Here is a 57671-nt window from a genome sequence, read left to right as displayed (position 1 = left end):
AAAACTTAATATTAAGGTTATTATAAAACGACGTATTAGTTTTAGTATGCTTTTCATATCATTTTCCCTCCACAATTAGTTTATAACCCAAACCTTTCATTGTTATTAATGACACAGGATGGGAAGGGTTAATCTCAATTTTTTCTCTAATGCGTCTTATATGTGTCATCAGTGAATTTGTATAAACATAGGCATTTTCGCCCCATACAGCTTCACACAATGTATCAATGGTTACGATACGTCCTGCGTTTCGATAAAGAGTCTGTAATAATTCATATTCCTTTGCAGTTAACGGTATATTTTTATTATCTTTTATAATTTCTCCACGTGAAAAATCAATTTGACAGCCATTTAAATTTACAATTGGACTTTCTTTTTTGTAAGTTCGCCGCAAAATTGCTGTAATTCTAAACAAAAGTTCTTTTGGCAAAAAAGGCTTTACAATATAATCATCCGCCCCCAATCCAAAGCCCTTGAATTTATCCTCATCTTCTCCACGTGCTGTAAGAAATAATATTGGATAATTATTGGTTTTTCTCAACTTTTCCAGTAATTCAAAACCATTCCCATCTGGAAGCATAACATCCAGTATCGCTAAATCAGGCTGTTTTTCTTCAACGCATTTCATAGTTTCTTTCACGCTTTTTGCAGTCTGTATATTTTTATACCCGTAATCAGCTAAAATTGATGTAGTCATATCTAAAATTTCCTGCTCATCATCAACAATTAAAATACATTTATTTGTCAAATATTTTTCAATCATTTCAACTCTCCTTCCGTTGATGCTTAAAATTATATAATTTATTATACCATATAAATTAATTTTAATTTTTTATTTTTCAAAAAAGTAAGGTAAATGTAAAGTAAGGAGAATGTTGTTGTAAGGTTGATGTGGTAATATATGAGTGTAGGAAAGGAAGGGAATATAAAATAAATATAAAAAATTTAATAGATGAGAGGAAGATTATTATGAAAATGGAACTAATAAAAAAATTAAGCGATGATGTTTTTGCAGATAAAAAACAACATTTAATGGCTAGCAGAATAGCATTAATTATGAGCGCAGTACCTATTTTAAGTCAAATTATGTCAATATTTAAGGTAAATTATGTAATAGCACATATGTTTGGTGCAGTAAATGCCTTGTGTATTCTATGTTCTTTCGTGTTATCTGTTTTATGCATAAAAAATCAAAAAAATCGTAATTTTATGAATGTTTGTTCAATAATAATAAGTGGATTTTTTATGCTTGTTGCTGCAGTGTTGATGGTTATAGGTTTAATTTATACTATTGCTTATGTGGTAAAACATTAAAAGAACTGTTATAAAAAAGAAAGATTATAAAAATAGCTCTGTTTTTCAGGGCTGTTTTTTGTTTGTTAATTTTTTCGTTAAAAGTTTTATTTTAATATATTTTATAAGTTATCATACTAAACCCTTTTTGAAAATAGGAATAAATTTTTATAATAGAGTTGTTTGATAATTAATTCATAATCATTCAACTAAATTATTTTTTATTATTTTTTGGACATTTTATTAATAAATATTTTTTCATATTACTATATTTTTTCTTTTTTATTTTCGTAGGATTGCTCATTGCCGCAAATCCTACAACCTATGGCTAGTCTACGACATTTTTCTGCACTGACAAAAAACTCGCTATGCTCAAACAGTTTTGCCAGCACAGAAAAATGCTCCGACGGATTAATTTATACTAGAATCTGTTTAAAAAGTAAAAATTATGTTTTAATCATTTGAAAATATTAAATAAGCAAAATTTCGTTAAAGGAAAAATAACTAAATACGAATGTATTTCTTTCGCCATAATTTTTATAAAACTAAAACTTATTTATGTAAAAATAACTTTTATTTGTGAAAAAGGGCATGGCGTTTGATGCCCTTACGTTACAAAAAAATTGAATAAAAAAGAAAAAACTATTATTAGTCATAATATTTATAAATAAAATTATAAAAATCTTTAAGATGGATACTTAATGATTAAATTTAATTAAAGGATATTTTAATAGTTACATAGGTCATATATAGCATAATCATGTAAAAAAATGACTTTAATTTCATGAATTTTTGATTTCTGCTCTTTAAATGGGGAATAGTATGAATTGATAAAATTGAATAATTTTGTACATATTTATAACTTTTAAGTTCGAGTTTAATTTTACTGAAATTAACAAATTCAAGTTATATAAAAAATATGAAAAAACTTTAGAATTATAGTGAAATAAAATTGATTTTAGTGTATAATATAGGAAAATATTTTTAAAAAATAAGGGAGCTTGATATTGAATGTAGTTAATTTATATAAAATCCTATTTAAAATGGAACAAAAAATACACGACTTATATAATTAATTCTAGTATAATTTTAAAAGTATACTTAAATTTTTTAATTCAAACAAAAAAATAAATAAATAAAATTACAGAAAGAGGTGTAGAAATTATGTGGTTTACAAAATCACAAAATGATGTTTTAAAGGAGCTGAATGTAGATCCCAAAGTTGGATTGACAACTGATGAGGTAAATAATAGGCTTGAAAAATATGGACAGAACAAATTGAAGGGGAAGGCTAAGAAAACGTTACTGCAATTATTCATTGCGCAGCTTCAGGATATGCTGATTTATGTGTTAATTGTGGCGGCTGTGATAAATCTTATTGTGGATATTCATCACGGATGGACAGATGCTCTGATTATAATGGCCGTGGTACTTATAAATGCGGTAGTTGGCGTAGTTCAGGAATCTAAAGCTGAAAAAGCGCTTGAGGCATTGCAGCAGATGACGACTCCTAAAAGTCTAGTTCGTAGAAATGGGGAAGTTATAGAGGTTAATTCGGAAGATCTGGTTCCAGGAGATATTTTAGTAATTGATGCAGGGAGATTTATTCCAGCGGACGTCAGACTCATAGAAACTGCAAATTTACAAATTGAAGAGTCGGCGCTTACAGGAGAGTCGGTGCCAAGCGAGAAAAATGCTGATTTTATTACAAGTGATGAAAAAATTCCCGTTGGAGATAAGGAGAATATGGCATTTATGTCAACTATGGCGACTTATGGACGTGGAGAAGGCGTTGTAGTTGCAACGGGAATGGAAACTGAAATTGGTAAAATTGCGAAAATACTCGATGAAGATGAGAATACATTGACTCCGCTTCAAATAAAGCTGGATGAGCTTGGAAAAACGCTTGGATATATTGCAATGGGAATATGCGCTTTAATATTTGTTGTTGGAATTATTCAGAAACGTCCAGTTCTTGAGATGTTCATGACTTCCATAAGTCTGGCTGTTGCTGCGATTCCTGAAGGGCTTGTGGCAATTGTTGCGATTGTGCTTGCAATGGGTGTCAATAAGATGTCAAAGAAAAATGCGATTGTAAGAAAACTGCCTGCGGTAGAAACATTGGGGGCAGTAAATATAATTTGTTCAGACAAGACGGGAACATTGACGCAAAATAAAATGACAGTTGTAAAAACTTATACGCTTAATAATTTACGTGAAGTGCCGTCAAAAGGCAGAGATTTTGTAGCGAATAGGGATGAAGCTGAATTAATCCGTTCATTCGTACTTTGCTCGGATGCATCTATTGACAGCGGGCAGGATATTGGAGATCCGACAGAAGTTGCGTTGGTTGTATTAGGAGATAGATTTAATCTTGAAAAAAATACTTTGAATGCGAAGTACAAAAGAGTTGGTGAAAATCCATTTGATTCAGACAGAAAATTGATGTCAACCTTGAATGAAGAAGGAGATGGCAAGTATAGAGTCCATACAAAAGGTGCTATTGACAATATTCTGGTAAGAGCGGACAAAATTTTGTTAGATGGAAAAATCGTCGTATTGACAGAAGAAATGAAGGAAAAAATATTAAAAGCTGCGACAGAAATGTCAGATGATGCCCTTCGTGTGCTTGGAGTGGCATTTAAAGATGTAGATACTGTGATTGATCCTGAAGAGATGGAAAAAGAGCTGATTGTAGTGGGAATTGTCGGGATGATTGATCCGCCAAGAACGGAAGTTAAAGATTCGATAACGGAGGCGAAAAATGCTGGAATTACTCCGATTATGATTACAGGGGATCATAAAAATACAGCAGTTGCCATTGCAAAAGAACTGGGAATTGCAGAAAATATAAGCCAAAGCTTGACTGGTGCTGAAATTGACGAGCTTTCAGACAAGGAATTTTCCGAAAATATTGGTAAATATAAAGTTTTTGCAAGAGTTTCGCCTGAGCATAAAGTAAAAATTGTAAGAGCGTTTAAACAAAAAGGCAACATTGTTTCAATGACAGGGGATGGGGTAAATGACGCACCATCGCTTAAATTTGCTGATATTGGTGTCGCTATGGGAATTACAGGAACTGATGTTTCCAAAGGTGCTAGTGACATGATTTTGACTGATGACAACTTTACTACGATTGTCCATGCTATTGAAGAAGGAAGAAATATTTACAACAACATCAAAAAAACAATAATTTTCTTACTTTCGTGCAACTTGGGAGAAATAATCTGTATTTTCTTGTCAACACTGTTAAACTGGGACTTGCCGCTAGTTGCAACACAACTGTTATGGGTAAATCTGGTTACTGATACTTTACCAGCGCTAGCGCTTGGAATCGATCCGGGAGATAAGGATGTAATGAAACGTTTGCCAAGAAACCCTAAAGAAAGTTTCTTTTCTGAAAGTGCGGGAATACGGGCAGTGATAGGAGGAACATTAATCGGGTTGCTGACGCTGATGGCATTTTATATCGGGATTAGTGAAGCTGGAATGATTGGAAATTTAGGACAACTGGAAGCAATGGCAAAAGCTGGGAATGAAGCTGCAGGACATGCCTTGACACAAGGCAGAACAATGGCATTTATAGTGCTTACAGTATCACAGTTATTCTATTCGTTAACAATGAGAAATAGCCAGAAAACAATATTTGAAATTGGAATTTTCAAAAATAGATATTTGATTTATTCGATTGTAATTGGAATTGTATTGCAGATAGGGTTAACTTCATTTGCGCCAATTGCTCAAATATTTAAAGTAACAAGCATTTCATTTGGAAATTGGGATGTAGTATTGATATTTGCATTAATACCGTTTGCTGTAAATGAGGTTATAAAATTGGTTTCAAGAAGAAAATAAAAATTCAGTTTAATTTTCAAGAAGTCTTGACAAATGCTGAAAATGTGGTAACATATAGTAAATAATTCGTTAAAAAAGTTTGGAGGAGATGCAATGTCAAAAAAAGAATTTGTAGACGCTTATGCAAAAGCGACTGGAGAAACTAAAAAAAGAGCAGAAGAATTAGTAAATGCTTTTTTAGGAACAGCAGAAGAATTTTTAGTAAAAGGTGAAAGTATCCAATTCGTAGGCTGGGGAACTTTTGAAGTAAAAGAAAGAGCGGCTAGAGAAGGGAGAAATCCATCAACTGGAGAGCCGATTAAAATAGATGCTAAAAAAGTAGTAAAATTCAAAGTTGGAAAAAAATTGGCTGATAGAGTTGCTGATGCTAAATAATAAAATATTTTATTTTTAATAAATTAAAGCTATCTTGAAGATTATTTATTTTTTCAAGATAGTTTTTTTGTGTCATTTTATTTTGATTTATAGTTATTTTTTCTTATTTTAATTATATTAATCTAATTTTTACAGGGATATTATACTAAACTCCATTTAAATAACGAAATTATTATAAACTTTTTTAACATAGGATAAAAATTCAACATTTCAAAATAATTAAAATATGATTTTTAGTCTCAATAAACCGACGGAGCTTTTATTTGTTCAACTACGACTGTTTGACGACTGAAAGGAGGAGTTTCGGAGTTGGGCAAATAAAAGTCGTAGTCTAGCCATAGGTTGTAGGATTTGCGGTAATGAGCAATCCTACGAAAATAAAAAAAGAAAAAATATAGTGATTAGTTTAATAATTATAAATTAGCTAACAAATAACCCTGTTATAAAAATTTATTTCTATTTTCAAAAAGGGTTTAGTATAAAATGTTTGTAGATAAAGTTTAATGAAAGCCAAAAATAAATCAAAAAAATTATTAAAAGGAAATAATAATATTGCTTTAAAGAGAAAAAAATGTTATTATTTTATAGTAGGACAAAATATTATCTAAAATTAGTTGAAAGGGTAATGTTTTATTAACTCAAAACTTTGAAGCGGATTTTAAAAAAGTGTTTTGGATGTTTTGAGAAATTTGTAGGATAGTAGGAAAGAGAGGAAAAATTGATGAAAAAATTATTGATTTTAATTAGTGCGTTGACACTTATGGTTTTAAGCTGTGGTAATTCTGGCGGTGAGAATAAAGGTAGCAGTGGAGCTGGGACAGGCTCTAAGAAGTATAGAATTGGAATTACACAGATTGCGTCACATCCGGCGCTTGACAGTGCAAGGGAAGGATTTAAGGCGGCTTTTAAGGAAGCGGGAATTGAAGCTGATTTTGATGAGAAAAATGCAAACGGGGAAACGGCTAATGCAAATTTGATTGCCAATAACTTTGTCAGCTCAAAGGAGGACTTGATATTTGCAATTGCGACAAATGCGGCTCAGCCGGCTGCACAGGCTACAAATGACATACCTGTTGTGTTTGCTGCGATTACAGATCCGCAGTCAGCTGGAATTTTGAAGAATAATGTGACTGGTGTAAGTGACAGAATGGATGTAAAACAGCAGTTGGCATTATTGTTAAAACTAGATTCAAAAATAAAGACGGTTGGTGTAATTTATAATTCTTCAGAACAAAATTCAAAGGTTCAAGTGGAAGATCTGAAAAAAGCGGCAAAGGAACTAGGAATAAATATTGTTGAAAAAAGCATTGTTCAGGCAAACGAAATACCTCAGACAGCGGATAACTTGGTAAGGGCAACAGATGCAATTTACTTGCCGACAGATAACCTTGTGGCATCGGTTGTGAGCTTGATTACAGATAAAGCAACAGCGGCTAAAAAAATAGTGTTTGGTGCAGAAGCGGCTCATGTAAAAGGCGGAGCATTAATTACGCAAGGTGTAAGTTATTATGAAATAGGAAATGAAGCTGGTAAAATGGCAATTGAAATTTTGAAAAATGGTAAAAAGCCTAATGAAATTCAATTTAAGACAATGCCCTTAAATGAAATTGTAGTAAACGGAAAAACACTTGCGGCACTTGGAATTTCGTTACCTGAAGATGTAAAAGCCAAAGCGCAGATTGTTCAATAAATTTTGATAAAAAGATTTAGTAAAATAATGGGAAAGGAAGAGAAATGAAAAAAATATTATTAGTAGTTGTAAGTTTATTAATGGTATTGGCTTGTGGAAATCAAAACAGTGATGCTGTCAACGGGAAAAATGGTTCACAGCCAGCTGATAATAAACAGGTTTATAAAATTGGTGTAACGCAGTTCATGGAACATCCATCACTTAACTTGGCAAAAAAAGGATTTGAAGATGCCTTTAAGGAAGCTGGAATAAATGCAGACTTTGATGAAAAGAATGCAAACGGGGAAGTAACAAATGCAAATCTTATTGCTTCAAATTACAAGGCAGATAAAAAAGACTTGGTATTTGGTATTGCTACACCGTCTGCACAGGCGTTGGTAAATAACATTTCAGATATTCCAGTATTATTTTCAGCGGTAACTGATCCTGCGAGCGCAAAACTTCTGAATCCAAATGTGACAGGGACAAGTGATAAAGTGGAAAATATTGCAGGACAACTGGATTTACTTTTGAAAATAAAGCCTGGTGCAAAAAAAATAGGAGTTTTGTATAATCCGTCGGAGCAAAATTCGGCTGTTCAGGTTCAGGAGATTCAAAAGATTGCCAAGGAAAAAAATATAGAAGTTGTGCTGCAAGGGATAAGCAATTTTGGTGAACTGGCACAGGCTACTAAAAATTTATTGGGTGCAACTGACGCACTGTATTTGCCAACAGATAATCTTGTTGTGTCGGGGGCAAACCTTATTACTTCCGAAGCGATTGCAGCTAAAAAGCCTGTAATTGCAAGTGAAAACTCTTCTGTAGAACTGGGAGCATTGTTTACAATGGGATTAGACTACTATGCGCTAGGAAAACGTACTGGAGAAATGGCAATTGAAATTCTTAAAGGGAAACCTGTTTCTCAAATTCCTTTTGAAACTTCAAAACAAATGAAATTGTACGTAAATCAGAAGACGGCGCAGGCATTGGGACTGGATGTAAAAAATCCTGTGTTTAATGGGGCTGAATTTGTAGGAAAATAAATAATAAATTAAATTGGAGAGAACAGAAAAGAAAGAGAGAAAAAAGTTAAATGAATGAATTATTAGTATTTTTACAAAGTCTTCCAGAGGCTTTTAAAACGGGGTTTATATATTCGATAATGGTTATGGGGGTGTATTTGACTTATAAGATACTAGATTTTCCAGATATGTCGGTGGATGGGACATTTCCGCTTGGGGGATTTGTATTTGCGGCATTTGCACTTTCTAAGAACGGCTTTTTTGGAATAACAAGCCCAATTATGGGACTTATTCTGGCAGTAGTATGTGGAATGATTGCAGGATATATTACAGGGGCGCTGCATGTTTATTTAAAAATTAACGGACTGCTTTCAGGAATTCTGGTAATGACAGGGCTTTATAGTATAAATTCCAGAATTGTCGGAATGCCCAATGTGTTTATCTCGCCGGAGAGAAGTATTTATGAAATAATTTCGTATGAAAAGGATTTTGTTCCTTTTATAGTTATGTTTGTTATTTTACTTATTTTAAAAGGGCTTTATGATTATAAAATAAAAGAAAATAGATATATGATTAGAAGTCTTACTGTTTATATAGTTTTTGTAATTGGATTGATAGTTTATGTGGCGAATACAAAAGATGTAAAACTTATGCTTACAATACTTATTGCGTTTGTTATAAAAATGGTTGTTGACTATATCTTGACATCAAAATTTGGATTTGCATTAAGAGCGCTGGGGAACAATGAGCAGCTTGTAGTAAGCCTTGGGGTAAATGAGAAAAGATTAAAAATATTTGGATTAATGATGGCAAATGGGGTTGTGGCATTAGCGGGTGCATTATTTGCACAAAATATTAAAGTTGCAGATTTGCAGTCTGGAGTAGGAACAATCGTCATTGGACTTGCGGCAATTATTTTAGGACTTGGAGTATTGAAAAAATCTCAAGTAATAAATGAAATTTCCATTGTTACAATCGGATCTTTAATGTATTATTTCATAATAAATCTGGCATTGATGTCAAACAGTTGGACAAGAAATATGTACGAAGGGCTTCATTTCAGTGATAACGTTATAAAAATACTGGAAGTTAAGCCGACAGATGTAAAAATTATAACAGCAATAATTTTAGCAGTAATCTTGTGGAATGAACTGATTCAAAAAACAAAAAAAGGCAAGAAAAAAGTAAAATTAATTGAGAAGGGAGAAGCGTGATGATAGAAATAAAAAATTTATACAAAACTTTCTTCTCTGAATTGGGAACTGAGAAACAAGTATTCAAAGGCTTGAATTTTACAATAAATGACGGGGATTTTATAACAATTATTGGAAGTAACGGTGCTGGAAAGTCTACACTTTTGAATGTACTGAACGGACAGATTATTCCAGATGGAGGAAATGTCATCTTAAACGGAAATGATATAACAAACGTGGAACAGCATAAAAGAGCCCGATGGATTTCACAAGTATATCAAAATCCCGCAATGGGAACAGCCCCTTCAATGACTGTGCTGGAAAATCTATCCATGGCAAAAAATAAGGGAAAGCGTTTTAATTTTACATTTGGGCTGGATGTAAAAAACATAGAATTTTATAAAAAACAATTGGCAAGTTTGGGACTTGGACTGGAAAATCAGCTGTTTACACAGGTAGGACTTCTATCTGGTGGACAAAGACAATGTTTGTCGTTAATAATGGCAACTCTGAACCGTCCAGACATATTACTGCTGGATGAACATACAGCTGCGCTTGATCCTCAGACTTCAGCAATAATTTTGGAAAAGACAAAGGAAATTATTGAAAAGAACAATATAACAAGCCTGATGATAACACATAATATGCAAGATGCTATAACTTATGGAAACAGGCTTATTATGCTTCATGCAGGAGAAGTAATTTTTGACATAAAAGGTGAAGAAAAGAAAAAATTGACAGTGGAAAAACTACTTGAAATGTTTAAAACAAAAGATGCGAAGTTATCTGACAAGGATATATTTTAAAAACAAATAATATTTAAGAAAACATAATCTAAAAACTGGATAATAAAAATTGAAAAGTTTTAGGTTATGTTTTTTTATTTATAAGAAAGTTTTGCGTAAAGCAGGGTAGTTCGTAGAACATTTATTTTTAAATTTAAGCATTCTAAGGTGAAAGACAGCAAAAATTTGAAAAGAACAGCAAAAAGTTCTTTGAAGCAGATAAATGTTAAGAATTATGTGGATAGACTGAAATCTGAGGAGTACGAAAACATTATGAAAATTGGGCTGGAGGTTAGGAATAAGGGTATGGAATTTAAGGGAATTTATCTTTGAAATTAATATCATCATTTAAATTGAATTAAATTAGTTTAATATTGAATTAGTAAAAAGGCGATAAGTAAAAATATCAGTAACTTCAAAAATGTGATTTTAACCATATTTTATCATAAAAAAGTAAATTTTAAATAATTTATAACTTAGTTAGAATGTCTTATAAAAAGTGGTGTATTTTTTTTAAAAATTAAAAATATATTTTGTTTAAACTTAGCAAATATTTTTTTAAAATTAAATATATGGTATTTATGTAATTTATCTCACATCAATTAAATCATAATTTAATTTTATAAGTTAAAACAATAATATAAAAAATCAAAAACACGGAAATTAAGGTAAAAAAAGTATTGACAATTTTGGAAAATTTGATAAAATGTAGATGTAGTAATTGTTCGAAATATTTTTATTTCTTTAAACTGTAAATATTTTCGATTTTGGAATTAAATTTTAAATATAATGTTTAAGTAAATTGGGAATATATTTTAAAAGATAAAATTCACTTGAAATCACTAAAAAAAATCACTTTTTATAAATATCTTTTTTAATTTATTTCAATATGCTTAAAAATTATAAAAATGAGCTTAGATGCTTTTTATGATTTATAAATGGCGGTTTGAGCATATTCTTATAAAAATTACAAAAAAAATTTTTGAAAAAGGAGAGATGGATTAATGACAAATATAAAAAAAATTTCACAAGAATTACGTGCATTTGCGAAAAGAACGAAAAATTTTAAATATACAGAATCTGCATTAATTGTATTTTTAATGACAGGAATGATTTTTATATCAGCTAATATATTTGCAGCCAATGAAGATTCAGGCATCAAAAATCAAGTTAGTCAGATAAACACATCAATAAATCAAATACGTACTGATTTTAAGAGAGCAAGAAAAGAAAACAACAAATTAATGAAAGATACAACATTGGAACTTACTCAATTAATGGAGCAAGGAGATCATGTTGTAAAATCACCTTGGAGCAGCTGGCAATATGGAATAAATTATTTCTATAATGACTGGAAAGGGACTTATAAAGGCAGAGGGGACAAGGAAGAAAAGTACCCATATGAAGGTGTATTTGAAAGAAGCACAGATCCTTATGAAAGATACGTGTCGCCTGAAAGTAAAAATTACTCACTACTTTCTAAAAGCATAAATCCTCGTTCAGCATCATCAAATAACAGACAGGGATTGTCATACGGTATAGCAAGTACATTGCCAGTAAATGAGCCAATTGTAGCTTTTGAAGTAAATGCGGGAATTAACCCAAGAGTGTTTACTGCTCCGACAGTTACTCCACTTACAGCTACACAGCCTAATTTACCAGAAGCTATTAATTTTGTTCCACCAGAAATAACACCACCTAATCCACAACCTGCTGCGATAAGTATACAAGTTTTTGATTTAGATGCTTATTGGAATTCTTATGGGGATACAGTATTAGGAACAAATGTTAATGTGACAGGAACGCATAGTAACAGTGATGGAAGTAGTACAATTGTGCCAGCAGTTGGTTCCAAACCGCAAACAAAAAAAGATAATGCTATAGTAGAGTATATTCAAAGCACTAGTAATGTTAATGATTTTAATTCTGCTGCTGATTCAGTCATGAATGTAGATGTAACCAAAAAAAGAGCCGTTACATTAGATCCCATAAGTGTTTCTACAACTGATTTAAAATTTACTAATAATGGAACTATTAATTTGATTGCAGAACAAACAGGAGGAATAGAAGTTCAAACAGACAATAGTGGATCTAATAATAATACCATAGGAATAAATGGAGCCTCAGGTAAAATACTTGGAACTGGAGCCAAACAAATAGCGATGATATTTACAGATGAAGGAAATTCAAATGGAACTTATACATTACAAAATGATGGAACCATTGTAATGGAAGGAGAACAGTCTCTAGGTTATGGATTAAAAGTAACAAGTAATTGGACGGCTGTTGTTATCAACAATAATAATATAACTATGAAAGGGAATAAAAGTTATGGAATTGCTATAGGAACAAATAATAATGGATTACAGGCAGGTTCATCGGCAACAAATAATGGTACAATTAATATTGAAGGAAATGAATCTGGTGGAATTGCTATTAAGCATGATATGGGTGGAGGAATTAAAAATGCTTCAAATGGAGTAATTAATGTTTCAGGTGAAAATTCCTTTGGAATGTACTCAGATATAAGTGGTAAAAATTATAATAATGAAGGTACTATCAATATAATAGGTTCAAAAAATAAATCTATTGGATTAAGAGTGGAAAACTCAGGAGCTTCTTTAACAAATAAAAAAGAGATTAATATATCTAGTACTGGTACAGAAAATATAGGAATGTATTCTTCAAGTGGTACTGTTACAAATGATAGTAATGCTAAAATAACAGTAACAGCTGGAGAAAATATTGGAATGATGGCAAAAGGTGTGGGACAAGCTGGGAATATGGGAACAATAACAGTAACTTCTGATGGTGCTACAGGAGCAGTTGTTTCATCAGGAGGTCATGCAGCCAACTCAGGAACAATAACGGTAACAGGTAAAACTTCATCTTCAGGGAAAGGGATAGCTGGAATTATAGCTACAGGTGGAAGTGAATTCACAACTCTTGGAAGTGGAGCAATAACAGCTAATGTAAGTGGTAAAAATTCAGTTGGAATATATGCCAAGGACACCAATAGTAAGGTAGAAGTATTAACACATAATACAACTACAGCAGATGGAGCTGTAAACTATGCTGTGGATTCAAATGGTGTAATTAACTTGAATGGTGCAGGTACTGCAAGTACAGGTGCAAAATCCTTGTTATTTTATAATAATGGAGGAAAGATAAACATAACTCAACCGATGACAGCAACTATATCAGGTGGTTCAAATACTCCTGCCACAAGAGGAACAGCTTTTCTGTATCAAGGAACTGGACATAGTTCGTTCACATCTGGGGATATATCAATGTGGGCGACAAGTAAATTTAGTGGATTATCAAATTTAACACTTAATATGAATTCAGGCTCAAGATTGTTTATAGCATCAGATGTAGGTATGAATTTGTCTGATACAACAGGTTCAACATTAGCTAGTGCTTTAGGAGCTAATATTACTGGAAGTGATTATAAAACATTTATGTTGTACAATAGCTTGTTAACACTAAATCAATCTATTAATCTAGATGATACAAATGATGCATATAATCAGCTTGAATTATCTAATTCATCAATTGATAATAATAACAATAACACTATAACTGGTACACAAACAGGACAGACTGCAATTGCACAGGAAAATCTATTAACAAACAGAGCTGCAGTTACAATAAACAATAACGGTATTATCAATTTGTCAGGTGCAAACTCAACAGGAATGTATGCTAAATACGGAATTATTAATAACAATGCAACAGGAACAATTACAATAGGAGATACATCGACAGGACTTTACGGAATAGGGGACAGTATCCTAACAAATACAGGAACAATCACAATGGGTAACAAGTCAACAGGTATGTACTCTGAAGGCTCAACAACTCAAGGTGTAACAAACGCTGGAACTATAACAAGCACTGGAACATCTTCAGTAGGTGTGTTGTTTAAACCTGACGCATCGCTTGCAGCGGGAGCAGTTCTTGGAAATACAGGAAACATTACTTTAGGCGACAGCAGTGTAGGTTTATATGGTGAGAGTACAGCTACAAACTATACAACATCAAATTCTGGAAACATTACAGTAGGAAACAACGGTATTGGTATGTTTGGATATGCTTCTGATGTGGCTGGAGGAACAATTACAGTAGGAGATAAAGGTGTTGGCGTATACTCTCAAGGTGGAAATGTAAACCTTACAGGAGGAACAATTGCAACAGGAGCGTCTGAAGCAGTAGGCGTATACACAGTAGGAAGCGGTCAAACAGTAACAAACAGCGGTACTGCATTTAATTTGGGAGATACATCAGTTGCAATAGCAAATGCAGGAAGTGGGAATACAATTAATTCAACAGCGGCAAATGTAGGATTAGGAACAAATAATATTTATGTTTATTCAAGTGATACCGCAGGAACAGTAAATAACTCTACAAACTTAAGTGCAACAGGTGGAGGAAACTATGGTATCTACTCTGCTGGAAATGTAACAAACTCAGGTAATATGGACTTTGGAAACGGTGTCGGAAATGTTGGTATCTATTCAATTGGTGGAGGTACAGCAACAAATACAGGTACAATCACAATTGGAGCTTCAAATGCAGCAACAAATGCATATGGAATAGGTATGGCAGCAGGATATCAAAACAGTGATACAGGAAATGTAATAAATAACGGGACAATCAATGTAAACGGTGACTACAGTATAGGTATGTATGCAAGTGGAGCAGGAAGTACAGCAACAAATAATAGTAATATAGTATTAAATGGAAACAATACAACAGGTATCTATGCTGACAATGGAGCAACTGCAATAAATACAGGTAATATTTCAACAGGATCAGGAAGCTACACAAATGTAGTAGGAGTATATCTAGGAAAAGGAGCAACACTTAACAATACAGGTACAATCACAATTAATGGAACAAATTCAGTTGGTGTATATTTAAAAGGAGGAACAATTGCCAACTATGGTAATATAACAGTAAATGGAAGCAGCAATCCAAATGATACTGTGTATACGTTTACAACACCTCCAACAGGTAAAGCAGTAGGCGGAGCAGCAATTGATGCACCTGCAGGAGCACAAACTGCAACAGTAACAATAAATGGAGTAACGCAAACGCCAGTAGTGATAAATACATTTGCAAAAAATCCTATTGAAGTGTCAGCATCAAGTATCGGAATGTATGTAAATACATCAGGAAAAGATTACACAAATTCAATAAATGGGCTAGGAAATCTGACTCAGGAAGCTGATTTGATCATTGGTACCGAAGCGACTGAAATGACAAACAGCAAGTCTATTTTGATTAAGGATCCTAGAATTTTAGATCCATATAATACTGCAATTAGAACAAGCGGTGTTTCAAATTGGAATATCTATTCTGGAGGATTGAACTGGCTTGCAACACCAACATTAAATCCAAATGACGGAACAATGACAAGCATTTATATGGTTAAAATACCGTATACAGCTTGGGCAGGAAAAGAAGATACACCAGTACGCAGTACAGATACTTATAACTTCTTAGACGGTTTGGAACAAAGATACGGGGTAGAAGCCTTAGGTACAAGAGAACGTGAATTATTCCAAAAATTAAATGGAATTGGTAATAATGAAGCAACTTTATTCTATCAGGCAACTGACGAAATGATGGGACACCAGTATGGAAACCTTCAACAAAGAATCAATGCAACTGGAAACATACTGGACAAGGAATTCAGATACCTGAAACACGACTGGAGAAATCCGTCTAAACAAAACAACAAGATTAAAGTGTTTGGCACAAGAGATGAGTACAACACTGACACGGCAGGAATCATTGATTACACAAGTAATGCCTACGGTGTAGCGTATGTTCATGAAGATGAAAAAATCAAGATGGGTAACTCAAGCGGATGGTATGCAGGAGCTGTAACAAATAGATTCAAGTTTAAAGATATTGGACATTCAAGAGAAAATCAAACTCAACTTAAAGCAGGAATCTTTAAGACAATGTCGCCAAAAACTGATCACAACGGGGCATTGCAATGGACAATTGGAGGAGATGTATTCTTTGGAATTAATAATATGAAACGTAAATATCTGGTTGTAGACGATATATTCCAGGCAAAATCTGACTACAACTCTTATGGTGCGGCATTGAAGACAGACTTGGGATATGACATAAGAATGAGCGAAAGAACGCATTTACGTCCATACGGAGCATTGAAGATGGAATACGGAAGATTCAATACCATTAAAGAGGATAACGGAGAAATGAGACTGGAAGTGAAAGGAAACGACTACTTCTCAGTTAAGCCAGAAGTTGGAGTTGAATTCAGATATGTACAGCCGCTTGCAGTAAGAACAAACCTGACAGTGGGATTGTCAGCCGCCTATGAAAACGAATTAGGCAAGATGGCAAGCAAGAACAATGAAGGAAGAGTAAGATACACAAGCGCAGACTGGTTCGGAATAAGAGGGGAAAAGGAAGACAGAAGAGGAAACGGTAAATTTGACTTGAATATCGGAGTTGACAACACAAGATTTGGAGTGACAGTAAATGGAGGATATGACACTAAAGGCAATAATATAAGAGGTGGAATAGGATTCAGAGCTATTTACTAGTCCTAATCGTTAATTCAAATTATTTGAACAAAAAAATAGGGAGCAGTGAGATTTGTAGTTTCACTGTTCTTTTTTTGTAGAAATAATACTAAACTCCATTTAATAATGGATTTATTACAAATTCTTCTAGCAAAGAAAAAACATAGTAATATGAAAAAATATTTATTAATCAAAATATCTAATACTATTTTCCATTTAAATAGTAGAAATCAGAAAATTCATGGAATTAAAGCCTTTTTTACAAGATTGTACTGTTTATAACCTATGTAACTATAAAATATCCTTTAATTAAATTTAATCATTAAGTATCCATATAAGGGATTCTTATTCAGAATTTGAAAAACTGCTTATTGTTAATAAATGTTTTTCATAATTCTATGTTTTTTCTTTTTATATAAGCAAGGAAAATCAATCGCCATTTCCCTTGCAACCCTGGCTCGTCTAAGCATTTTTTTGAAATAAAAACGAAACTCGCTGACGCTCAGACAATCGTTTTCATTCCAAAAAAATCACGACATTCTATATTAAATCATAAAGATTATCATAATTAAGTTTTAGGTTTTAACATTTTAAAAATACTAAATAAGCAAAATTTCGTTAAAGGAAAAATAACTAAATACGAATGTATTTCTTTCGCCATAATTTTTATAAAACTAAAACTTATTTATGGAAAAATAACTCTTATTGGCGAAAGGGAGCGTAGTTTTTACGAAGCGAGTTTTATTTTTTCTTTATAAGAAAGTTTTGCGTAAAGCGGGGTAGTTCGTAGAACGTTTCGCCATTATTTCTAAGTAATAGCCAGTTATACATGTTAAAATAACTATTATTGCGAAAAAGGGCATGGCGTCTGATGCCCTTACGTTATAAAAAAATTTAATAAGAAATAGAAAAAACTATTATTAATCATAATATTTATAAACTAAAATTATAAAAGTCCTTAAGATGGATACTTAAAAATTAAATTTGATTTTTTTTAATAAGGCTATCAAATTAATTGTTATAGAATTTTATTTCTATTTTTTAAATAGGGTTTAGTATAAAACACTTGAATGTTATTTTTGCTATTTTATATTTTAAATGGGTTAGAGTATAGTTTGTAATAAGGATAATTTCACAATTAATACAAATGAAAAAAATAGAAATTTTTTTAAAAAAATTAAGATAAGGAAATTATTATTAAACACACGAAAAATTAAATTTTATCATAAAAAAAATGCATGTATTACTAATCAAAAAAAAAGATTTTTATGGAAAATTCTGATTTAATGTTTTTATATTATATTTAAATTTAATAATATAATGAAAAATAATGAAATAGAAAAAAATAAAAAAGTTATTTGAAGTAAAAAAATAATTGACTTTTTGAATTTCTTTGGTAAAATAGAAATGTGATAAGAATGTTTATAGAAAATTCATTTTATAAAATTATATTTTTAAAGTTTATCTTTTACTTAAAAAAATAATAAATAACTAATTATTTATTAAATGTGGCAATAGTTATGTTTAGCCTAGATTTTAAATTAATTTGATTTCTCAGTAGATTTTTTTAAAGTTTAGGTATATATTTAGGCAATTTTAAAAATATAAATTATAATAAAATATTTGACTGAAATAAAGTATTTTAAGAGAAAATCACTTATAATCACTAAATAATCACTTTTCTTAAAAATTATTTTGAATGTTGTTTAAAAAAAATTATGAACAAGTTTCAAATAATATCGTTTTTAAGTAATTTATTATATTTTAAAATATTTTTTTGGTTTTATATTGCATTATATGATAATAGATTTTATAAATGAAAATTTAATTATCACGAAAAATTTTTTACAAGGAGATGTATTAAAATGACAAATAGCATCAGAAAAATAAAGCAGGATTTGCGAGCTTATGCAAAAAGATGTAAAGATGTGCACTATACAGAAGGCCTGTTAATAACATTTTTAGTTACTGGAACTCTTTTTGTGGCAAGTAATCTGTTCCCAGCTTCAGCAAATACAAGTATTGCAAGTCAAAAGCAGGCAATCTCTACATCGATTAAGACAATACATCAGCAAGTTAAAGCAACACGGAAAGAAAATGACAAATTATTAAAAGATACAAATCTTGAACTTATTCAATTAATGGAACAAGGGGATCACGTTGTAAAGTCGCCTTGGAGCAGCTGGCAATATGGTATAAATTATTTTAATAATAACTGGAACGGGACTTATAAAGGACGTGGAGATAAGAAAACGAAATATCCATATGAAGGAGTATTTCAAAGAAGTTCAGATATCTATGAAAGAACAATCTCGACAGACAGTGGAAATTATGGATTGTTAAACAGAAACAGAAGAACAAACTTCGCTTCAGGCTCAGCCGCTGGATATGGTCTAGCAAGTACAAAACCAGTAAAAGAACCAATCGTACCATTTGAGATAAACGCAGGAATACGTCCAAGAAGCATAAATAAATCAGCAATAAGAATAGCAGATAAGACGGCAGTTACACCTACATTGCCAGAAGCAATTAGTTTTACACCGCCAAAACCAGTTATTGGATTGCCAAAATTACCAGAATTACCAGTACCACCTACTTTTAATATACAATTAGGATCATATTGTAATAGTATGGAAAGTTGTAATTCTATGCATCATGAGGGAGGACAATACGGATATGGTGGTACTATTGTAGGAACCGTAAGATCGTTTGAGGCAGGAGATAATATAAATATTACAACAAATAATCCTTCATTAAGATATGGTTGGTCAGATGAATCGGGTGGACATAGTGCACTTTTATATTCATATTTTGATGTTACAAGAGGTGAAAGTACAAGTGCAAAAACTTCAATTTTAACTGGTAATTTAACAGTAACCTCTATAAATCCAGTAACTAGTGATAGTAGTTTACCTGATTACAATAAGCAATTTTTCTTGGTTGGAGGTTCAAGAGTAGCTACTCTTGACAACGTAGTTAACACAACATTAGAAAATAAGGCAACTGTAAATTTAGAAGGACCACTTACAGTAGGATTTGAAGCACAAACAGATGATTATTTTCAAAACAATTATAATAGAGGTGTTGCAGCCTTTTTTCCTTATGCAAGCAAACAAGGAGTACGTGGTTTAACAAATTCAGGGACAATAACTGATGATTCAGAAAAAAATAACTCAGCTATACAGGCTCATATTTCTCCTGGAAATTCAATGAAACTGAAATTAGCAGATTTTGGATCTGGTCATAGCGAGATACCAGTAAAAAATACAAATGGGTATCTAGGATACAAGGTTGGTATGATATTAACATTTGAAAATGTAGATACAAATACTAATTCAAATTATATTTTGAAAAATGATGGAACGATAAAAATTAATGGAGAAAAATCAATAGGGATTCAAGTATTTGCACCAGGATCTCCAAGTAAGGTAACAGTATCAAATACTGGTACTGGGGGAAAAGGTATCTTTATGGGTGGAATTGAAAGTTATGGTATGAAATGGTCTTCACGTGTTGCAAGTGACAGTACAATGGAAAATACTGGAACTATTGAAATATCTGGAGATGCAGGTACAGAAACTAAACCAGATGGTACTGTAAAAATATTGGATTCATTATCATCAGGAATTGCAGTTATAGAAAATAAAAGTTATTCAGGAGCTAATAATGCAATAAGAGCATATACAGGAAAAGTTAAGAATAATGGAGAAATTAAAGTATCTGGTGGTAAAGGTAACACAGGTATGGTTTTAATTGTGGATGCTGCTGATGATATAACGAATGATACAAATGGAACGATTACTGTAAGCAGTGCTGAAAAAAAACAAAATATAGCTATGAGAGTAGATAAAGGATCAATATCAACAGGTGCAAGTGGAACACCAAAAGCAATAAATGATGGAACAATCAATCTGGATGGAGATTCATCAATAGGAATGGTTGGAACAAATGCAGACGTTGTTAATAATGCTGGAAAGAAAATAGGGACTACCAGTGGCAAGACAATCATTAATGGGATTGGTATGGCAACAAGTGGTGGAAAACTTGAAAATGAAGGTGAAATTGAATTAAAAGGTACAGGAGTTTCGACTAACGTTGGTGTATATATGATTAAAGGAACTGCCAATCCGACTGGAACACTTGGTTCAAACAGTAAAATCACAGTAAGTGGTACTAACTCAACAGGAGTATTGGTTACAAATGGTACATTGACTTACGGTGGAAGCACTACGGTTACAGGAGCAGCGGGAGTTGCTGGGGCGATTGTTGGAGATAATAACACCAATACAGCGGATGTGACTGCTACAGGTGGTACAATCACGGTAAATGATGGTGCAGGCGGTTCTGCCGGAGTGTATGAATATACAGCTTCTGATGGGAAAACTAAAGTCAAAAAAGGTTCTTACGGACTTATTGTAGGAAAAGGTTCAAAATTTGTAGGAAAAACTGTGGGAGGAACAACAACATATGCAAATATTGATGCCAATGTAAAAGGTGAACAGTCTATCGGAGTGTATGCTGGAGAAGGTTCAAAAGTAGAACTTAAGGATCATACTGTAAAAGCGTACGAGGGAGCGGTAAACTATGATGCTGATAAAAATTCAACTATAACATTAAAAGGAACAGGAACTGCGACTACAGGGCAAAAATCATTACTATTCTATCTTGGTGAAGATGGTTCAGGAAAAGTTGCGATAGATGGAAAGATGAATGCGACTATTGAGGGTGGAACTACTCCTAATACCAGAGGAAATGCCTTTTATTATGTAGGAAATGGTGGCGACTTTGGAAAGACTCAGATTGTAGACTGGGCAAAAAATAATTTTGGAGACGGAACAAATACAACTTTAGGAAATCTAACTCTAAATATGAATAAAGGCTCAAGACTGTTTATCGCTCAAAATGTTGGAATGGATTTATCTGATACAACGGGAGATGCTGTCTCAAAAGCTACAGGAGCACATATAAATGGAACTGACTATAAGACATTTATGCTGTACTTAAGTAAACTTACAATTAATCAGGATGTAAACTTGGATGATGCCAACGACGCATACAATCAGCTTGAAATTTCAAATTCATCAATAACGAATGCAAATACTAAGACTATAACAGGAACAAAGGCTAATCAGGTTGCAATGGCTCAGGAAAATAACAGGGGTCTGTATGCAAGAAATAAGGTTGTCTTGTCAAATGAAGGAACAATTAACTTAAGTGGTGCAGGTTCTACAGGAATGTATGCTAAGTTTGGAGAATTATACAACAAGGCAACAGGAACTATGACAATAGGTGACAAATCAACTGCTATTTATGGTATTGATGATTCATTGATTGAAAATGCAGGTAAGATTACAATAGGTTCTAATTCAACAGGATTGTATTCAGAAGGTTCCACATCACAGGCGATAAAAAATACAGGAACTATAGAAACGTCTGGAAATGATTCGGTTGCAATTTCTTACAAACCAGATGCGGGACTTGGTTCAGGAACAGTGCTTGAAAATGCAGGAAAAATAACAATGACAGGTGATAGAAATACAGCGATTTACGCAACAGGGACACCAGGATACACAGCTAAAAATAGCGGAACAATCACATTGGGAGATTCGGCATCAATTACAAGTCCTAATGTTGGGCTTTATACAGATCATAACACTGTAACATTGCAAAATACAGGGAAAATAGAGTCTGGAAACAATACAATTGGAGTGTATGGACACAATGTAGAAAATTCAGGTGACTTGAAGATAGGAAATGCTGCAGTTGGAATTTACTCTCAAAGCGGAAATGTTAATTTAACAGGAGGAACAATCACAACTGGAACAGATGAAGCAGTTGGAGTTTACACAGTAGGAAGCGGACAGACTGTTACAAATAGTGGAACTGCATTTAATATTGGAAACAACTCATTTGGATTTGTAAACGTCGGAACAGGAAATACCATAACTTCAAGCATTTCAAATGTAGGGCTTGGAGACAACAATGTGTACATGTATTCAAATGATACTAAAGGTACAGTAACAAACTCTACAAACATAACTTCTACTGGAGAACAGAACTATGGAATCTATTCAGCAGGTACAGTAACAAATAATGGAAACATTGACTTGTCAAGCGGAAAAGGAAGTGTGGCAGTTTACAGTATTAAAGGTGGAACTGCGACAAATAATGCAACAATCACTGTAGGGGCATCGGATGTTGCAAACAGCCTTTACTCAATAGGTATGGGTGCAGGATATTCTACAACTGATACGGGAAACATTGTAAATAAAGGAACAATTAATGTAAATGGAAAACACAGTATAGGTATGTATGCAAGTGGAGCAGGAAGTACGGCAACAAATGATGGAAATATTGTATTGAATGCAAGCAACACAACAGGTATTTACGCTGATAATGGAGCGACAGCAATTAATAACAAATCAATTACAACTGGTTCAGGAACTTACACAAATGCAGTAGGGGTATATCTTGGAAAAGATTCTAAATTGATAAATAACAAAGGCGCAACAATTAATATAGATGCTAAAAATGGTGTGGGAGTTTACTTGAAAGGTGGAACGGTAGCAAACTACGGAACAATCACAGTAAATGGTGCTTCTAAAACAAATAACAATGATGTGGATGGAAACATAATATACAAATTTACAGTGCCTGAAACAGGAAAAGGTGTAGGTGGAGTAGCAATCGACGCACCAGCAGGAGCCCAAACGGCTACAATCACAGTAAATGGAGTGCCACAAACACCAGTGGTAGTAAATACAACAGGTAGAAACCCAATAACAGTATCAGCTTCAAGTATTGGACTGTATGTAAATACATCAGGAGTTGACTACACAAAATCAATAGATGGGTTGCAAAACTTGACAAGTGAAGCAGACTTAATTATTGGTAACGAAGCGGCTGAATCAACAAACAGTAAATATATATTAGTAAACGATCCTAATATAATAAATCCGTATAAAACAGCAATGCTAAGCAATCCAAACATTAAATGGAATGTGTACTCAGGTTCAATAAGCTGGATAGCTACTCCGACATTGGATCCGAATGACGGTTCAATAACAAGCCTATATATGGCAAAAGTACCATATACAGAATGGGCAGGAAGACAGACTACACCAGTAGACAGCACAGATACATACAACTTTACAGATGGGCTTGAGCAAAGATACGGAGTTGAAGCTTTAGGAACTAGGGAAAGAAAGATATTCAGTAAATTAAATGGAATTGGAAACAACGAGGAAGTATTGCTGTACCAAGCATTCGACGAAATGATGGGACATCAATATGGAAACCTTCAACAAAGAATCAATGCAACTGGAAACATACTGGACAAGGAATTCAGATACCTGAAACACGACTGGAGAAATCCGTCTAAGCAAAACAACAAGATTAAAGTGTTTGGTGCAAGAGATGAGTACAACACTGATACAGCTGGAATCATTAACTACACAAGCAATGCTTACGGTGTGGCTTATGTTCACGAAGATGAAAAAATCAAGATGGGCAACTCAAGCGGATGGTATGCAGGAGCTGTAACAAACAGATTCAAGTTTAAGGATATAGGACATTCAAGAGAAAATCAAACTCAGCTTAAAGCAGGAATTTTTAAGACAATGTCGCCTAAGAAAGATTACAATGGAGCATTGCAGTGGACAATCGGCGGAGATGTATTCGTAGGTATCAATGATATGAAACGTAGATACCTGGTTGTAGATGACGTATTCCAGGCAAAATCTGACTATCATTCTTACGGAGCGGCATTAAAGACAGATTTGGGATATGACATAAGAATGAGTGAAAGAACACATTTACGTCCATACGGAGCGTTGAAGATGGAATACGGAAGATTCAATACCATTAAAGAAGATAACGGGGAAATGAGACTGGAAGTAAAAGGGAACGACTACTTCTCAGTTAAGCCGGAAGTCGGAATGGAATTCAGATATGTACAGCCACTTGCAGTGAGAACAAATCTGACAGTGGGATTGTCAGCCGCCTATGAAAACGAATTAGGCAAGATGGCAAGCAAGAACAACCAAGGAAGAGTAAGATACACAAGCGCAGACTGGTTTGGAATAAGAGGGGAAAAGGAAGACAGAAGAGGAAATGGTAAATTTGACTTGAATATCGGAGTTGACAACACAAGATTCGGAGTGACAGTAAATGGAGGATATGACACTAAAGGAAATAATGTAAGAGGTGGAATAGGATTTAGAGCTATTTACTAGAATGAAGAATCATGGAAAAGTGAAGAACTTTAACAACTGAAAATGTAACAGATGTTTGAGTTAGAAGCTTAAAAAGAATGAAAGGACAGTGGAACTTAGGTTTTGCTGTTCTTTTTTGTTTTTCTGGTAAAATAGAGGTATAATATTTATAGGCGGAAAAATTTATTTTTTAGGAGAGGATGTTATGAAAAAAGGAGTTTTGGGCATAAATATAATTTTATTGTGGATTACAATTTGGCATTTTTATAAATTTCCAATAACTGAAAATATGAGTCTGTCCTTGTATAATAAAAAAATTTATAGAAGATTGATTTTCAGTACAATTGATCCAATTGTTAAGGATAAAAATGATTTATTGTTTAATATAAATTTTGGAGGGGAAGAGCAGGATGACGCAGGAAGAGCGTATGTAAAAGGATTAATGAAAAATGAAGAGGTATGGATAGGATATGTTTATTCCTTTAATGAAATTATGGAAGAAAGTCCAGCTTATGCCAGCAATCCTCCAAATGGCGATGAACGAGCGGTAGAAGAATATGTAAACAAACATTCGGGATACTTTTACGTAACTCAAAATGAAACGAAATATCATTTGACAAAAGAAGAAATAATGAAAAAATTTGATTTAAAAGAATTAAAATTTAAAAGTCCAAAATTTTTTGTAGATAAGCTTGGGACGGATAGAGAATTGTCAAATTGGTTTAGAAAAGATTACAATATTTCTTTAAATAGGATAAAAGAAGAAAAAGACAGAGTGTTGACATCACAGATTGAAAGAAAAATTATAAAAGAAAGAATTTTTTGGCTGGGGATTTTAAGTATTTGTTTAGTGTTACAGTTGTTATTTTTAGTAAAGGATAGAAAAAAACTCTAATGAAATGTATGAAATTTAGTTAAAACAATATATTTCATAAAAAGTGACATTTACACTTGAAATTTACTAAAATATACAAAATTTTTAAAAATGCTTTACAAATGTGAAAAAATTAGTTATAATAATAAATATTATGTGATAGAGGTGCAATTATTAAAAGTAAATTTATGGAGAAAAGTCGATTCTGTGAAATAAGTTGAAAGGAATAATTGCCGAAGCGTAGGGATTGACTGTCTTTATTGCTGGGGCTATGGAGAATATCCATAGGACTGTCATTATCAATGGATAATGGGGAGCTGTCAGATATAATTCATATAAATTTTTTAAGTTTTTTAGTTTAAAATAAAAATAATAAAAATTTTTAGATATATGTTTTATATGCTGATGCTTGTTATCAGCATTTTTTATTATCCAGAATCAAAACTACTGAAAGGAGAAGGAAATTTTTTATTTTTAAAAAGTTTCTATGGAAATATGAAATTATTTGGAACATCGAAAGTTAATGAAAAAGGGAATTTATCGATAGGGGGAGTGGATGCGGTTGAACTTGTAAAAGAGTTTAAAACACCACTTTATGTAATGGATCAGGAGCTTGTTGAAACGACTATTGACAAAATGAAAGAAGCTTTTAAGTCGAATAGGTTTGATACACAGATTGCTTATGCGGGGAAAGCGTTTTTGTCAATGGGGATGTTAAAGCTGGTTGATGCTAAGGAACTTGATTTGGATGTGGTTTCTGGCGGGGAGCTTTATACTGCCTATAAGGCAGGATTTCCAATGAACAGGGTGCATTTGCACGGGAACAATAAGACTGTGGAAGAGCTGGAAATGGCAATTGAATTTGGGATAAAGGAGATTGTTATTGATAATGAGGATGAGATTGGTAAAATTGAGAAAATTTGCCGTGAGAAAGGGAAGAAGCAGGCTGTGCTTGTGAGAATTGATCCAGGAATAGAGGCACATACGCATCATTATATTAAGACTTCGGGGCTTACTTCAAAATTTGGGATTTCATTGTTTCAGGATAATCTGTTTGACATAATTAAAAGGCTGAATGATAATGAATGGATTGAGTTTAAAGGTTTTCATACACATATTGGTTCACAAATTTTCCAATCGGCATTCTTTATATTTGCTCTGGATGAGATTTTTAAATATTTGGATAAATTGAAAAAAGAGTTGGGAATAGTAGTTCACACAGTAAATATGGGTGGAGGATTTGGAGTTTACTACAAGGAAGGGGATGATCCGAAACCGATAGAGGAAGTTCTGAGCGAAATAATAACTTATACGGAAGCAATGGAAATCAAGTATCAGATTGGATTTAAGGAGCTTTGTATTGAGCCGGGAAGAAGTATTGTCGGAAATGCAGGAACTACTTTGTATGAAGTTGGAGGAATTAAGGAAACAGTTGGTGGAAAAACGTATGTGTTTATAGATGGAGGAATGTCGGATAATATAAGAACGGCACTTTATCAGGCAGAATATGAGGCGGGAGTCGTGAATAAGATGAATGATACAGATGTGAGAGATATAACTTTGGCAGGAAAGCTGTGTGAATCTGGAGATATTATCATTGAAAAGGGTAAATTGCCAAAATCAACAGAAATAGGGGATATTGTGGCGGTAACGACGACTGGAGCATATTGCTACACAATGTCAAGCAACTATAACAGAATGATGCGTCCAGCAGTTGTATTTGTAAAGGATGGAAAAGCTAAAGTTGCGGTAAAAAGGGAAACACTAGATGATTTGATTAGAAATGATGAAATTTTTGAATTATAAAGAAAGAATAAGAAAGGAAGAGGTGAATTTATTGTGATTATCGTGCATAAATATGGCGGAACTTCGGTTGCTACAACTGAGAAAATAATGAATATTGCAAAATATCTGGGAAGTGTAAAGGATTCTGGAAATGATGTAGTTGTCGTGGTTTCAGCCATGGGGAAAACAACGGATGCCTTAATAAGATTGGCACACGAAATTACTGATAAACCTGATTTGAGGGAGATGGACAGGCTGATGTCGACTGGAGAACAGCAGACAATCGCATTACTGAGCATTGCTTTGCAGACACTTGGACATGAGGCCATCTCGCTTACAGGGGCTCAGGCGGGAATAAAAACGAGCGGACACTATACCAAAAATAGAATTGAGGATATTAACGGAAAAGACATAAAGGAACATTTGTCAAAAGGAAAAATTGTAGTTGTAGCTGGATTTCAGGGAGTAAATGAAGCAGGCGATGTGACAACTTTGGGACGTGGAGGATCTGATACATCTGCAGTAGCTCTAGCTGCAGCACTTGGTGGAAAATGTGAAATTTACACAGATGTTGACGGAATTTATACAATTGATCCGAGAGTTTATAAAAAGGCGAAAAAATTACCTGTAATTTCTTATGATGAAATGATGGAGCTAGCTTTTCTGGGAGCTGGAGTAATGGAGCCAAGAGCCGTTGAGCTTGGAAGCAAATATGGTGTAGAAATTTACGTTGGAAAATCGCTTGGAGAAAGAAACGGAACGATTATAACGTCGGTAGAAAAAACGAAGGAGAATAAGGAAATGGAGCAGAAAGTAATAACTGGAGTATCAATTAATGAAAATATGGTAATGATAAACGTGGAGGAAATCCCGACAAATGCACAGAATGTGTATGAAATTTTTGAAAAGGCTGAAGCAAACGGAATAAATATTGATATGATAAGCCAAAATGATGTGACTAGTCATCACGGAAGCTTTGCTTTTACTTGTCCAAAAACAGATACAGCAGCACTTGAAAAAATCGGAGAGGAAATAGAATCAGAATTTCCGCAAACATCATTTATAATTAATCCATATGTTACAAAAGTTTCGGTAGTAGGAATCGGACTGATAAGTAACATTGGAGTAGCTGCTAAAATGTTTAAAATTCTATCAGAAAACGATATAAGCTTCCATCAGGTTTCTACTTCTGAAATCAGTATTTCGTTAGTTGTAGACGAAGTTATGGGCAAAAGAGTGGCTGAGTTATTTGCAAAGGAATTTGACTTGTAGGAAGTTATCAAAGTATCTTTTTAAGCAATTCAAAGATTATTAAAAAAAATAAATTTTATAATGTAAAATAGATAACGTATCTTTTAAGGAAATTTTATGAAAACAGTTTTGATAACAGGGGCAAGCAGTGGAATTGGATATGAACTTGCTAAAATTTATGCAGAAAATGGGTATAATCTGGTTGTTGTGGCACGGAATGGGGATAAGTTGGAAATTTTGAAAAAAGAAATTTTTGAGGAAATTTCTAAAAATATTGAAGTAATAGTAATTGAGAATGACTTATCGCAGGAAAATGCTGCTGAAAGGCTTTATAATCAGATAAAATCCAGCAATCTTAAAATTAATACGCTTGTAAATAATGCTGGAGTTGGTATTTATGGCAAGTTTTCTGAATTTGATGAGGAAACTATGAAGAGAAATGATGCGATGATAAACTTGAATATAAAGGCAGTTGTAGAATTGACGAGGCTGTTTTTGGCTGATATGATAAAAAATGAAAATGGCGAAATATTGAATGTTTCTTCGGTTGCAGCTTTTATGCCAGGGCCTCTGATGAGTACGTATTATGCGAGTAAAGCCTTTGTGCAGTCGTTTACTGAAGCGGTTAGGGAAGAAATGAGAAACGATATTCATGCAAAAAATATAAAAATATCGGTTCTCTGTCCTGGTCCAACGGCTACTGGATTTGAAAAAAGCAGTAATTTGGAAGAAAGTTCGCTATTTGAACGAATGAAAGTTATGACAGCTAAAAAAGTGGCTGAAATTGGCTATAAGGAATTTCAGAAGGGGAAAGCAACTATAATTCCTGGAATTTTTAATAGAATTGCAGTTTTTGGAACTAGATTTTTTTCAAGAAAACTTATTGTAAGAACAGCTGGAAAAATTCAGGAAAAAAAGAAAGGTTCTTAATTAAAGGGATTTGAGTATAATTTGGGAATATTTTTACAAAAAATGAAAATTAAAGGAGGTTTTGAAATGTTAAAATTTGAAAAGTATCAAGGTGCGGGAAATGACTTTGTTATTGTTACTGAAAGGGAACTAATCGAAAAGGGAATACCTGAATATGGGGAATTTGCCAGTCAAGTTTGTGATAGACATTTTGGAATAGGTGCAGATGGGCTGATTATTTTGAAATATGTTGCAAGCATGCCATTTATGTTTTTCTTTAATGCGGACGGAAGTCAGGCGCCGATGTGCGGGAATGGAATAAGATGTTTTTCACATTATCTTGTAAACAATCATTTGGTTGAAGAGGATGAATTTGTTGTAAAAACAGTCCCTGGGGACTTGAAGATAAGAGTAAATTATGACGAGGAAAAAGATAATTTTTCAGCAAGAGTGAATATGGGAAAACCTGTTTTTAATGTAAAAGACTTGATAAATACTGAAAAAGAGCAGTTTTTAAGAGAAAAAATCAATATTGACGGAACAGAAATTGAAATTTCATATATTTTTATGGGAACTGACCATTCTGTAATATTTGTAAATGATTTTAATGATTACAATATTGATGAATTTGGCAAGAAGATTGAGAATTATACTGACTTATTTCCAAAAAAGGTTAATGTGAACTTTGTAAAAGTGTATGACAGAAAGCATATGGAAGTAATCACCTGGGAACGTGGGGCAGGACGGACATTGGCTTGTGGAACAGGCGCAACTGCTTCAGCAGTATTAGCGAAGACTTTTGAATTTACTGATGAAAAAGTTAATGTGAAAGTTCCAGGCGGACAGCTTGTTATTGAGTATGAAGGCGGGGAAAATGATGCCTTTATGACAGGGCCTAGTGAAAAAATAGCTGAAGGATTGTATAAATATCAAAGATAATTTGGATATTGCATTGCTTTTGGCTTAAATAGTAAATTCATTATAAAGTTAAAATTTTAAATAGAAATAAAATAAAAAAATAAAATTTAGGAAACTAAATTGAAGAAAGAAGGAATAAAATGAAATTTGAAGGTTCGTATGTGGCTTTAATCACGCCATTTAAAAATAATGGGACGGAATTGGATGAGGATAAATTAAGAGAACTGGTAAATTATCACATTGAAAATGGAACATCTGGAATAGTACCTTGCGGAACGACTGGAGAAGCGCCAACTTTGACATTTGCAGAGCATGAAAAAGTAATAAAAATTGTTGTGGAAGAAGTGAAGGGAAGAATACAAGTAGTCGCCGGAGCAGGATCAAATAACACAACAAGAGCGATAGAACTTACAAAATATGCAAAGGAACTAGGAGCAGACGCAGCGCTTAGCACTTGCCCGTACTACAACAAACCAAGCCAAAGGGGACTTTACGAACACTACAAAACAATAGCGCAAGAAGCGAAATTTCCTATAATGCTTTACAATGTGCCTGGAAGAACAGGAACAAACATCGAAGCGGAAACAATCGCAAAACTGGCTGAACTGCCTGAAATTGTAGCTGTAAAGGAAGCAACAGGAAGCCTTGAACAAATGATAAGAATTCAGAACTTGTGCGGAGATAAAATCGAAATCCTGTCAGGAGAAGATCATCTAATCCTGCCAATGCTGTCCATCGGAGCAAAAGGAGTAGTTTCAGTAGTTGCTAACATAATGCCGCAGGAAATGAGCGACTTAATCAGTTCATTCTTAAACAAGAACTTTGACAAGGCATTTGAACTGCATACAAAATTATATGATGTAAGCAGAAATATGTTTCTGGAAGGAAACCCTGTAACTGTAAAGGCTGCTATGAAAATACTTGGAAAGATGGAAAATGACACAGTGCGATTGCCATTGGTAGCGGCTGAGGCGGATACATATGGGAAATTAACTAAAGTATTTAAGGAAAAAGGGATTTTTTAATTTTTTGTTTTTTAAAAATTTTAAATTGTAAAAAGAGCTGGATTAAACTCCAGTCTTTTTTTGTAATAATTTTATTACTTATACTAAACACCGTTTAAAAATAGGAATAAATTTTTATAATAGGATTGTTTAATAGCTAATTCATAATTATTTAATTAAATTGTTTTTTATTATTTTTTAGATATTTTGATTAATAGATATTTTTTCATATTACTATGTTTTTTCTTATTTATACCAGACTCTGTTTGAAAAATGAAAATTGTATTTTAATTATCTGAAAATATTAGATTCATACCCTTTATTAGAGAAGTTTATAATAATTTCGTTATTTAAAAGGGATTTAGTATTAAATATTTAGATTAATAATTTTTTATAATTTCACAAAAGATTTTAAGTAAAAATAAAAAAATTTAAAAAAATATAAAAAATTTTTTTGAATATTGAAAATTATGGGGTACAATATTGTTAATAGGGAAATGTTTTTAAATAAGTGAAATTAGAAATTGAGAGGAATGGATAGAGATGATACACACAACGAAAGAGTTAGAAGAGATACAGAAAAATTTTATTGAGATGGAAGTGAAAAGTTTTGCACGGGAAGTTGTTGAATTTATTGATGAAAGTCCAAGCACTTATCACGTTGTGAAAAATTGTTCGGATATTTTGGATGAAAACGGATTTGAGAGGATTATGCCTCGTGAAAAATGGGAGATTAAAAAGGGAGGAAGATATTTTTTTAAAAAGTCAAGTTCCACAATAATTGCTTTTACAGTTGGAGAGAATTTTGATGTGAAAAAAGGTTTTAAGATATTTGGGGCACATACCGATTCGCCTTGTTTCAGAATAAAGCCTAATCCTGAAATGGTTACGGAAAATGTAGTGAGATTAAATACAGAAGTTTATGGAGGGCCTATTTTGAGCACATGGTTTGATAGACCTCTCTCTATTGCTGGACGTGTTATTGTGAAAGGCAAGGATCCATTTTTCCCAAAAACTGTAAAAATTAAAATAGACGAACCGCTTTTGACGATACCAAATCTTGCAATTCATCAGAACAGAGAAGTAAATAACGGGGTAAAAATTGATAAACAGAATGATGTTTTACCTGTGATTTCGCTTATTAATAAAAATTTTGAAAAGAAGGGATATCTTGAAAAAATTATTTTGGAAAAGACGGGGATAAAAAAAGAAGATATAATTGATTTTGACTTGTATTTATATGCAACTGAAAAAGGATGTCTTTTGGGAGCAAATGAGGAATTTATGTCGTCATCAAAACTTGACAATCTTGCTTCTGTCTATACAGGGATAATCGGACTTGTGGAAGCTGAAGAAAATCAGGATAGAATCAATATTTTTGCAGCTTTTGACAATGAGGAGATAGGAAGTGCTACAAAACAGGGGGCAGATTCCAATTATTTATTAAACACGCTTGAAAGAATTTTGCTGGCACTTGGGCTTGATAGAAGCGATTTTTTGCAAATGCTTGAAAGTTCTTATATTTTATCGGCTGATGCGGCACATGCGGCACACCCTGCACATTTAGGGAAAACAGATCCTACAAACCGTGGGAAAATAAATGAAGGAATTTCAATAAAAATAAGTGCAAAGCAGAAATATACATCCGATGGATATTCAATTGCTGTAATCAGACAGCTTATTGAAGGTACAGAAATACGTATCCAGCCTTTTGTAAATGAGTCAAACGAGCTTGGAGGAAGCACAATCGGTCCAATTTCGTCAACGCATCTGGATATAGATGGAGTGGATCTGGGGGTTCCGATGCTTGCGATGCATTCGGTACGTGAGTTATGCGGAATTTTTGATGTGTTTTACTTGAAGGAACTGGCAAAGGAATTTTTTTCAAAAAAATAAAAAGCATTATTTTGAGGGAGATAGTCAAGGTTTGGCTATCTTTTTTGAATGACAAGTTTGTTGTTTTTTTGCAGTAACTATGGTAAAATGAAAAATAAAACGAAACAGCAGGAAGGCGGTAAAATGAAAGTATATTTAGAATTGTTCTGGATCTTTTTTAAGATAGGTACATTTACTCTTGGCGGCGGATATGCTATGGTTCCGCTCATACAGAATGAAATTGTGAATAAGAAAAAATGGATTGAGGAAGAGGAGTTTGTAAAGCTTTTGGCGCTTGCCCAGTCTTCACCAGGCGCATTGGCGGTGAACGTTTCAGTTTTTGTAGGATATAAGATGAAAAGGACGCTGGGGCTTATAACCACAGTTCTGGGAGCCACGTTGCCGTCATTCATAATTATTCTTGTCATAGCTTCATTGTTTAGCAATATACAGGATAATATATATGTGATAAAGGCTTTTAAGGCGATAAGACCGATGGTGGTTGCGTTAATTGCGGCAAGTGTCTATACAATTGGAAAATCGGCTAAAATTAATAAAAAAACGTTGTGGATTGTGATTTTGGTGGCAGTAATGGTGGCTTTTCTTAAATTCCCGCCTATTGTTATGATTATTTTAGGCGCTGTTTTAGGGAATGTTTGGATGATCTGGAGGAAGAATAAATGAGTTTAGCGATATTATTGATATTATTTTTTGTATTTTTTAAAATAGGGCTATTCAGTTTTGGCGGAGGATATGCAGTTTTACCGCTTATTCAGGCAGATGTTGTAAATTTGCATAAATGGGTGAATGTACAGCAATTTACAGATATTGTGGCTATTTCACAAGTGACGCCAGGACCAATTTCATTGAATGCCGCAACTTACGTCGGGTATCTGGTTGGAAATAAGGCAGGATTCTGGGACGCATTTATAATGGGGACAGTCGCAACATTTGGATTAATTCTCCCGTCAGTTATTATAATGACAATTTTTAGCAAATTCTATTTAAAATTTCAGGACAACAAATATATGGACAATGCGTTTACAGGCTTAAAAATTGTTGTTGTCGGGCTGATTCTGGCGGCTGCGATAATGCTAGTTGATAAAAATAATTTTATAGACTGGAAAAGTGTGGTGATATTCATTGTTTCGGTGGCACTTGTATTAAAATGGAAGGTAAATCCAATATTACTCACGATAATTGCGGCAATTGTGGGACTAATAATTTATTAGATCTGTTCGATAATTAAATTTGCGAATTATAATAAAATAAATATTCTGCAAGGGGGCAAAAATCCTTGTTAAGGATAAGGGATATTAAATTGCCGAAGAAATCTATTAAATATATTTATTTTCTTAAAAGTTAAAATGAATAAGCTGAGAAATTTTAATAATAAAATTCTGCAACAAATAAAAAAATTTATGGAAATATTTATAATTTTAAGGAATAATACGCAAAAGTTATTGTAAGTAAATGTTAATTTGTAATAAAATAAAAAAATATAAAAAGAAAAGAGGGAAATTATGAAAAAAAAATATATTATTGTAACATTAATATTGATTTTACTATTCAGCTGTGAAAAAAAAGGTAAAAAATCACAAAAATTTCAGAATAAACCGAATATTGAAAATAGACAGGATGATAAGGTGAAGGAATTAATAAAAAAAGCTCAAAAGGGAGATGTGGAGGCGCAAACTGAGCTTGGGGAAATGTATCTTCATGGAAACGGAGTAAAGACAGATTATAAGAAATCTATGGAATGGAGCAAAAAAGCTGTTGAAAAAGGAAGCTACAGGGCAATGACAAATATGGGAATTCTTTATCTTGAAGGTTTTGGAGTGGAAAAAGATTATAAAAAGGCTTACGATTTCTTTTCAAAAGCAACAGATGGTGGAGATATGAAAGGGCCGAGATATCTGGGAATAATGTCTGAAAAAGGGCTTGGAGTGAAAAAGAGCCTTGATGATGCTGCATTTTACTATGAAATTGGAGATAGTAGCGGAGATTTGACTTCACGATATAATCTTGCAAAAATTCACGAAAAAGCAGGAGATTACGCAAGATCAGTAGAGCTTTACAAAAAAACAGACGGCAGAATGGACAAAGTTACAGCCCCAATGTACGAAGCGCTGGGGGATTTGTATGCAACTGGAAAAGGCGTGGAAAAAAATACAAAAGAAGCTAAAGAATGGTATGAAAAAGCTGTAAAGTCTGGAAGTCAGGAAGCTGGAAATAAAATAGCGAAATTAAAATAGCCTTTAAAATTTTCATTTTATTCAATTTTTTAATTTTAATTTTAAGAAGTCATAAAAAAATTTTCTAAATAATGTTATTTACTAAAACTGTTATTTATGGTAAAATAAATTAAGAAATTTGGATATGTTTATACAATTTATAATTTTTATTTTAATTAAATATAAATTCTATAATTTCAAAAATTTAATTCTTAATTTTATAATTTTAAATGCTGTATAAATTATAAATATGACACTCAGGTTTGATTTGAAATTAAAAGAATCTTATCCAGATTATGAATTTTTTATTTATACTTTAAATAATTTTTGGAAATTTTATAAAAATAAAAATTAAGGAAAATAGAAAGGAGATGCTGTGTGAAAACAGACTTTTAATTAAAAGGCAAGAAACATTTTAATGAAAAGTGAAATCGCAGCAGTAGGAAATAATGTTAGAAACATTGATTTTTAGAGAAATAAGATACAATGAAAATAATGAGCAGCTTCTCAAGGAAAATTTGAATAAAATAAAAGAAAATCCTGATGATGTGGAAGTATTAAAGACATTGGCTTCAATTTATCATGCACTAAAAGAAAATGATAAGGCAATCAAAATTTATGAGAAATTAGTAAAATTAAAGCCTGAGGAAATTGAAACAAGAGCTTTTTTAGGCTATTTATACTATGAAAATGAAGAACTTGACAAAGCTGAAGAAAATTTCAACAAGGCGCTTGATACAAGCACAGAGGATGAGCCGTTCATACTGTTCCTTCTGGGAAATATCTATTCAAGAAAAGGTAAAATATCGGAAGCGGTTGACTGTTATGAACTCGCTATATTCCTTGATTTTGACATGTACATCGCACATATTGATTTTGCTAGAAAATATGAGCATATGGGACGGCATAAGAAAGCGCTTGAAGAATACAAGGCGGCTTTTAGAATTGATTCAAGGGATGAAGGGCTTATCGAAAAAATACATTATATTGAAAATAAATACAGAAATGTAATTGAAGAAGATGATGAAAAGTTAAATTTTGGAACAGTAAATTTAGGAATTGTTTAAAATATAACTAAATATTTGCGTTAAATACAATTTTGTTTTAGAAAGTTGTCTTAAAATAAGTAACGAAACTTATCTATGACAACTTTTTATTATTTGATACTTAAAAATGTAATTTATAAAAAATATTAAGGGAGAAAAAAGTGGTAAATTTATTATGTGAGGCGATTCTTCCAGATTGTCCTATGAAAGATGTAAAAGAAATTGAAAAAAGCATAACGACAACTTATAAAAAAAGTATATGGGCAAAATTTCTGAAGGCAATTGGTGATTTTGATATGATACAGGATGGGGATAAAATTGCGATTGGTGTTTCTGGCGGGAAGGATAGCCTGCTTTTAGTAAAGCTGTTTCAGGAATTGAAGAAAGATAGACGGAGAAATTTTGAATTTAAGGCGGTTAGCTTGAATCCAGGATTTAGAAATTCTGATTTGGATAATTTTAAAAATAATCTGGATAAGTTAAATATCGACTGTGATATTATTGATACTAATATTTGGGAAATTGCAAATGAAAAGGCAAAGGATTATCCGTGCTTTTTATGTGCTAAAATGCGGCGTGGAATTTTGTACACGCAAGTGGAGGAGCTTGGATTTAATAAATTGACACTTGGACATCATTTTGATGATGTAATTGAAACAACTCTTATAAATATGCTTTATGCAGGAACGCTGAAAACGATGACGCCTAAAGTCCCTTCAACTTCTGGGAAATTGGAACTAATCCGTCCATTAATCTATGTAAAGGAAGCTGATATAATCGACTATACAAAAACAAACGGGATACGTGCGATGAACTGTGGATGTACAATCGAAGCTGGAAAAACTTCAAGTAAACGCAGGGAAGTAAAAAATTTATTAGCCGAACTTGAAGAAAAAAATCCAGGCGTAAAACAAAGCGTGTTTAATTCAATGAAAAATATAAATCTGGATTATGTTTTTGGATATGCAGGTGGCAAGGAAGTTAAATAAGTGCTAGGAGCAGTCAATAGCTGCTCTTTTTATATGTGAATTTTTTAGGCAAAAGTTAAAAATTGGGTTGTATATGTGTAAATAATAGAGTATAATTTAAAAAAGAAATTATAAATAAAAATTTAGGAGAGATGTATTATGAAAAAGAATTTTGAACAAAAATGGTGGCATAAATCTGTAGTTTACCAAATTTATCCAAAAAGTTTTAATGATACAACTGGAAGCGGAGAAGGGGATATTAGAGGAATTATTGAGAAATTGGATTACTTGAAGGAACTTGGAGTGGAAGTAATCTGGATTACGCCTATGTATAAATCTCCACAAAACGACAATGGGTATGATATAAGCGATTATTATGACATTGATCCTAATTATGGTACAATGGCGGATTTTGAGGAAATGCTGGCGGAAGCACATAAAAGAGATTTGAAAATAGTTATGGATATTGTTGTAAATCATTCTTCCACTGAAAATGAGTGGTTTAAAAAGTCTGAGGCTGGAGATCCTGAATATAAGGATTTCTATATATGGAAAGATGCAGTTGATGGAAAAGAGCCTACAAACTGGCAATCTAAATTTGGAGGAAATGCCTGGCAATATTCAGAAAAAAGAGGGCAGTATTATCTTCACTTGTTTGATGTTACACAAGCTGATTTAAATTGGGAAAATGAAAATGTGAGAAAAAAAGTATATGAAATGATAAAATTCTGGCTGAATAAAGGTGTGGATGGATTTAGACTGGATGTTATAAATCTTATATCAAAGGATCAGAGATTTTTGAATGATGACGGAACTGATACGAGATTTGTCTCTGATGGAAGAAGATTTTATACAGATGGGCCTAGAATCCATGAATTTTTGAAGGAAATGAACAGGGAAGCCTTTGGAGGAGGAGAACTTATTACAGTTGGGGAAATGTCGTCTACAAGCCTTGAGAATTGTATTAGATATTCAAATCCTAATGAAAAGGAACTGTCAATGGCATTTTCGTTTCATCATCTGAAAGTTGACTATCCAAATGGGGAGAAATGGGCGAAAGCACCGTTTGATTTTGTGGAATTGAAAAAAATATTCTCTAAATGGCAAATTGGAATGTATGAAGGAAATGGATGGAATGCGACTTTCTGGAATAACCACGATCAGCCAAGAGCATTGTCAAGATTTGGAAATGATAAGGAATACCATAACGAGTCGGCTAAAATGCTTGCCACAGTTCTTCATGGACTGCAAGGGACACCCTACATTTATCAGGGAGAAGAATTTGGAATGACAAATCCATATTTTGATGATATTAGTAAATATCGTGATGTTGAATCAACCAATAATTACAAAATTTTATTGGATAAAGGACATTCTGAAAAAGAAGCTATTGAAATTTTAATGCAAAAATCAAGAGATAATTCTAGAACGCCTGTTCAATGGAATGACTCTGAAAATGCAGGCTTTACAACTGGAACTCCGTGGATTGGAGTGTCTGAAAATTATAAGACAATCAATGCTGAGGCGGCTTTAAAAGATAAAAATTCAGTATTTTATCATTACAAAAAATTAATTGATTTAAGAAGAAATGAAGAATTAATGATTACAGGAAAATATGAAGACATTGATTTGGAAAACAAAAATGTATATGCTTACAAACGGGTTGGAGAAAATGGGGAATTAGTTGTAATTAGTAACTTCTATGAACCTGAAGTGGAATTTGAACTGGAAGGAAACGGAGTTACAGGACTGGAAAACGCTCAAGTTTTATTGTCAAACTATGAAACGGTACCTGAAATCAAAGATGGAAAAATTATTTTGAAGCCTTATGAAGCGATTATTTTTAAAAAATAATAAAAATCAAAAGCAATAAAAAAATAAAATTTACCGTTGAATAGGATTTTTAATTTTGAAACTTATTTAGCGGTATTTTAAATGAAAAGTAAATAAAAAAAATAAAAGAAGGAAATGGAAATGAAGACAGAAATTATATGCGTTGGAACAGAATTGCTGGTAGGAGATATAGTGAATACGAATGCACAATATATTTCGGCAAAACTTACAAATATTGGGATTGATTTGTATTATCAGACTACTGTTGGGGATAATTACGGACGGCTTATGGGGTGTCTGGAAAATGCTTTTAAAAGGGTGGATTTGGTAATTACAACTGGAGGGCTTGGGCCTACGGTTGATGATATTACGAAGGAAGTTGTGGCTGATTATTTTGGAGAAGAACTGGAAGTGATAGAGCGGTATTATGACTTGATTGTAAAAAAATATAATGAGAGGGGCTTTGGAGAAGTGGCTTCTGGCGGGAGAAAAGAGGCTTCGATTTTAAAAAATTCAAAATTGCTTGAAAATGAAGTTGGGCTTGCACCAGGATTTTTTTACGAAAAGGATAATAAAAAAATAATAGTATTGCCAGGGCCTCCAAGAGAAATGACTTGGATGGTGGATAATCAGGTTTTGCCATTTTTAATGCAATATTCAAATGATATTCTGTTAATGAAAACTCTTGAAATAAAAGGAATTCCAGAAGGAAAGATTGACGACAGGCTAAAAGATTATTTTGAAATGTCAAATCCGACTGTCGCTCCTTATGCAAAGGAAGGCTGCGTTCATGTAAGAATCGCCATGAAAGGCGATAGAGGGAGTACAGATTATCTGATTGCCGAAATTGACAAGATTGCGAATGAAATTGTGGAAATTTATCCGCAGGCGGTAGAAATAAAGGAAGAATAAAATAAAAATATACCCAGATTTTAGATTGAAAAAATTCGAAACTGGGTATGTTTTTTATATTAAATTAAATTTATATAGTGAATTGAAATTTTAATTAAATAAGTTCAAATTCTGACTGTGCCTTTTCCATTTCAGTATACATTTTGTAATATCGCCCTTTATTTTCCATGAGCTGCTTATGATTTCCAATTTCTTCGATTATTCCGTCGGACATAACTATAATTTTGTCATAATCCTTTATTGTGTTGAGTTTATGGGCGATTGTAATTATAGTCTTGTTTTTTGTAAGAATACTTAGTGATTTTCTTATTTCGTGTTCGTTGTCGGCATCAAGTGAGGCTGTGGCTTCATCGACTAGAATAATTGGGGTATCTTTTAATAAGGCTCTTGCGATTGAAATTCTCTGTTTTTCTCCACCAGACAAAGTAGAGCCGCCTTCTCCGATTATAGTGTCGTATCCATTTTCGCTTTCCATTATAAAATAGTGACAATTGGCATTTTTAGCCGCATTTATCACTTCTTCCCTTGTAGCCTTCGGTTTTCCCAGCCTTATATTATTTTCAAAAGTGTCATTTACCAAGTAGACATCTTGGAAAATCATGCTTATATTCGTAAGCAGCTCTTCAGGATATATTTTTTGGATATTTACTCCACCAATGGTAATTTCGCCAGACTGGCAGTCCCAGAATCTTGCAATAAGGCTGGTAACAGTTGTTTTTCCAGAGCCTGACGAACCGACTAGGGCAGTTTTTGTCCCCTGTTTTGCTTCAAAAGTAATATTTTTTAGAACAGGAGTGTCTTTTTCATAAAAAAAATTTACATTCTGGAATTTTATATCATAATTTGGTAAAGTAACTTTTTCAAGTTCATAGGAAATTTCCTTTTCATTATGCACATTTATCAGTTTATCTGTGGCAAGTTTCAAGTATTGGATAAAAGTATATTGTGTAGAAAAGGCTTTTAGCACGTTTGAAAGTGAAAGTCCAATAATTATGTATGAAAAAAATTCTATTTTATTAATGGAAGAAGCCATAAAAAGCTGTGTAGACACAAGCAGAAGCAAGGCAAAGGAAATATCCGTAATAAGCTGAAAAATCATAACATAAGGGGCAAGAGCAATTTCAGTATTTATACTTTCCCTTTTCAAATCATTAAAACTGTTCTTTAACCTCTTAAATCGTTCCCCAGTCAGATTGTATGCCTTAAAAAGTTCCATTCCAGCGATATATTCCACCATCCGTGAAACAACATTATCCATAGTATGCTTCTTTTTCAATGCTATTTTTGCACCTTTTTTCGTTCCCAGAATGACAAATACTAATCCAGTCAGCGAGATTATTAGTTGCAGTATGGCAAGCAGGGGAGAAATTGCAAATATAATTAACAGAAGATAAATTGTCAGTATGGATAACTTTATAATTTCTGATGTGCTGTGAGTTATAACCTGCTCAAAATCCTGTAAATCATTTGTCATAATATTAATAATATTCCCAATGTTATGACTGTTAAAGTATCCCAGATTCAAATTTCTCAAATGATCCCCCATCCTGATTCTCAAATCCTGAATAATTTTAGCTCCCTCGCTTTGAATCCCGATATATCCGATACGATTTAATACAAATCTGCATATAATGGCAAAAATCATAATAAAAGTATAGATTATCAACTTTTTCATTGTAAAATTATTATTCATCAAATCAATAATTGTAAAATAAAACATTGCATAGTTCATCATATAAAATATGGCATCTATTGTTAGAAAAAATATTGGCTTTTTCAAATTTTTATATTTATTTCCAGCAAGAGTTTTTATATTTCTAATATCGTTAATCATTGTCTACACCCCCTAAATTTCCTTATTTTCCATCAAATCATTATCGCTATATAAATTCCATAAATGCCAGTATTCAGATTTATTTTGCAGAAGCTCCTTGTGAGTACCTTGCTCGGTAATACGTCCTTTATTCATTACAACGATATTATCGGCATTTTTTATTGTGTAGAGTCTGTGAGCAATGATAATGGCAGTTTTCCCTTTTAACAAAGTACGTAAAGCCTCCTGAATCTTGGCTTCGTTTTCAATGTCGGAGTAGGAAGTAACTTCGTCCAGCACGATAATTGGGGCATTTTTTAAAATGGCACGAGCTATTGAAATTCTCTGTTTTTCCCCACCACTTAACTTAATCCCGCCTTCACCAATTACAGTTTCGTATTTTTGAGGCAAGGACATTATAAAATCGTGAATTTGTGCTTTTTTTGCAGCATTTTCCACTTCTTCCAGCGAATAATCCTTCCCCATTCTTATATTCTCAAAAATAGTATCGTGAAGCATAAATGTATCCTGAAAAACAAACGAAACATTGTCAGCCAATCCTGTATAAGCAAAATCCTTAATATCAGTTCCATCAATCGTTATTTTTCCGCTATTTATGTCCCAGAATCTTCCAAGTAGAAGTCCTATCGTTGTTTTTCCTGAGCCAGAAGGCCCTACAAGTGCGGTTGAAGTTCCAGATTTTATTTCCAAGGAAAAGTTATTTATAACATTTTTATTTTTATATGCAAAATTTACATTTTCATATTTTATATAGCCTGAAAAATTAGAAGGGAAATTTGTGTTTCCAGATTTTTGCTCCTGTTCCCCATTGATTTCCATAATTTTCCCTAACCCTTTAGTTAATGCGGAAAGATGGTGTGCCAAGTCAAATAATGCCTTTAATGAGCTTAAAAAAATTGTACTCATTAAAATAAATAAAATATACGCAGATACTGAAATTTGATTATAAAATAGCATAAGTCCGCCAACGGGAATAATGAAAAGCAGCCCGGAATCAGTCAGACAGAGAAAAATTGAATAAAATGGTACACTTAATTCTGTGAGTTCAATCCAGTAATCCGCATATTCCTGAGTAATATCCCGATAATCCTTGAATGATTTAGCAGTAAGGTTGAATGCTTTCATAACATTCATTGCATTTATGTATTCCATAATAGTAGCGTTTAAGTTTGCAAGAAGAGTATAATAATGTTCTACATGGGTTCCGTAGCTTTGAAACATTTTTCCCTGCGCCATTATGCTTAGAATAATTGGAATAAATAAAACAAGTGTCAATTTCCAGTTAAAGTAAATCATAATTCCCAAAAATATTATCGGAGTTACAAGTGCTGATGATAAATCTGGAATCTGATGTGCAATAAAAAGTTCCAATTTTTCAATATCCTCATTAATAATCTTTTTCAGCTTTCCAGACATATTTTTCTTAAAAAATCCCATATTTAGCTTTGACAAATGCTCAATCAAATCAATCCTAATCTTGTACAAAATTGAAAAAGCCGCAATATGTGAAAATACCCCTGATAAAATCTGCATAATTATTTTTACAATTATAAAAAATATCGCAATAGAAACACAGAACTTTATTTTTGAATAATCAATATTCGCCTTAAAAAGCTCCAAAACAATCTGATACACAAGAAGATAAGGCACAGCAGACAATGTTGTACCAATTATACTGAATATTGCTGAAAAAATCAGCTTCACCTTATGTTTACCAGATAAACTTAGCAAATATTTCAATTCTTTCATAATAATCCCTCCATTCATGTATTAAAGGAAATAAATTAAAAAATAATTCTATTTTTCATAAGTATAAATTCCAAGTCTGTTATTAAAAATGTAAAAGAATGGAATAAACAATTTTTTCCAGCCAGGAAGATGATGTTTCATTTCGTCAGTAAAATTAATAAGTCCAGTTTGCTTTAATTTTGGATTTAATTTTACAACTTCACTTCCATCTTTTACCCCCCAACTAAATTTTGCTTCCATATTTTTTAAGGTATCGTGTTTTTTACTCATTTTAACTGTTCCTTTATATAGCAAGTCAAATTGAGCTTCAAAAGAATCAAAATTATCAGTTAGTATTTCCAAAAACTGTTTAATTTGCTGTTCTTCAAAGTACATTAATACACCTTCGGAAATAATAAGCAATTTTTTCCCTTCCAGTTTAATATCCTTTGTCCATGCTGAATCAAATGCAGATTTTGCAATATCTATAACTCTTTCATTTGGTTCAAAAAAGAGCTTTCGTTTTTCAATGACTTCTGGCAAATCAAGATTGTACCATTTTATTTTTCCGTTATCTATTCGTAAAAATCTCGTATCTAGTCCACATCCAATCGACACAATTACACAATCTGGATATTTTTTCATAAATTTTGTCACTTCATTATCCATCATTTTTGCACGTGAAAGCACACCATAATACGAAGCCCATGCATGTTTAAATTTTGAAAAATCATAGTCTATCTGTGAAATTATTTCTTCAGATTTTTTGTCATTCAAAATTGGTTTTTCACTTTTAGCATCGGTTGCCCGCATATACAGAGTAATAAGCATAGTTTCAGAAACGTTGTTTAATTTTATTTTCATATTTCTTTTCTCCTTCAAATATTTTGGTTTACAAACTATCTAATAGAATTATACCCAAATTTATCCAAAATGCAAATTTTATTTAAAAAATATCTATTAATTAGTCTAAATTTTTGGATATACTCCAGATTAATGGCAGAAATAAAATCGCTTATAAATTAAGATAGTCAGAAGTGGCTATCTTTTTTTGTACTATATATAGTGTGTTTTTGATACATATTTGTTACATACATTTAAATTTTAAGGGATTTTTAAGTAATATTTTTTCTTTTTTCGTGTATTTGAAATATGGAAATATCGACATTTATGGATTGCGTAGTTTTTTGATTGTTTTTTACCTTAAACTATGGTAAAATTAGTTATATTTTTATTGAGGGAAATTGATAAATTTGGAGATTTATAAATGATAAAAAATAAGGACAGATTTTTTAACTTTGATATTTTAAAATGTATTGCAATTGTTATGGTTTTATTTATTCATATTGTTGCAAGCGAGTTATATAATTATGGGAAAATATCTGGAAATAGATGGATGATGGCAAATATTGTAGATTCATTTAGCAGAATGTGCGTGCCGATATTTGTTATGATTAGCGGATTTTTTTTATTGAGAAAAGATGAGGATGTGAAGATATTTTTTAAAAAAAGATTTGCAAAGATACTTCCTAAGTTTTTCATATATTCTGTTATTTTTTTTATATTTACAATAATTTTTAAAGATGTGAAAGATAATGAATTATTTTCAGTTTTTTTTAGAAAATCAACTTATAAGACTATAATTTCAATTTTTTTCCAGAAAGAAAGTTACCATAATTTCTTTTCAAGTTTTTTTCAAGGTAAAATTTACTATCATTTGTGGTACATTTATATGATATTGTCACTTTATCTGATAACGCCATTTTTACGAAAAGTTGTGGCAAAAATTGAGAGAAAAAGCATTAATTATCTAGTTTTTATATGGATAATATTTATGGTTTTGATACCATTTTTGAATGTAATTTTTAAGAAAAATATAAAAATATATTCTCCAGCTGGGCAATATGTCGGTTACTTCTTAATTGGCTATTTACTTGCAGAAAAACCTTTGAATATGAAAAAATGGCAAAAATATACGATTTTTTTAATAACAGTGGTATTAACTGTCTTTTTAACGTATATATTTACAAAATCAAGCGGAAAGTTTTTTGACTATTTTTATGATTATCATTCAATTAGTGTATTTATATCCGCAGTTTTGCTTTATGATTTTTTTGTAAATATTTTTGATGTAGAAAAAGTTTTAAGAAAAGTAAAAAATGTTATAAAATCTGTATCAGCGAAAACTTATGATATTTATTTAATTCATCCGATTTTTTTATTTTTTTGCGAAAGAATGTTAAAGTCTAGAATGAATTATTTTTTATATATAATTATTACGTTTTTGATAGTATTTTTGCTATCGCTTTTTACAAGTGAAATATTAAATAGATTATATAATTTCTTAGCGGGAATGAATAAAAGGAGGGAGAAATATGGCAGAAAAAAAGACTCGAAATAGAAAGCCGTTACCGATAGGGGTGTCTGATTTTAAGGAAATTGTAGAAAATAATTATTATTATATTGATAAAACAAAGTTAATTGAAGATATTTTACATTACAGGGCAAAAGTAAACTTATTCAAACGTCCAAGAAGATTTGGAAAAACTCTTAATATGTCAATGATTAAATATTTTTTTGATATAGAAAATAGAGAAGAAAATCGAAAATTATTTGACGAATTAAATATTTTTGAAAGTGAATACATGCAGGAGCAGGGGCAATATCCTGTTATATATATAAATTTTAGGAATATTGAAGAGGTTAGCTGGGAAAACTGTTTTAGTCAGATAAGAGATTTAATAAGAAATATTTATATAGAATTTAAGTATATAAGAAAAAAAATGGATGAATTTGATTTGATGGATTTTAACAATATTTGTTTTAATAATGAAAATTCAAATTGGAAAGGCTCATTGAAAGCATTGACAAAATATTTGTATGAATATTATGGAAAAAAAGCTGTTGTGCTGATAGATGAATATGATACGCCGATAATTCAGGCTTATCAGGAGGGATACTATAAACAGGCAATTTCTTTTTTAAGAAGTTTTATGGAGATGCAATGAAGGATAATGAATATTTACAGTTTGGAATTATGACTGGAATATTGAGAATTGTGAAGGAAGGAATTTTTTCAGGGTTAAATAATTTGAAAGTAAATAATATATTTAGTGAAAAATATTCGGAGTATTATGGACTTACCGAAAATGAAGTTGTTGAGTCTGTGAAATATTATGGGCTGGAATACGAGATGGAAGATGTCAGGGAGTGGTATGATGGTTATCAGTTTGGAGAAACTGAAATTTATAATCCTTGGTCGATTATTAACTTTTTGGATGAAAAAAAATTACGTCCGTACTGGATAGGAGTTTCAGGCAATAAGACAATATATGATTTGTTAGGGAAAGCAGATAAAAAGGTAATAGAAGACTTGGAAAAACTTTTTGTGGGGAAAACAGTTTATAAGGCAATAAATGAGTATATGGAATATGTATTTAATGCAAGTGATATATGGGAATTATTTTTGTACAGCGGATATTTGACAACTGACGGGGAGAAAAAGGGGGAACTCTATCCATTAAGGCTTCCAAATAAAGAAATACAGACTTTTTTCAGAAAAATTTTTATAGATAGATTTGTTGGAAATTATACACAGTTTTCAAATATTGTGGAAAATTTAAAAAATGGGAAAATAGAAGAATTTGCAAAAGGGCTTCAAGAGGAGATACTTTCTTTACTTAGTTATTTTGACACGGAAAAAGATGAAAAGTATTACAAAATATTTTTAATTGGAATATTTATAATACTTGCAAATGACTACATTAGACTATCAGAAAGAGAAAGTGGTTATGGAAGGGCAGATTTAGTTTTAGAACCTAAAAATAAAATAAATCCAGCGTATATATTTGAATTTAAAGTTGTAAATAATGAAGATGAGCTGGAAAATTATGCAAAAGCTGGATTTGAACAGATAAAAGAGAAAGAGTACGATGTGGAATTAAGAAATAGAGGAGTAGGCAGAATTGTCTTTGTTGGACTTGCATTTTATAGAAAAAAAATTAAGATGAAATATGAAATAATGGAAGAATAAATTTTTTTGGTAAAAATGATGAAGATTTTAGTAATTGAGTATATTTTTAAGAAAAAATAAAAAAAGGAAGTGTAGTTTAGAATGGCAGTAAGTGGAATGAAAAAAAATTATTCCTATTTATTCGGAATATTGACAATTGTGATGTATTTGGTAGGCTTGCTACTTATAAATCGTGGACTTGGATTTACAAATGTTATTGTGATTATTTGTTCTATGGTAATTTATTATGTGGCGAATGTTTATAATATGGCAGGAAGATATAGATTACGGGATATTGTAATTATTGTTGGAATTAACTTTATTCTTGTTATGATTACGACATTTTTGCGTATATTCATTCTGAATGAGGCGATAATTCTGTTTGGGCTAATTACAATGTTTCAGATTATTTATCGTTATATTATAATAATCGGGTTAGCAGAAAAGCAAAGAATTGTTTTTGTTGGTGAAAATGGGTATACAGAAGATTTGCTGGAAAGCATAAAGAAAGATCGTCAGTACAAATTATCAGACTTTTTAAAAGAAGAAAAAAATATGGTTATTTTAACAGAAAAATTATTGAATCTATGTGAAAATAAAAAAGTTGATATAATTGTGGATTTTACAAGTAATCTTTTGTATGATACAAAACTTGTCGACAAACTTTTGCAGTACAAACTTGGCGGAATGCAGTATTACAACTATCTGGAATTTTACGAAATGTATGAAAATAAATTGCCGGTTTCAAACTTAAGTCCAAAATGGTTTTTGGAAAATACAGGATTTGAAATTTACTACAACAGCTTTAACTTGAAGGCAAAACGTATTCTTGACATAATTTTTGCACTTTTAATTGGAGTCTGTGTAATTCCGATTATGATTATTGCTGCAATAATAATAAAACTGGAGTCAAAAGGGCCGGTATTCTTTATTCAGGAAAGAATCGGGGAAGGAAACAAGCCGTTTAAAATAGTAAAATTTCGTTCAATGACAACTGATGCCGAAAAAGACGGGCCAAAATGGGCTACAAAAAACGACAACCGTGTCACAAAATTTGGTAAATTTATGCGTCTTACAAGAATTGACGAATTGCCACAACTATGGAATGTGCTGCGTGGAGAAATGAGTTTTGTTGGACCACGTCCAGAAAGAGAATTTTTTATAAAGCAACTGGAAAAGGAAATTATGTACTACAATTTAAGACATACTGTAAAACCAGGGCTTACTGGCTGGGCACAAGTTATGTATCCGTATGGAGCGAGCATTGAAGACGCTTACAGAAAATTGCAGTATGATTTGTATTATATAAAAAATCACGATATTTTGTTTGATGTGAAGATATTACTGAAGACGGTTACAATTGTAATTTTTGGAAAAGGGAGATAAGAGAAAATCAAAATAGGAGAAAAAGATGTACTTAAAAGCATTGGAGTTGACGGGATTTAAGTCGTTTGCGAATAGAACTGTTGTGGAGTTTGATAATGGGATTACTTCGATTGTTGGGCCTAACGGGAGTGGAAAGAGTAATATTCTGGATGCGATTTTGTGGGTTTTGGGAGAGCAGAGTTATAAGAACATACGGGCAAAAGAGAGTTCGGATATTATTTTTTCCGGCGGAAAGAATAAGAAGCCAAAGTCTATGGCGGAAGTCAGTCTTATTATTGATAACGGGAATAGATATCTAGATGTTGATTTTTCAGAGGTTAAGATTACTCGAAGAATTTTTAAGACTGGGGAAAATGAGTATCTTATAAATAACAAGAAATCTAGGCTTAAAGACATTCATAATCTTTTTATGGATACTGGGATTGGAAAGCAGGCGTACTCGATAATTGGGCAAGGGCGTGTAGAGAGAATTATTGGCTCTTCTCCAAAGGAGTTAAAGGAGATTATTGAAGAGGCGGCTGGAGTTAAAAGGGCTAAAATTGAAAAAGAAGATTCTGAGAAAAAGTTGCAGGATTTGAAAAATGAAATTGAAAAAATTGATTATGTGGAAAAAGACTTGAAACTACGGGTTGATTATTTGAAGGATGAACAGGCTAAGGCCAGGCTGTTTAAGGAATATACAAAAAAGATTGATGTTCAAAGGTTTATGGTACTGGAATACAATGTCAATGAAAAAAGTTCGCTAAAGTATGAGTATGAGGAAAAAAGTCAGGAAATACAGGAAGAATTAGAAAAAAGTGAAAAGAATTTTTCAGAAAAACAGGTGGAACTCCAAAGAACTAATGAAATTCGGGAAGAATTGTACAAAAATCTGGAAAGTCAAAAAAATGAAAATAGCGAAAACTTTAAAAATTTGGAAACTTTAAAAGACGAGTATTCAAAGCTAGTGAATCAAAATTCCAATTTGGAAACGGAAGCCAATGAAAAAGCTAAGAGAAAAGATATTTTGGAAAAGGATATTGCTGACAAAGAAGAGATTTTAAATAAGTCTAGAAATGAGCTTGAGCTTATAACAAAGGATTTGATTGAAAAAGAAAAGGAAAAGGCTGAGTGGGAAGCAAAAGTTGGAGAATTGAAGCAGAAAAGTGATAAAATCACGCTTGAACTGAGAGAACGGACACAAAAGAACTCTAATTTTGAAGTGGATAAAATAAAAGTCGCTGGGGAAAATGAGGATCTGGGAAAAAGGGTTTTGGCGGCAAAAACTGAAAATAAAAGGCGTATCGCTGAGAAAAGTATTGTAGAAGCAGAGTTTAACAAAATAAATGAAGAAAAACAGACTTTTGAAATACAAAAATCAGAAAATGAGAAGCAGAAACTTGAAAAGGAGCTGAAAATTCAGAAACTCAATGAAAAAACAGAGGAACTGAGAAAGGAATATTCTGGAATTAATAAACAGAAAAATGAGATTAGCTACAAACTTCAGAATTTTGAAGTTAAACAAAAGGCGATTTCGGATGCTATTGAGAAAAATGAAACTTTTAATCGAAGCATAAAGCATATTCTGAATGAAAAAATTGATGGAGTAATTGGTGCTTTTGTTAATTTGATTGATGTTCCAGCGGGATTTGAGGAAGCGATACAGACTTTATCCGGTGGAATGTTTCAGGATATTGTCGTAAAAGACAGTGAAATTGGAAAAAAGTGTATTGGAATCCTGAAGGAAAGAAAGTTGGGACGAGCTTCGTTTTTACCAGTTGAAAATATTCGTGTTTCTAAAATGAATGATTTCTTGCCTACAATTGATGGTATTTTGCAGCAAAATGACTTTAAAAATAAAATGTCAGAAGAGGAAATTCAAAATGTAATTTCAAGCACAAAAGGAAAAAATGGAATTATTGATTTTGCAAGAAATATTGTGAAAATTGATAAAAAATTTGCAAATAAAAATATAGAAAAAGTTATTCAGTTTGTGTATGGAAATTCAGTTGTTGTTGAAAATCTGGAAGTTGGGACGCAGCTTTTGAAAAAGGGGTTTAATGACAGGATTGTTACACTTGAGGGGGATATTATTACTTCCCGTGGGAGAATGACTGGTGGACATTCATTTAAAGGGAAGGATGAAATTCTGGAGCGAAAAAAGGAATTGAAACATCTGGAAGGTGAAATTGAAAAAAATAAAAAGAACTTTGAGAAATTTGAGAATAAATTATCGGAAATAGTTTTGGAAGCTGAAAAAGTTGAGACAGAAAGGACAGAAGCGGAAAAATTATTTGAGAATTTTAAAAATGAATATCAGGTGTTTAATGAAAACTACGATGATTTTAATATTAAATTTAGTCGAAAACAGCGGGAAATCAATACTTTGAACTATGAAATTTCTGAAAATGAGAAATTTATTTTGGAAAAGGAAACTAAAATAAAGGAAAATCTGGAATTAATTCAAAATATTGAAAAAAACATTGAAGAAAATAATCTTAAAATTGAAAATTTGAATCAAGATTTGAAAAATTTTGAAAATATTGATGAATTTATTCAGAAATTGAATGCTGCCGACAGAGATTATGAAATTTTGAAGGTTAGGACAGATAACAATAAAAATCGTTTTGCAGAAATTGAGTCTGATTATAAAAAACTGTTGAGTGAAAAGGTGGAACTGGCTGAATTTGAAAAGAAAAGGGAAATGCTGGGAAATGAATTTTCTGTAAAAATTTCTGAAAAAAGGGATGAAATTGAAAAAAATGAGAAATTAAATAAAAATATTTTAGGTGAAATTCAGAAAATTGAAAAAAATATTCACGAGATTGAGGAAAAAGAGCGAAGATTTATCAGAGAAATTAAAGATATTGAAGTACATGTGTTAAAATATAAAAATGATTATGAAAATATTATTGAGAAAATTACACGAAATGAAAGTGAACTGGAGTTCCAGATGGCTGAATTTAAGGAGCTGGAAAGTGAAGAAATTCTGGAAAATGAGGAATATTTTGAAATTGCTGATGAAGATGAGCTTATGGCGACAAAAAGAAAATTGGCGGCAAATGAGAGAAGCCGTACCGGCATTGGAGCTGTAAATCTTGCTTCAATTGAGGAATTTGAGCATGAAAATGAGCGGTATCAGAATATTACGGCACAGAAAAAGGATTTGCTGGAAAGCAGAGAGGCGCTGCTTGGATTCATTCGGGAAATTGAAGAGGAAGTTACAACCAAATTTTTTGTGGCTTATGAACAAATAAATAAAAACTTCCAGTATATGTGCGAAACAATTTTGAATGGAGCAAAAGGAATAATTAAAATGACGGATCCTGAAAACCTGCTTACGACAGGCCTGGAACTGAGTGTAAAATATAAAAATAAGCCAGAACAGACGCTGCTTCTTCTTTCAGGCGGAGAAAAGTCAATGCTTGCAGTATCGTTTATAATGGCAATCTTTATGTTCAAGCCAAGTCCGTTTACATTCTTTGATGAAATTGAGGCGGCGCTGGATGAAAAAAATACAAAAAAAATTGTAGAGCTGCTTCACCAGTTTATTGATAAGTCGCAGTTTATCCTGATAACTCATAACAAGGAAACCATGAAAGGTTCTCACAGGCTTTACGGGGTTACAATGAATAAGGAAATTGGGGAAACAAAAATTGTTTCGGTGGATGTTTAGCTGTTAAATTATAAAATTCTATTTTTTATTTATTTTAATAAACATTTTTACTGGAAATATTTTAATATTTTTGATAAAATATAGTTAAAAATTGTAATATAGTAAAATCATTTAAAACTGAACTTAGAATTTTACTTAAATATTAGAATCTAAGTTTGAGACTAAAGTGGTTTGAGTGTAAAAGAAAGTGATTTAAAGAGAGAAAGGAGATATGTGTAAAAGGTTTTTCACATAATTGGGAAGATGTTAAAAAAATTATTAGGGCTAATAACAATGTTTTTGCTAACGGTTACAGGTTTTGCCGAAGTGGATGTTTCACAAATAGCAAGTGATTATCCGTATAAGGATAGCGCAATAGCGGCAACGGTTCTTGGGACGCCTGCCGATCAGCAGTACAAATTTAAAAATGCAAAAGGGCCAAAAGTTAGAAAATTTACGACAACAAAGAAGATTCCTGAAATACTGCGTCAATGGAAGGATTATGAGTATGGCGTATGGACTCAGAAGGGGAAAAAGGCGCCGCTTATGATTATAATTTCGGGGACAGGTTCGCTTTATAACAGTGGAATGTCGCTTTATCTGGCAAATGTATTTTATGACAGAGGTTACAACGTAATTGCATTCAGTTCCCCAACAACAATGCCGTATATTGTAAGTCAAAGTAAAAATGCATATGCAGGGTATATAAAAGATGAAACTACACAGCTGTATTCTTTGATAAGTCAGGCTATTTCAAAAGAAAAGGCCGATGGAATGAAAATTGATAAAACTTATATTGGCGGTTACAGTCTAGGCGGCTTTCAATCGCTTTTGCTTCATGAGCTGGACGAAAAAAATAACCGAAGGATTGGAATTGATAAGTCATTGCTGCTAAATTCGCCAATCAGTATTTTAACTGCGACACGGAAATTAGATGGCTTTTTAGTAAAAAATGGAATTTATGATGCCAGAAGCCTGGAAAAATATATGGATACAATATTTAGCAGACTTATGTATGACGACACAATAAAAATAAAGGACATCGAATTTTCTAATCTTACTACTTCATTGGGAAAATTGGGACTTGGAGAAAAGGATTTTGAAGTGCTGACAGGGCTGTTATTTAGATTTTATTCAGCCAATATGACGTTTGCTGGAGAAGTGTTCAGCGGGAGAAATGCGACTGGAAGACTTTCGGATAAAAAATCGTACAAACGTTTTGATTCAGTTTCAAAAGAATTTAGAGAAGGATTGTCAGTTTCATTTGACGAATATGCAAAGGAAATTTTATATCCGTATTTAAAGAAAAATAAAAATCCTAATCTTGACTTGAATAAATTTATAAATGAATTTGATTTGAAAAATAGTCAGGATTTTATAGACAGAAATAATAAAAATATTATATTTATAACATCAACAGATGACGTTTTGCTTGAAGAGAAAGATTTGGACTATATAAAAAATACATTTTCAAATAGAATTTTAATACCATTTGGCGGACATACTGGAGTTTTATGGCATAAGGATGTGGCAAACTTGATGGTAGATAAATTGGAGGAAAACTAAAAATGGCAGGAAAAAATAAATTATTAATATTTGGAGCAATGTTAATTGCTGCAACAGCTGGACAAGCTAAAATGATGGAAATTAGAAATGAAGACACTGTAATGTTTATGGAAGAAAACGAAAAAGAAGTCAATGATGATCTCTTTGTAGAATTTGTTAATGGCAAGACAGCGGAAACGCCTGATAAGAGTATTGAATTAGTTTCACAGACGAATATAAAGACAAAGAAGAATAAGCCTGATAAAAATAAATATATTGCTTTTGAACAGAACAATTATGGAATATTGGCAGAAAACTTGGAAGAACTGGACGAAGATTACATTGTATCAAGCCAAGTGTTTCAGTTAACTGGAATAAATGATTCACTGGAGCCATTTAACAGAAGAATGTACGCCTTTAATACACAGCTTGACAGAAAAGTGCTTTATCCAGTTTCACGTGTCTATGCAGCAGTTGTTCCAAAGCCAATAAGAAAAGGTATTTCAAATTTTTATAATAATTTTAGCGAAATACCGACATTTGTAAATTCACTGTTGCAGCTAAAACCTGGAAAAGCCGCAAATGCACTTGGAAGATTTGTTGTAAATTCAACAGCAGGACTATTGGGAGTGGCGGATGTTGCTAAAAATATCGGAATGAAAAGAGATCCTGAAACAATGGGGGATACTTTAGGGCATTATGGAGTTAAGCCAGGCTCTTATTTAGTATTGCCAATGTTTGGACCAAGCAGCATAAGAGATGCGATTGGAACAGGGATAGATACAGCAACAGAAAGTGCGGCAAGAGGTGTGGCTGAGAAAAAGCTGTTTTTTGATACAGGAGTTTTTGATAAGACGGTTTATGGATTTACAAGGCCAGCTGTAACAGGGTTGAATGCACGTTCTATGCTCAGTATGAGATACGGGGATTTAAATTCGCCATTTGAATATGATTTAGTGAAGGCACTTTACTATAATTACAGAAAAATCCAAATTATAAAATAGAAATATTTGAACAATAAAAAAATTGTTTAGTTAGATGTAGGAGGACGAGGATGAGCTATATAAAAGATGTGGATTTAGAAGTGTACAATGCGATTGTGGAAGAGGAAAAAAGACAAGAGGAAGGAATTGAGCTGATTGCTTCTGAAAACTTTGTTTCAAAGGCTGTGATGGAAGCGGCTGGTTCTGTATTTACAAATAAATATGCAGAAGGGTATCCAGGGAAAAGATATTACGGCGGATGTGTAAATGCTGACGTTGTGGAAAATCTTGCTATCGAAAGGCTGAAAAAAATATTTGGGGCAAAATATGCAAATGTGCAGCCACATTCTGGATCTCAGGCAAATATGGGAGTTTATGTGGCGCTTCTTGAAGCTGGAGATAAAATTTTGGGAATGAGCCTTAGCGCAGGTGGGCATTTGACACATGGCTACAAAATAAACTTTTCCGGAAAAAATTATATTGGGCTGGAATATGGCTTAAATCCTGAAACAGAATTGATTGACTACGAAGCAGTCAGAGAAATTGCATTAAGAGAAAAACCTAAAATGATAGTTGCAGGAGCAAGTGCCTATTCAAGAATAATAGACTTTAAAAAATTCAGAGAAATTGCTGATGAAATTGGGGCGTATTTAATGGTGGATATGGCTCATATTGCTGGACTTGTGGCAGCTGGACTTCATCCAAATCCAATAGAATATGCGGATGTAGTAACTTCAACGACGCATAAGACACTAAGAGGGCCTCGTGGCGGAATAATCTTGACAAATAACGAAGAAATTGCAAAAAAAATTGATAAGACAGTATTTCCAGGAATACAAGGTGGACCACTGGTTCATATAATTGCTGCAAAAGCCGTTGCATTTAAAGAAGCGCTTAGCCCAGAATTCAAAAAATATCAGGAGCAGGTGGCAAAAAACGCAAAGGTTATGGCTGAAGAATTGACGAGAGGCGGACTCAGGATTGTAAGCGGAGGTACCGACAACCATTTAATGCTGGTAGATTTACGTCCGATGGGAGTTACAGGGAAAGTAGCCGAAGCAAAACTGGAAGAGGCTGGAATAACTTGTAATAAAAACGCTATTCCAAATGATCCTGAAAAACCATTTGTTACAAGTGGAATAAGATTGGGAACACCTGCAATAACAGCTCGTGGATTTAAGGAAGAAGAAACAAGACAGGTAGCACAATTTATATTGACTGTTTTAGGAAATATAAATGACAGTGAAAAAATTTCCCAGGTAAAAGAGCAAGTTTTAAAATTAACAGAAAAATTTCCCCTTTATAAAAATAAATAAATGGAAAATAAATTAGGAGGAAATGTGAGAAAAAATAATAGAAAAAACGATGAAATGAGAGAAGTAAAAGTAACAAAAAATTACATTATCCATCCAGAAGGTTCAGTCCTAATTGAATTTGGCAACACAAAAGTCATCTGCAACGCAACAGTTGAGGAAAAAATACCAAGATGGCTGAAAGGAACAGGCTCAGGATGGATAACAGCAGAATACAGCATGCTTCCAAGAGCTACAAATGCACGTGTTCAGAGGGAATCAGTAAAGGGAAAGCTTTCTGGAAGAACAATGGAAATCCAGCGTTTAATCGGAAGGGCGTTAAGAGCAGCAGCAGACTTGGAAAAACTTGGAGAAAGAACAATAATGATTGACTGCGATGTAATTCAGGCGGACGGCGGAACAAGAACAGCTTCAATTACAGGAGCATATTTGGCTTTGGAACTGGCAATTGAAAAATTGATAGACGAAGGGAAATTAAAAGAAATGCCGATAAAATCAAAAGTGGCAGCAATAAGCGTAGGAAAAGTCAGAAATGAGCTTTTGCTTGATTTGGAATACGAAGAGGATTCAAAAGCGGATGTGGATATGAATATTGTAATGAATGACAAAGGCGAGTTTATCGAGCTGCAAGGAACAGGAGAAGAAGCAACTTTTAC

General features: G+C 32.6%; 36 protein-coding genes, 1 pseudogene and 1 riboswitch (1 of these 38 running past the window's edge). Of the genes and pseudogenes, 33 read left to right on the top strand and 4 right to left on the bottom strand.

Translation table 11 applies throughout. The features are described from left to right. Positions 1-58 precede the first annotated feature (58 nt). On the bottom strand, positions 59-763 hold the full coding sequence (locus tag HW275_RS01975; RefSeq protein ID WP_178934688.1) for a response regulator transcription factor: 705 nt from the start codon (positions 761-763) through the stop codon (positions 59-61). A 206-nt stretch (positions 764-969) separates the two neighbouring features. Between HW275_RS01975 and HW275_RS01970 the strand changes: the two genes are divergently transcribed. The 24 genes from HW275_RS01970 (at position 970) to HW275_RS01855 (ending at position 40580) form a co-directional block, all read left to right on the top strand. Beyond that, positions 970-1314: a hypothetical protein gene (locus HW275_RS01970; protein WP_068155290.1), complete on the top strand. Its 345-nt coding sequence runs from the start codon at positions 970-972 to the stop codon at positions 1312-1314. Between the two features lie 1143 nt (positions 1315-2457). Beyond that, positions 2458-5148, top strand: coding sequence for a calcium-translocating P-type ATPase, PMCA-type (locus HW275_RS01965; protein WP_178934686.1), 2691 nt, complete (start codon positions 2458-2460; stop codon positions 5146-5148). 93 nt (positions 5149-5241) lie between these two features. Continuing rightward, on the top strand, positions 5242-5523 hold the full coding sequence (locus HW275_RS01960; protein ID WP_178934684.1) for an HU family DNA-binding protein: 282 nt from the start codon (positions 5242-5244) through the stop codon (positions 5521-5523). Between the two features lie 721 nt (positions 5524-6244). Further along, positions 6245-7213 carry an ABC transporter substrate-binding protein gene (locus HW275_RS01955; protein WP_178934682.1) on the top strand — a complete coding sequence of 323 codons (969 nt, stop codon included), beginning with the start codon at positions 6245-6247 and terminating at the stop codon, positions 7211-7213. 44 nt (positions 7214-7257) lie between these two features. Beyond that, a complete protein-coding gene (locus tag HW275_RS01950; protein ID WP_178934680.1) occupies positions 7258-8235 on the top strand; it encodes an ABC transporter substrate-binding protein in 978 nt (325 codons plus the stop codon). A 50-nt stretch (positions 8236-8285) separates the two neighbouring features. Then, entirely contained in the window at positions 8286-9428 is a 1143-nt protein-coding gene (locus HW275_RS01945; protein WP_178934678.1) for an ABC transporter permease, read from the top strand. Further along, complete coding sequence (locus tag HW275_RS01940) at positions 9428-10213, top strand: ABC transporter ATP-binding protein (RefSeq protein WP_178934676.1); 786 nt, start codon at positions 9428-9430, stop codon at positions 10211-10213. Before HW275_RS01945 ends, HW275_RS01940 begins: the two co-directional genes overlap by 1 nt. Positions 10214-10336: 123 nt before the next feature. Further along, positions 10337-10525 carry a hypothetical protein gene (locus HW275_RS01935; RefSeq protein ID WP_178936390.1) on the top strand — a complete coding sequence of 63 codons (189 nt, stop codon included), beginning with the start codon at positions 10337-10339 and terminating at the stop codon, positions 10523-10525. A gap of 671 nt (positions 10526-11196) precedes the next feature. Continuing rightward, positions 11197-16779: an autotransporter-associated N-terminal domain-containing protein gene (locus HW275_RS01930; RefSeq protein WP_178934674.1), complete on the top strand. Its 5583-nt coding sequence runs from the start codon at positions 11197-11199 to the stop codon at positions 16777-16779. 1844 nt (positions 16780-18623) lie between these two features. Further along, positions 18624-24992 carry an autotransporter-associated N-terminal domain-containing protein gene (locus HW275_RS01925; RefSeq protein ID WP_178934672.1) on the top strand — a complete coding sequence of 2123 codons (6369 nt, stop codon included), beginning with the start codon at positions 18624-18626 and terminating at the stop codon, positions 24990-24992. 184 nt (positions 24993-25176) lie between these two features. Continuing rightward, a complete protein-coding gene (locus tag HW275_RS01920; protein ID WP_178934670.1) occupies positions 25177-25866 on the top strand; it encodes a hypothetical protein in 690 nt (229 codons plus the stop codon). Between the two features lie 131 nt (positions 25867-25997). Further along, positions 25998-26173, top strand: a riboswitch (Lysine riboswitch). Between the two features lie 167 nt (positions 26174-26340). Next, the gene (lysA, locus tag HW275_RS01915; protein ID WP_178934668.1) at positions 26341-27651 is read left to right on the top strand and encodes a diaminopimelate decarboxylase; all 1311 of its coding nucleotides are present in this window, start codon (positions 26341-26343) and stop codon (positions 27649-27651) included. Positions 27652-27684: 33 nt separating this feature from the next. Beyond that, on the top strand, positions 27685-28902 hold the full coding sequence (locus HW275_RS01910) for an aspartate kinase (RefSeq protein WP_178934666.1): 1218 nt from the start codon (positions 27685-27687) through the stop codon (positions 28900-28902). Positions 28903-28998: 96 nt separating this feature from the next. After that, positions 28999-29811: an SDR family oxidoreductase gene (locus HW275_RS01905; protein ID WP_178934665.1), complete on the top strand. Its 813-nt coding sequence runs from the start codon at positions 28999-29001 to the stop codon at positions 29809-29811. 66 nt (positions 29812-29877) lie between these two features. Then, positions 29878-30729 (top strand): diaminopimelate epimerase, encoded by an 852-nt coding sequence (gene dapF, locus HW275_RS01900; RefSeq protein WP_178934664.1) that lies wholly within the window; start codon positions 29878-29880, stop codon positions 30727-30729. A 119-nt stretch (positions 30730-30848) separates the two neighbouring features. Further along, entirely contained in the window at positions 30849-31733 is an 885-nt protein-coding gene (dapA, locus tag HW275_RS01895) for a 4-hydroxy-tetrahydrodipicolinate synthase (protein ID WP_178934663.1), read from the top strand. 522 nt (positions 31734-32255) lie between these two features. Continuing rightward, positions 32256-33608, top strand: coding sequence for a M18 family aminopeptidase (locus tag HW275_RS01890; RefSeq protein ID WP_218975075.1), 1353 nt, complete (start codon positions 32256-32258; stop codon positions 33606-33608). Positions 33609-33731: 123 nt separating this feature from the next. Beyond that, complete coding sequence (locus HW275_RS01885; RefSeq protein ID WP_178934662.1) at positions 33732-34271, top strand: chromate transporter; 540 nt, start codon at positions 33732-33734, stop codon at positions 34269-34271. Then, on the top strand, positions 34268-34819 hold the full coding sequence (locus HW275_RS01880; protein WP_178934661.1) for a chromate transporter: 552 nt from the start codon (positions 34268-34270) through the stop codon (positions 34817-34819). The genes HW275_RS01885 and HW275_RS01880 overlap by 4 nt, the downstream gene beginning before the upstream one ends. A gap of 291 nt (positions 34820-35110) precedes the next feature. Continuing rightward, positions 35111-35842 carry a tetratricopeptide repeat protein gene (locus tag HW275_RS01875; protein ID WP_178934660.1) on the top strand — a complete coding sequence of 244 codons (732 nt, stop codon included), beginning with the start codon at positions 35111-35113 and terminating at the stop codon, positions 35840-35842. Between the two features lie 428 nt (positions 35843-36270). Next, positions 36271-36888, top strand: a complete 618-nt coding sequence (locus tag HW275_RS01870) for a lipopolysaccharide assembly protein LapB (protein ID WP_178934659.1) — start codon at positions 36271-36273, stop codon at positions 36886-36888. Between the two features lie 140 nt (positions 36889-37028). After that, positions 37029-37856 (top strand): ATP-binding protein, encoded by an 828-nt coding sequence (locus HW275_RS01865; protein WP_178934657.1) that lies wholly within the window; start codon positions 37029-37031, stop codon positions 37854-37856. A 138-nt stretch (positions 37857-37994) separates the two neighbouring features. Then, positions 37995-39689 (top strand): alpha,alpha-phosphotrehalase, encoded by a 1695-nt coding sequence (gene treC, locus HW275_RS01860; RefSeq protein WP_178934655.1) that lies wholly within the window; start codon positions 37995-37997, stop codon positions 39687-39689. Between the two features lie 120 nt (positions 39690-39809). Continuing rightward, entirely contained in the window at positions 39810-40580 is a 771-nt protein-coding gene (locus HW275_RS01855) for a molybdopterin-binding protein (protein ID WP_178934653.1), read from the top strand. Between the two features lie 94 nt (positions 40581-40674). Here HW275_RS01855 and HW275_RS01850 read toward each other — a convergent pair whose 3' ends face one another. The 3 genes from HW275_RS01850 to HW275_RS01840 are packed head-to-tail and all read right to left on the bottom strand — an operon-like array spanning position 40675 to position 45006. Next, a complete protein-coding gene (locus HW275_RS01850) occupies positions 40675-42414 on the bottom strand; it encodes an ABC transporter ATP-binding protein (RefSeq protein WP_178934651.1) in 1740 nt (579 codons plus the stop codon). Positions 42415-42426: 12 nt separating this feature from the next. Continuing rightward, a complete protein-coding gene (locus HW275_RS01845) occupies positions 42427-44163 on the bottom strand; it encodes an ABC transporter ATP-binding protein (RefSeq protein WP_178934649.1) in 1737 nt (578 codons plus the stop codon). 48 nt (positions 44164-44211) lie between these two features. After that, positions 44212-45006 carry a class I SAM-dependent methyltransferase gene (locus HW275_RS01840; RefSeq protein WP_178934647.1) on the bottom strand — a complete coding sequence of 265 codons (795 nt, stop codon included), beginning with the start codon at positions 45004-45006 and terminating at the stop codon, positions 44212-44214. A 403-nt stretch (positions 45007-45409) separates the two neighbouring features. On the opposite strand from HW275_RS01840, the gene HW275_RS01835 reads away from it, so the two are divergent. The 9 genes and pseudogenes from HW275_RS01835 to rph form a co-directional block, all read left to right on the top strand. Further along, positions 45410-46543, top strand: a complete 1134-nt coding sequence (locus HW275_RS01835; RefSeq protein ID WP_178934645.1) for an acyltransferase — start codon at positions 45410-45412, stop codon at positions 46541-46543. Further along, positions 46518-47362, top strand: a pseudogene (locus HW275_RS12310) (AAA family ATPase); the annotation flags it as partial. The gene HW275_RS01835 and the pseudogene HW275_RS12310, both read left to right, overlap by 26 nt. Next, positions 47336-48175 carry a PD-(D/E)XK nuclease domain-containing protein gene (locus HW275_RS12305; RefSeq protein ID WP_370464337.1) on the top strand — a complete coding sequence of 280 codons (840 nt, stop codon included), beginning with the start codon at positions 47336-47338 and terminating at the stop codon, positions 48173-48175. The pseudogene HW275_RS12310 and the gene HW275_RS12305, both read left to right, overlap by 27 nt. An 81-nt stretch (positions 48176-48256) precedes the next feature. Continuing rightward, positions 48257-49540 (top strand): exopolysaccharide biosynthesis polyprenyl glycosylphosphotransferase, encoded by a 1284-nt coding sequence (locus HW275_RS01825; RefSeq protein ID WP_178934643.1) that lies wholly within the window; start codon positions 48257-48259, stop codon positions 49538-49540. A gap of 25 nt (positions 49541-49565) precedes the next feature. Continuing rightward, positions 49566-53195 (top strand): chromosome segregation protein SMC, encoded by a 3630-nt coding sequence (gene smc, locus HW275_RS01820; protein WP_178934641.1) that lies wholly within the window; start codon positions 49566-49568, stop codon positions 53193-53195. A 243-nt stretch (positions 53196-53438) separates the two neighbouring features. Then, positions 53439-54740 carry an alpha/beta hydrolase gene (locus tag HW275_RS01815; protein ID WP_178934639.1) on the top strand — a complete coding sequence of 434 codons (1302 nt, stop codon included), beginning with the start codon at positions 53439-53441 and terminating at the stop codon, positions 54738-54740. 2 nt (positions 54741-54742) lie between these two features. Further along, entirely contained in the window at positions 54743-55723 is a 981-nt protein-coding gene (locus HW275_RS01810; protein WP_178934637.1) for a VacJ family lipoprotein, read from the top strand. 50 nt (positions 55724-55773) lie between these two features. Beyond that, complete coding sequence (gene glyA / locus HW275_RS01805; RefSeq protein ID WP_178934635.1) at positions 55774-57018, top strand: serine hydroxymethyltransferase; 1245 nt, start codon at positions 55774-55776, stop codon at positions 57016-57018. A 24-nt stretch (positions 57019-57042) separates the two neighbouring features. Next, positions 57043-57671, top strand: partial view of a ribonuclease PH gene (gene rph, locus HW275_RS01800; protein WP_178934633.1) — the 5' portion only. Its footprint extends 67 nt past the window's final position; only the first 629 of its 696 coding nucleotides appear in the window; it begins with the start codon at positions 57043-57045; its stop codon lies beyond the right edge, outside the window.

The organism is Leptotrichia sp. oral taxon 223 (genome assembly GCF_013394795.1).
Lineage (GTDB): Bacteria > Fusobacteriota > Fusobacteriia > Fusobacteriales > Leptotrichiaceae > Leptotrichia.
This window is presented reverse-complemented; position numbering and strand designations above follow the sequence as displayed.

What these genes read in the sequence shown, in the direction of transcription:
- HW275_RS12305 (WP_370464337.1), top strand. Translation starts at nt 47,336, where the DNA reads ATGGAAGATGTCAGGGAGTGGTATGATGGTTATCAGTTTGGAGAAACT.
- HW275_RS01845 (WP_178934649.1), bottom strand. Translation starts at nt 44,163, where the DNA reads ATGAAAGAATTGAAATATTTGCTAAGTTTATCTGGTAAACATAAGGTG.
- HW275_RS01950 (WP_178934680.1), top strand. Translation starts at nt 7,258, where the DNA reads ATGAAAAAAATATTATTAGTAGTTGTAAGTTTATTAATGGTATTGGCT.
- HW275_RS01815 (WP_178934639.1), top strand. Translation starts at nt 53,439, where the DNA reads ATGTTAAAAAAATTATTAGGGCTAATAACAATGTTTTTGCTAACGGTT.
- HW275_RS01940 (WP_178934676.1), top strand. Translation starts at nt 9,428, where the DNA reads ATGATAGAAATAAAAAATTTATACAAAACTTTCTTCTCTGAATTGGGA.
- HW275_RS01885 (WP_178934662.1), top strand. Translation starts at nt 33,732, where the DNA reads ATGAAAGTATATTTAGAATTGTTCTGGATCTTTTTTAAGATAGGTACA.
- HW275_RS01880 (WP_178934661.1), top strand. Translation starts at nt 34,268, where the DNA reads ATGAGTTTAGCGATATTATTGATATTATTTTTTGTATTTTTTAAAATA.
- HW275_RS01975 (WP_178934688.1), bottom strand. Translation starts at nt 763, where the DNA reads ATGATTGAAAAATATTTGACAAATAAATGTATTTTAATTGTTGATGAT.
- HW275_RS01875 (WP_178934660.1), top strand. Translation starts at nt 35,111, where the DNA reads ATGAAAAAAAAATATATTATTGTAACATTAATATTGATTTTACTATTC.
- HW275_RS01945 (WP_178934678.1), top strand. Translation starts at nt 8,286, where the DNA reads ATGAATGAATTATTAGTATTTTTACAAAGTCTTCCAGAGGCTTTTAAA.
- HW275_RS01855 (WP_178934653.1), top strand. Translation starts at nt 39,810, where the DNA reads ATGAAGACAGAAATTATATGCGTTGGAACAGAATTGCTGGTAGGAGAT.
- treC (WP_178934655.1), top strand. Translation starts at nt 37,995, where the DNA reads ATGAAAAAGAATTTTGAACAAAAATGGTGGCATAAATCTGTAGTTTAC.
- HW275_RS01810 (WP_178934637.1), top strand. Translation starts at nt 54,743, where the DNA reads ATGGCAGGAAAAAATAAATTATTAATATTTGGAGCAATGTTAATTGCT.
- HW275_RS01835 (WP_178934645.1), top strand. Translation starts at nt 45,410, where the DNA reads ATGATAAAAAATAAGGACAGATTTTTTAACTTTGATATTTTAAAATGT.
- HW275_RS01840 (WP_178934647.1), bottom strand. Translation starts at nt 45,006, where the DNA reads ATGAAAATAAAATTAAACAACGTTTCTGAAACTATGCTTATTACTCTG.
- HW275_RS01955 (WP_178934682.1), top strand. Translation starts at nt 6,245, where the DNA reads ATGAAAAAATTATTGATTTTAATTAGTGCGTTGACACTTATGGTTTTA.
- HW275_RS01970 (WP_068155290.1), top strand. Translation starts at nt 970, where the DNA reads ATGAAAATGGAACTAATAAAAAAATTAAGCGATGATGTTTTTGCAGAT.
- dapF (WP_178934664.1), top strand. Translation starts at nt 29,878, where the DNA reads ATGTTAAAATTTGAAAAGTATCAAGGTGCGGGAAATGACTTTGTTATT.
- HW275_RS01930 (WP_178934674.1), top strand. Translation starts at nt 11,197, where the DNA reads ATGACAAATATAAAAAAAATTTCACAAGAATTACGTGCATTTGCGAAA.
- HW275_RS01960 (WP_178934684.1), top strand. Translation starts at nt 5,242, where the DNA reads ATGTCAAAAAAAGAATTTGTAGACGCTTATGCAAAAGCGACTGGAGAA.
- HW275_RS01920 (WP_178934670.1), top strand. Translation starts at nt 25,177, where the DNA reads ATGAAAAAAGGAGTTTTGGGCATAAATATAATTTTATTGTGGATTACA.
- HW275_RS01965 (WP_178934686.1), top strand. Translation starts at nt 2,458, where the DNA reads ATGTGGTTTACAAAATCACAAAATGATGTTTTAAAGGAGCTGAATGTA.
- HW275_RS01870 (WP_178934659.1), top strand. Translation starts at nt 36,271, where the DNA reads ATGTTAGAAACATTGATTTTTAGAGAAATAAGATACAATGAAAATAAT.
- HW275_RS01925 (WP_178934672.1), top strand. Translation starts at nt 18,624, where the DNA reads ATGACAAATAGCATCAGAAAAATAAAGCAGGATTTGCGAGCTTATGCA.
- lysA (WP_178934668.1), top strand. Translation starts at nt 26,341, where the DNA reads ATGAAATTATTTGGAACATCGAAAGTTAATGAAAAAGGGAATTTATCG.
- smc (WP_178934641.1), top strand. Translation starts at nt 49,566, where the DNA reads ATGTACTTAAAAGCATTGGAGTTGACGGGATTTAAGTCGTTTGCGAAT.
- HW275_RS01825 (WP_178934643.1), top strand. Translation starts at nt 48,257, where the DNA reads ATGGCAGTAAGTGGAATGAAAAAAAATTATTCCTATTTATTCGGAATA.
- glyA (WP_178934635.1), top strand. Translation starts at nt 55,774, where the DNA reads ATGAGCTATATAAAAGATGTGGATTTAGAAGTGTACAATGCGATTGTG.
- HW275_RS01850 (WP_178934651.1), bottom strand. Translation starts at nt 42,414, where the DNA reads ATGATTAACGATATTAGAAATATAAAAACTCTTGCTGGAAATAAATAT.
- dapA (WP_178934663.1), top strand. Translation starts at nt 30,849, where the DNA reads ATGAAATTTGAAGGTTCGTATGTGGCTTTAATCACGCCATTTAAAAAT.
- HW275_RS01905 (WP_178934665.1), top strand. Translation starts at nt 28,999, where the DNA reads ATGAAAACAGTTTTGATAACAGGGGCAAGCAGTGGAATTGGATATGAA.
- HW275_RS01890 (WP_218975075.1), top strand. Translation starts at nt 32,256, where the DNA reads ATGATACACACAACGAAAGAGTTAGAAGAGATACAGAAAAATTTTATT.